We start from the raw sequence: 56,254 nt of genomic DNA, 5'->3' as shown, positions 1-56,254 counted from the left end.
GCCAACTGGATAAAATGAACGATTTGCTGCGGCTTGTGGCACCGGGAACTCCCTTTCGCGACGGGTTGGAAAACGTTTTGCGTGCCAAAACGGGTGCTCTTCTGGTCGTTGGCTATAGCCCAGAAGTTATGGAAGTCGTGGATGGCGGTTTCTCCATCAATTGTGATTTTTCACCGAACTATTTATATGAGTTGGCTAAAATGGACGGCGCAATCATATTAAGCGAGGATTTAAAACGAATTTTATATGCCAATACGCAACTGATTCCGGACTCCTCCATTTCTTCAATTGAAACAGGAATTCGGCACCGGACAGCAGAACGAGTTGCAAAGCAGACTGGCAAATTAGTTGTGTCTATTTCCCAGCGGCGTAATATTATTACCTTGTATCAGGGGACATTACGGTATGCGCTCAAGGAAATCGGGGTTATTTTAACGAAAGCCAATCAGGCTATTCAGACGTTAGAAAAATATAGATCTGTGTTGGGGCAAGCCTCTACGAATTTGACAGCATCTGAATTTGAAGAGCTGGTTACCATGCCGGAGGTCGTTAATGTCATCCAACGGATCGAAATGGTGCTGCGCATCAAAATGGAGATCAAACGATTTATTAACGAGCTCGGAAATGAGGGCCGTCTAATTAGTATGCAGATGGAAGAGCTTGTCAGCAATATTGAGGAAGAAGCATGGTTGTTGTATAAGGATTATGCCAAAGACGATAGCGACGAAAAGATTCGTGAAATTATATTGGGACTCAAACGTTCTACGGACGACGAATTGTTGGATGTGAATCATATTGTACGTTTACTAGGCTACCCTTCTTCAGCTGCGACATCAGAGGAGTATATTGCTGCACGCGGCTATCGGGTACTGAACAAGATACCGCGTTTACCGAATGTGATTATTCATAATCTGGTAGAGCGGTTTGGACGTTTTCCACATGTCATCACAGCAACGATAGAAGAACTGGATGAAGTGGATGGTATTGGAGAGGTTCGTGCGCGTACGATTAAAGAAGGTCTTAAACGTTTGCAGGAACAAGTTTTCATTGACAGGCAAATGTAAATGTAATACAGTGAAAGGATTATAATGGAACAATTCATACATTGAGGTGAAGAGATGATTACCAAATCAATTCCGAACTTGTGTACCTTAGGTAACTTGTTTCTCGGAATGATCGCCATTTTATTGGCTGTAGACGGAAAATACAGTCTTGCCGCTATTATGGTTATTGTCGCCATGTTGTTGGACGGACTGGATGGAAGAATGGCCCGGGTCCTGAATGCCCAAAGCGAATTCGGTAAAGAACTGGACTCCTTATCAGATATGATATCTTTTGGTGTTGCTCCCGCAGTTATTATGTACATGGTTGCTTTTCATGATGCGAATTCGGCTCTCGCTTGGACGGTTACTGCCATTTTCCCGATGTGCGGAGCGTTGCGTTTGGCTCGATTTAACGTACGTCCTGGTGTACCAGGTTATTTTACGGGTCTACCAATTCCGGCAGCAGGTGGCGTATTAGCCACTTTGTCCTTATTCCATAACGATATTTCTTTGTTATACATGTCGATTGCCATGTTGCTGGTCTCTTATTTGATGGTCAGCTCCATGAAATATCCAAATTTTAAAAAGGTTGGCCTCCCGAAAAAAGCAATTTGGGTGGCTCCATGGGTCGTAATTGCAGCGGTGGTGTTGGCTGTTAAATTCCCTGACCAGCTGTCGAAGCTGATTTTTGTGCCACTGGTGCTGTATGCATTGTATGGTATGAAGCTGAACATTCGTAAACTATCACGCAGACGTGGGCGTGATCGGGATCGTTCCAGTCAGGAAGAACAGGACGATCAATATCGTCATTCACAGCGGTAGTATCAAGCAAGTATAAGCATTTATTTCCTTGAATTATTTCAAGGAGATAAATGCTTTTTTTATGCATAAAAAGTGAAAACACAGGGTTAGTTATGTGGGAAATGGATCATACTGGTAAGAGAAATGCTATGTATCCAATAAATAGCAGACTAATGAAAAGAAAATAAAGGAGGTATAGAGATTCAATGTGGAGAAAGGCTATTTTAACTTTTACAGGATTGTGCGGAGCATGGTTTGGCTATACGTTATACCAGCGGGTAGGGGGCATTGTATCGTGGATGCCAGAATGGTTGAGTGATGGGTCTTTACCGGGAATGGTTGTTTGGATGATGGCGGGAGCAGTGTTATTTATGGCCGGGTGCTCATTCGCAGGAGCATCCGTGGCGAACCGGTTGCAACAGGGCATTGAAGGCTTGGTACGAATTCCGATGAACGAGATGATGGCAGGTGTGATTGGTTTAGCGGTGGGATTGATACTTTCCTTAGCAGTCTATCCGCTTTTTTCATGGTTGGGGGCCCCGGGTCAACTTATCCAGACGGCTGTTACCGTGATATGTGGATATGTGGGATTGATGGTTGGACTAGAAAAGCGGGACGAGCTGTCATCCTTTTGGAGTTCTGGCTTTTTTGGTCGGGGAACGGGTGCAGAAGAACGCAAGCTGGAGGAACATAAAATTTTGGACACCAGCGTCATTATAGATGGGCGTATTGCAGATATCTGCAAGACAGGTTTTATTGAAGGAACGATTGTGATTCCTGAATTTGTGTTAGAGGAGCTTCAGCATATTGCAGATTCATCAGATTTACTTAAGCGTAATCGTGGACGACGGGGCCTGGATATTTTGAATAAAATCCAAAAAGAGCTGGATGTGAATGTGCTCATTTACGAAGGTGATTTTGAGGAAATTTCAGAGGTTGACAGTAAGTTGGTCAAGCTGGCAAAGGTGTTACAGGGTAAAGTTGTAACTAACGATTTTAACCTGAATAAAGTATGCGAACTGCAAGGTGTATCAGTGCTGAATATTAACGATTTGGCGAATGCAGTGAAGCCTGTCGTACTGCCCGGTGAGGAAATTATGGTGCAGATTATTAAAGACGGCAAGGAGCATGGGCAGGGTGTAGCCTATCTGGATGATGGTACGATGATTGTTGTGGAAGGCGGACGTGACTATATTGGCTCTCTTATGGAGGTGCTGGTCACGAGTGTACTTCAGACCTCGGCCGGACGTATGATCTTTGCCAAACCGAAATTATTGGAAAAAGCTCAATAAACGCGGTATGATGAAGTAGATGTGTTATCATACGGATCGTCCAAGTGCGATCAGGGCAGGAGTTATTTGAATGAACAATCGGGTAGGAGTTGTCATTGTGGCAGCAGGGCGCGGCTCCCGTATGGGGACGCAGGAGAGCAAGCAATTTCTGCTTTTGCGGGACAAGCCCATCTTCATACATACACTTGAAATATTCGCAGCTATGCCCGAAGTGGATGAAATGGTGATGGTGACTGGGACAGCAGATGTGGAACGCTGCCGAGATTGGATTCATCAATACAAAATCGGTAAAAATGTACGGGTGGTGGCTGGTGGCAGTGAACGCCAGCATTCGGTCTATCGCGGTCTGCGCCACTTACAAGCGGATTGGGTGATGGTGCATGATGGTGTGCGTCCACTCATTCAACCTGAGCTTGTACGTTCATGCCTTGAGGCAGCCCAGCGTACTGGTGCTTCTGTAGCGGCAGTACCTGTAAAGGATACGGTCAAGCAAGTGAACGGGGATGGTATCATTACAGCAACGCCGGATCGCCGAAGTCTGTGGAGTATTCAAACGCCACAGACTTTTCGTCTTTCCGATCTGCTGCGAGCCTATGAGGAAGCGGAGCAGTCGAGATTCTTGGGAACAGATGATTCTATGCTGATAGAGCGGCTAGGCATTCCGGTTACTGTCGTTCAAGGCAGCTATAAGAACATCAAAATTACTACACCGGAGGATTTGGATATGGCGGCGCTATGGGTGAAAACAGAGGGAGAGGATATCAAATGATCAGAGTGGGACAAGGATTTGACGTCCACCAGCTGGTGGAAGGAAGGCCATGCATCATCGGAGGTGTGAATATTCCGTATGAAAAAGGTTTATTGGGCCATTCCGATGCAGACGTACTGTTGCATGCCATTAGCGATGCTATCCTGGGCGCGCTTGGCTTGGGAGACATCGGGAAGCATTTTCCAGATAATGACCCAGAATTTAAGGATGCTGACAGTCTTAAGCTACTGGAGCATGTGTGGGGGCTAGCTAAAGAGCGAGGATATCGCCTGGGGAATATCGATTCTACGATTATCGCACAAAAGCCCAAAATGGCATCGTATATTCCGCAGATGAATGAAGTCATCGCTCGGGCGCTGGAAGCAGAGGAGCTATCCCAGGTGAACGTCAAGGCGACCACGACAGAGCAACTCGGGTTTCCCGGCCGGGGTGAAGGAATCGCGGCTCAATCGGTTGTCTGTCTTATCAAGTAAATGCTATCATCTTGAGTAATTCAATTTGGAGGAGATTATATGAGCACGGAAGTTCGTGTACGTTATGCACCAAGCCCTACAGGGCATCTGCACATTGGAAATGCCAGAACGGCATTATTTAATTATTTGTTTGCCCGCAATCAAGGTGGGAAATTTATTATTCGTATCGAAGACACAGATGTGAAGCGCAATATTGAGGGCGGAGAAGAAAGCCAACTTAAATATTTGAAATGGTTGGGTATGGACTGGGATGAGAGCGTAGACGTGGGAGGAGAGTTTGGACCTTATCGTCAGACTGAACGCTTGGACATATATAAAACATACTGGCAGGATTTGCTGGATCGTGGTTTGGCTTACCGCTGTTACTGCACTGAAGAAGAGCTGGAGCGCGAGCGTGAAGAGCAGACGGCACGTGGGGAGACACCGCGCTATTCTGGAAAACATCGTGATCTAACAGAAGAACAGTGCCAGGCATTTGAAGCAGAGGGCCGTGTACCAAGTATTCGTTTCCGTGTACCGGAAGATCGTGAATATACGTTTGACGATATCGTTAAAGGACAAATTACGTTCAATTCCAAGGAAAGCGGCGATTTTGTTATCGTCAAAAAAGACGGTATTCCGACATATAACTTCGCTGTAGCAGTTGACGATTATTTGATGAAAATATCGCATGTACTACGGGGCGAAGACCATGTTTCCAATACACCGCGGCAGTTGATGATCTTTGAAGCTCTCGGGTGGGAACCGCCACGCTTCGGTCATATGACGCTGATTGTAGGTGAGGATCACAAAAAGCTCAGTAAACGTAACGAATCCATTATTCAGTTTATGGAGCAGTATGACAAGTTGGGCTATTTGCCAGAAGCTATATTCAACTTCATCGCACTGCTGGGTTGGTCCCCAGAAGGCGAAGAAGAGATCTATGATCGGGAACAACTGATTTCGATTTTCGATCCTAATCGTTTGTCCAAAAGTCCAGCTGTGTTTGATACAAATAAGCTTGCTTATTTGAACAATCACTATATTAAAAAGGCTGATCCTGAGCGAATTGCCAGCATGGCGATTCCACATCTCCAGACAGCGGGGCTGTTGCCTACTGAGCTGTCTGCGGAACAACTGGATTGGGCTAAGGCCCTTGTTCGCTTATACCAGGAACAGATGACATCTGCGTCCGATATTGTAACGTTGTCTGAGTTGTTTTTCCGTTCACATCTGGAACTGGATGCTGAAGCAGCAGCTGTATTGGCCGAAGAGCAGGTTCCTGAGGTACTTAGAGCTTTTGCAGGTAAAGTTGAAACGAGTGAGGAATTTACAGCTCCACAAATGGCTAAGCTGATCAAAGAAGTTCAAAAGGAAACCGGTTTTAAGGGGAAACAATTATTCATGCCGATTCGTGTGGCTCTTACAGGCCAAACGCATGGACGGGATCTGAATGAAACTATCTTTTTGCTTGGACGTGACAAGGTACTGGATCGTCTCAAGGCACAAATTAAAGGCTGATATTTCTTGTCAATTTGTTGTCTTTTCGCTATAATGACTCCATTGATACGGATTGATATTTACGTGTAAAGGCTGCGAACAGGAGAAGTACACTGCATAAGGGCATCTGCCAGAGAGGACGGTCGAGGGGAAACCCCAGGCTGAGAGCCGTCCAGTTGACCTGCGGAGGAAATGCGCCTGGGAGCCGTGCGCCCGAACCCTCATTAGCATCAAATGCTGATGTGACAAGGGCGTGCCGATTCGTTCCCGTTACAGGACGCCAAAGACGGATTATCTGCTTTTTATGCAGCAGATATGTTCGAAAGCAGAGTGGGACCACGTTCATGCGTCTCTGCAGCTTAGGCTGCGGAGGCGCTTTTTCTTTTTTATCAGACTCAGACTCGTTATAGATAGAAAAATGTCGAAGAGTGCTGGTGGATGCGAAAATTGGCGGAACGTGAAGTGTTGTGATGATGCGGCAAGGATATGAAGGGAATAGGAGGGCGACATGTTCAGACATTTCAAATCCGACATTCAGACTGTTTTGGATAATGATCCGGCCGCCCGGAGTAAGCTGGAGGTCATTTTTACGTATTCCGGTGTTCATGCCCTTTGGGCACACCGAATCGCACATTGGTTTTATTTGCGAAACTGGTGTACTCTAGCCCGTGTTATATCCCAGGTATCAAGGTTTATGACAGGCATTGAAATTCATCCTGGCGCTCATATCGGAGATCGGCTGTTCATTGACCATGGCATGGGAGTTGTCATCGGGGAAACCTGTGAGATTGGCGACGATGTCGTATTGTATCAGGGGGTCACACTCGGCGGGACTGGGAAAGAGAAAGGGAAGCGCCATCCGACCATTGGGAATAATGTTGTTATCGGCTCTGGTGCGAAGATATTAGGCTCTTTCACGATTGGGGCACAATCCAACATTGGCTCTAACTCGGTTGTGCTCAAAGAAGTTCCACCAAACAGTACGGTGGTGGGCATCCCGGGGCGAGTTGTCAGACAGGATGGTAGGCGTCCAGACCGACTTAGTCATCAGTTGCCTGATCCGGTTGTGGATTCTATGCGAGAGCTTCAACGGGAAATAGAACGTTTGCGTGCAGAAATGTCTGATTTGAAGGATGGGGCATCCGCTCAGAAACATCAGGTGGCCCAAGAGAATACATTAGAAAAATGATTTTCATGAGGGAGGAACATAACAATGCCGCTTCAAATTTATAATACAATGACGAGGAGTCGGGAGCCTTTTGTGCCACTGGAGCCTGGAAAGGTTAAAATGTATGTATGCGGTCCTACCGTGTATGATTACATTCATATTGGCAATGCACGACCTGTAATTGTATTTGATGTGGTGCGTAGCTACCTGGAGTACTTGGGCTATGATGTAAACTATGTGGTGAATTTTACGGATGTCGATGATAAACTAATCCGCAAAGCTCGGGAACTTGACATGAATGTTTCGGCAGTTGCTGAGAAATTTATTGCTGCCTACCATGAGGATCTGACAGGATTGAATGTTCCTGCTGCCAGTATGAACCCTCGTGTAACAGAGAGCATGGATCTGATTATTGATTTTATTAAGGAATTGGTAGACAAAGACTATGCCTATGAGAATGATGGCGACGTGTTCTATCGGACCAAAAAGTTCAAAGATTACGGACAACTGTCAGGTCAAAATCTGGAAGAGCTTCAGTTCGGAATTCGTATCAATGTGGATGAACGCAAGGAAAATGCCGAGGACTTTGTACTCTGGAAGGCAGCGAAGCCGGGCGAAATTCATTGGTCGAGCCCTTGGGGAAATGGACGACCAGGCTGGCATATCGAATGCTCTGCTATGGCTCGCCATTATTTGGGGGATACACTGGATATTCATGGGGGCGGACAGGATCTGCAATTTCCGCATCATGAATGTGAATGCGCACAATCAGAAGTGATTACAGGTAAGCCATTATCCCGCTACTGGATGCATAACGGATATATTCGCATAGATAATGAAAAAATGTCGAAATCACTCGGTAATGGTATTTTAGTTAAAGATTTGCGCGCTCATCACAAGCCTGAGGCTATACGTTATTTTATGTTGTCGACGCATTACCGAAATCCGTTAAACTACAACCAAGAGACTATGAGTCAGGCGGAGAACAGTGTCGAACGGATCGCCAATGCAGTTGCCAATGTGAAGCATCGTTTAGCTAATGCGCTGAAAGGTAATGAGGGAGTATCGACGGAACTGCAAACGAAGCTCGACGGAATTTTGCAGCAGTTTGGCGAAAAAATGAATGATGATTTCAACACACCTGATGCGATTACTGCTGTATTCGATTGGGTTAGCGAAGCAAACCATTTGTTGCAACGAGATGTCGTACATCAGGCAGAATTACAAGCTGTATTGCATACCTTTCATTCGATGAATAACGTGCTTCGCATTTATTCGGAGCCGAGTGAAGAGTTGCTGGATGACGAAATTGAGCAGTTAATTGCAGAACGTGTCGAAGCTCGTAAGACCAGAAATTGGGGTAGAGCTGACGAAATTCGCGATCTGTTGGCTGCAAAAGGCATTGTGCTTGAAGATACGGCGCAGGGGATGCGGTGGCGGCGAAAATGAATGATAAGCCACTGAACTCAGGAGCATTGGAAGGTACGGGGAACTGGTTCCCGTACCCTGCGTCCAAGCCAGCACGTTTGATGCCTCCCATTGCACTAGCTTACATTGGTGATGCAGTGTACGAGGTAGCTGTCCGGCAATATTTGTTGGCACAGCCTAACCTGCGTCCAAATCATCTGCATCGGCGAGCCACAGGGCTAGTCTCCGCCAAGGCGCAGAGTCGCATGTTGGGGCTATTGGAAAATGTACTGACGGAAGAAGAACGCGATATTGTCCGACAAGGAAGAAATGCTAAATCAGGAAGTTTGCCCAAAAATGCTGATGTGCTTGAGTATCGGCACGCCACTGCACTGGAGGGGTTGATTGGATCTCTTTATTGTGATGGACATTTGGACAGATTAAGAGAGTTGATTACGTACGGAATTGCACAAATGGAAAATACAGAAAAATCATAAATGGGAATGGACTGGATGGAACAAGTATCAGCCGTTTCCCGGGAGGAAGCTAGAGATGGAAGAAGAATGGATTGCCGGTAAGCATTCGGTAACGGAGGCATTGCGTTCAGGCAGAACAATAAATAAAATTTGGATTGCGGATAATGCGCAAAAACATTTGACACTGCCGATTACAGCTGAGGCGAGAAAAGCAGGAATTATTGTTTTGCAGGTGGACAAGCGTAAGCTGGATCAAATGGTTCCGGGCATTCAACATCAGGGAGTGGTCGCGCAAGCTGCGCCTTTTGCTTATGTTGAAGTGGAAGAATTGCTCGCAACTGCTCGTGATAAGGGAGAAGAGCCGTTTTTGATTTTGCTGGATGAGATTGAAGACCCTCATAATTTGGGCTCCATCCTTCGTACAGCGGACTGTACTGGAGCGCATGGTGTTATTGTGCCGAAAAGGCGTTCTGCAGCTGTAACTGTAACGGTGTCCAAAACATCGGCAGGTGCTGTGGAGTACGTTCCGGTGGCGCGTGTAAACAATCTGGGACAAACCATTGATCGTCTTAAAGAAGAAGGTGTATGGGTAGTTGGCACGGATGTTACAGCGACAGACTCTGTCTTTGGGAATGGAGTATTCACTGGACCAGTAGCCATTGTCATTGGTAACGAAAATAAAGGTATGGGCCGTTTGATTCGTGAGAAATGCGATGTACTCGTCAAGCTGCCAATGGCGGGGCAAATTAATTCCCTTAATGCTTCTGTAGCTGCAGGTGTTGTCATGTACGAAGTATTGCGCGGACGACAGGCACGAGGCTAACGATATGGCTGACACGCGGGATGTTCTGCTTGTGGACGGTTACAACATGATTGGAGCCTGGCCCGAACTTTCCGCACTGGTACAATCTGGTATGCAGGAAGCGAGGGACAGACTTCTTGAACGACTGGCGGATCATCAGGCGTATTCCGGCAGAAGAGTCATCGTCGTATTTGATGCTTACAGGGTGCCAGGATTAGGTAAAACTTTTGCTCAGAGCAAAGTCCAGATTTATTTTACCAGAGAAAAAGAAACTGCTGATGAGTGCATCGAGCGATTGGTTCGGGAGCTGAGCAGTAAAAGAAGAAGTATTTACGTAGCGACAAGCGATCAGGTAGAGCAACATGTCGCATTTGGGCAAGGTGCACTTAGGGTGTCGGCGCGAGAACTACTGATCGAGATTGAGGAATCCGAAAGAGAAGTGCAGAAGCGAATCCAGCAGGATAGTGCTAAATTGTCCCGTAACTCGCTAGATGCCAAACTGAGCCCGGAGCTTCGAAAGTTGTTTGAACGATGGAGAAGAGAATAAACCAATAATTGGACGCCACTCCATTTTGAAACCATTGACAATTTTGTTAGCGCTCTTCTTTTTTAGGTTGTTGTGGTTGACGGTATCAGGTTACATCGCGTATACTTGTCGTATATTTGAGAGAGTAACGGGTACCTTGCGTTGCAGCCGGAGGGATTGTTAGTGAGTGTGGACCTCAAGGATATCATGTTGTCAAAGTTTGATTACAAAAATGATGAAGACATTGTCGGAGCAGTCCATGAAGGTGATGGGGAAGCGCTGGAGTTTCTGATCAACAAATACCGGAACTTTGTGCGGGCCAAGGCCAGATCCTACTTCCTGATTGGTGCTGATCGCGAGGATATTATTCAGGAGGGCATGATTGGTCTCTACAAATCCATTCGTGATTTTAAGGGAGACAAGCTTGCTTCGTTCAAGGCTTTCGCCGAGTTGTGCATTACACGACAGATTATTACGGCAATTAAGACGGCTACACGACAAAAGCACATTCCTCTGAACTCTTACGTGTCTCTGGACAAGCCCATCTATGATGAAGAGTCAGACCGGACGTTGCTCGATGTGATTTGCGGAACACAAGTAAGTGACCCTGAAGAGCTGATCATCAATCAGGAAGAATTTGTGGGCCTTGAGGACAAGATGTCCGAGATTCTGAGCGAACTGGAACGCAAGGTACTTATGTTGTATCTGGACGGACGTTCGTATCAGGAGATTGCAGAGGATCTTGACCGCCATGTGAAATCCATTGATAACGCGCTGCAACGGGTCAAGCGTAAACTTGAAAAGTATCTGGAAGTAAGAGATAGTTGAAAGTAGAGGCTGACAGGGAAAAAGGCTCGAGTCCGAGTCTTTTTTTATTCGTTATAGGTAGGCTATGCAGGTTTATAAGTGTTACAAATGATTTATACTAAAAAAGACGAATAATAGATATCGCCTTGATTTTTGAAGCGGCTTTTCAGAGAACAGTTTAAAAGGATGCACAGATGTTAAAATGCACCACAGTCGGGACTGCGAATTGTATGCAAACATTCGTTGACATGGAAAACCCCGTGTGATAAAGTGTTTTAGGTAGGCCTAAATTCGCGGTTTTTTTTAGGATCAATTATGAGACTTCCGGTGTTGGATGTCTTCGGGAGGTGCACATCATGCGGGTAATTATTACTTTGGCTTGTACAACATGCAAACAAAGAAATTACACAACGACGAAAAACAAGCGTAATCACCCCGACCGCATGGAGATGAAGAAATTCTGTAAGTCCTGTAACGAACAGACTTCTCATCGGGAAACCAGATAGTTTTTGGAGGTGTAGTCGGCGTGAAACGCAGTTTCAAGTCTCTGTTTTCCTTTTTCTCTGAAAGCTGGGCTGAACTCAAGAAGGTTCGCTGGCCCAATCGTAAAGAACTGACCAACTATACGCTGATTGTCATAGGGACAATTGCGTTCGTCACGATTTATTTTTGGGTTCTCGACATCGGCATTTCCGCTGTGATCGAAGCGATTATCTAGGAAGGGTTCCAGGTGGCTTGATATGGAAAAAAGATGGTACGTCGTTCATACCTATTCAGGGTATGAGAACAAAGTCAAAGCCAATTTGGAAAAACGCGTTGAGTCCATGGGCATGGAAGACAAGATATTCCGTGTTCTTGTTCCTATGGAAGAAGAACTGGTAACCAAGGACGGTAAGAAAAAAACCGTTATGCGTAAAGTCTACCCTGGTTATGTCTTAGTCGAAATGGTCCAAACCGACGACTCTTGGTATGTTGTACGCAACACACCAGGTGTTACGGGATTTGTAGGGTCAACAGGCTCGGGTTCCAAACCGACGCCATTGCTTCCAGAAGAAGTTGAACAGATTCTGAAGCATATGGGCATGGTAGAGCCGAAACCGAAGATTGAATTCGATGTTAAGGAATCCGTGCGAATTAAAGTTGGTCCTTTTGCGAATTTTGTGGGCTCCGTGGAAGAAATTTTGGTTGAGAAGAGCAAGCTTAAAGTTCACGTCAACATGTTTGGACGGGAAACCCCGCTTGAGTTGGATTATACTCAAGTGGAGAAAATATAGATTTTTCTTACAGGTTTCTTGTGGGAGGATCGATAGGTCCGTCTACCACTATTGAGTCAAGGAGGTGTCATCCATGGCAAAAAAGGTAATTAAAATGGTAAAACTGCAGATTCCTGCAGGGAAAGCTAATCCAGCGCCTCCAGTAGGTCCAGCTTTGGGTCAAGCAGGTGTCAACATCATGGCATTCTGTAAAGAGTTCAATGCTCGTACTGCTGATCAAGCAGGCCTGATTATTCCGGTTGAAATTTCGGTATTTGAGGATCGTTCTTTTACGTTCATCACCAAAACTCCACCGGCTGCTGTTCTGTTGAAAGTTGCTGCTAAAATCGAAAAAGGTTCCGGTGAACCGAATAAAACGAAAGTTGCAACTGTAAATCGCGCTGCTGTTCGTCAAATTGCAGAGCAAAAAATGCCTGACCTTAACGCAGCTTCCGTAGAATCGGCAATGCGTATGGTTGAAGGTACTGCTCGCAGCATGGGTATCACCATCGTAGATTAATTTTATTAATCTACGTGTGCCGGCAGTTTGACTGTCCGGCAAGTGTGGGAGGAATATCCGCTAATACCACATAAGGAGGAAAACATTATGGCTAAACATGGTAAGAAGTACCTGGAAGCTGCTAAGCTGATTGACAGCGAAGCAACTTACGAGCCTTTAGAAGCCGTTGAACTGGTGAAAAAGGCTGCGACTGCTAAATTCGACGAAACCGTTGAAGCTGCAGTTCGTCTGGGCGTAGATTCCCGTAAACAAGACCAGGCTGTTCGTGGTGTTGTTGTCCTGCCGCATGGTACGGGTAAAACACAACGCGTTCTGGTATTTGCAAAAGGTGACAAAGTGAAAGAAGCGGAAGCTGCTGGCGCTGATTTTGTTGGCGATCAAGATATGATCAACAAAATCCAACAAGGCTGGTTTGAATTCGACGTCTGCGTTGCGACACCTGATATGATGAGTGAGGTTGGTAAACTGGGTCGTTTGCTCGGTGGTAAAGGTTTGATGCCTAACCCTAAAGCAGGCACAGTTACTTTCGACGTTGCCAAGGCTGTTCAAGAAATTAAAGCCGGTAAAATCGAATACCGTCTCGACAAAGCCGGTCAAATTCATGCACCAATCGGCAAAGCTTCCTTCAGTGCTGAACAGCTGAACGAGAACCTTAAAGCCTTGGTTGAAGCCTTGAACCGTGCGAAGCCAGCGGCTGCTAAAGGTGTATACCTGAAAAACATCGCTATTTCTTCGACTATGGGACCAAGTGCACGTGTGAACGCATCTGTTTACAGATAATATTTTGATTGACATGTTCAATCAAAATTGTTATTCTATAAAAGTTGTGAGTCCTTGTGACTGACCATTAAAGTTGAATATGCTTACCGTAGACAGTAGGTGCCTTAGGGCTTAATTTCCTACCGAGGTGTTATGATAGAACGTTTCATGTGACGGGCTTGTCCCGTCCATGTAGATTTATCAAGCCTTCGTACTCTACGGAGGCTTTTTTCATGCTTATGAAAGCAAGCTTTGTGAGATCACCAGATCGGGTGCTTCGAACAAAGCGGATAAATTGATCAGGAGGTGTACAGTTTGGCAAATGCAAAGGTGATTCAAGCAAAACAAGAAGCTGTTGAAGTTGTAGCTGCAAAATTACGTGAGAGCGTAACGACTGTGGTTGCAGACTATCGCGGTCTGAATGTTGCCCAAGTAACTGAGCTGCGTAAGCAGCTTCGCGAAGCCGGAATCGAATTTCAAGTGCTGAAAAACACACTGCTCCGCCGTGCAACTGCGGCAGCAGAATTGACTGAACTGGACGCAGTATTGACAGGTCCTACTGCAATCGCGTTCGGCAAAGATGATGCAGTGTCTGCAGCTAAAATCTTGAACGATTTCGCTAAGAAGAACAATGCACTGGAACTGAAAGGTGCAGTTGTAGAAGGTCGCGTTATCGGTGTTGAGGAAATCAAAGCACTGGCAGAACTGCCATCCCGCGAAGGTCTCCTTTCCATGCTCCTCAGCGTGCTTCAAGCTCCTGTGCGCAACTTCGCGCTTGCAGTTAAAGCTGTTGCAGAAAAAGAAGAGCAAAGCGCATAAGTTAGGGATTAAACCTGCTGTATAGCAGTTGAGAACAAAAAAATACGAATTTAAATGGAGGTTCAACCATGAGTAAAGAGCAAATCTTGGAAGCAATTAAAGGTATGTCCGTATTGGAACTGAACGATCTCGTGAAAGCAATCGAAGAAGAATTCGGCGTAACTGCAGCAGCTCCAGTAGCTGTAGCAGGTGGCGCAGCAGGTGGCGCAGCTGAAGCTGAGCAATCCGAGTTCGACGTAATCTTGACAAGCGCTGGCGGTTCCAAAATCAACGTTATCAAAGCAGTTCGCGAAATCACAGGTCTTGGCCTGAAAGAAGCAAAAGAACTGGTTGACAACGCTCCAAAACCACTGAAAGAAAAAATCGCTAAAGAAGAAGCTGAATCCATTAAAGCAAAATTGGAAGAAGCAGGCGCTTCTGTAGAAGTGAAATAATTGACTGCTTTCTAGCAGACAATGAACTAAAACAAACCCCTTGAGGTGATCTTCAAGGGGTTTGTTGCTGTAAAACGGTAGTGCCAGCATGTCTGAAAGGTAATTGTAAAGGCTATGATGGTAGTACAACCGAAAGAGGTGGGCATGAATGGCTGATCATTACTACTCCAAGCGGCCAGAGACGGCGCATGAAAGACGGAGCCTGGAAACAGTGCTGCGGGGGCGGTCATACCGTTTTGTCAGCGATTCAGGCGTTTTTTCGAAGCAGGGCATTGATTATGGGAGTCGCGTGCTGATTGAAGCGATGCAGCTTCCTGCACAAGCCTCGGTATTAGATGTAGGATGCGGTTACGGGCCGATTGGTTTGGCGGCAGCCGCGCTTGTCCCAGAAGGACACGTCACAATGGTTGATATTAATGAGCGAGCCGTTCAACTAGCGATAGAGAATGCGGAACGTAATGGGGTTAAGAATGTCACCGTTAAGCAAAGCGATTTGTTTGCGGAAGTGAAGAATGAACGTTTTGACGTAATTTTGACGAATCCTCCTATACGTGCAGGAAAAGAAACAGTGCATACCATTTTTGAACTTGCTTATGAGCATTTAAATGAGGGTGGAACTTTGTGGGTAGTCATTCAGAAAAAGCAGGGGGCCCCTTCGGCGAGTGCTAAGATAGAGAGTCTTTTCGGTCATGTGGAGGAAGTTACAAAGGATAAAGGCTATCGAATTTTGAAGGCCAAAAAAAGTTTTTAAGAAAATGCAATAGGACCATTGACTTGAATCCTGGTCTGTGATATCATTATAAAATGTCAGTATTAGGATGCCCTCCATGGCTTTAGTTTGTTGAAATGTCAATAGATTTATGCGTAGTAGGTATAGTATTTATCGCTATTACGTATAATACAACCATTTTGGGCAAATCTACAAGTGATGAAGATCTTCCGGTAAGAGGATTCTGCAGATACGTTGCTCTTTTTTCGAATGCATTCGAGTAAGGGCTTTTCTGTATTTGTAAGATTGAATCTTCTGTATGTGTCTTATTATAAGGTCACAAACAGAGGTTCGCAATGTATTTTTAAAGTGAGTAGACATGAGGGGTGAGTTTAAGTTGGCAGGACATCTTGTTCAATATGGTCGACGCACTCGGCGCAGTTATGCACGTATTAATGAGGTACTCGAGGTTCCGAACCTGATTGAGATCCAACAAAAATCCTATGATTGGTTTTTGGAGGAAGGATTACGGGAAATGTTTCGGGATATTTCACCAATTCAAGATTTCACTGGAAATCTGATTTTGGAGTTTATCGACTATTCTCTCGGAGAACCCAAATATACCGTTGACGACGCAAAGGAACGCGACGTTACGTATGCAGCACCGCTTCGGGTAAAAGTCCGGCTTATTAATAAAGAGACCGGGGAAGTGAAAGAGCAGGAAGTATTCATGGGAGACTTCCCGCTGATGACTGAAACGGGTACGTTTATTATTAACGGTGCGGAACGGGTTATTGTCAGCCAGTTGGTTCGCTCTCCCAGCGTCTATTTCAGCACAAAAGTCGACAAGAATGCGAAAACAACATACACCGCAACGGTAATTCCTAACCGGGGGGCTTGGCTCGAACTGGAGATGGATGCGAAGGATATTATCTATGTCCGGATTGACCGTACCCGTAAAATTCCGGTTACGGTGTTGCTGCGTGCACTTGGCTTTGGCACTGATGCTGAGATTCTGGATTTGCTCGGCAATGACGAATATATCCGCAACACACTTGATAAAGACAATACGGATTCCACGGAGAAAGCGCTGATTGAAATTTATGAGCGTCTTCGCCCGGGTGAGCCACCTACACTGGATAACGCAAAGAGCTTGCTTGTTGCACGCTTCTTTGATCCAAAACGTTATGATCTGGCCAACGTAGGCCGTTACAAAATCAATAAAAAGCTTCACATCAAAAACCGTCTGTTCAATCAACGTCTTGCTGAGACATTGATTGATACAACAACTGGTGAAATTATCGCTGAAGCAGGACAAATGGTGGATCGTCGCCTGTTGGACGAGATTCTGGCCCAACTGGAGGAATCAGTAGGACACCGCACGTATCATGTTGCTAGCGGCGTGCTGGAAAGCAATGATATTCCACTTCAAACGATTGATGTGTTCTCGCCAATTGAGGACGGTAAAGTAGTGAAACTGATTGCTAACGGAAATATTGATAAATCGGTTAAGAATATTACGCCTGCCGATATTATTTCCTCCATCAGTTATTTTATTAACTTGCTTCACGGTATCGGAAGTACGGACGATATTGACCATTTGGGTAATCGTCGTTTACGTTCTGTAGGTGAGTTGCTCCAAAACCAGTTCCGTATCGGTTTGTCCCGTATGGAACGCGTGGTGCGTGAAAGAATGTCGATTCAGGATGCTAATGTAATTACGCCACAAGCGTTGATCAACATACGTCCGGTAATTGCCTCGATTAAAGAGTTCTTTGGTAGCTCGCAGCTGTCTCAGTTTATGGATCAGACAAACCCGCTTGCTGAATTAACGCACAAACGTCGTCTGTCCGCACTCGGACCCGGCGGTTTGACGCGTGAACGCGCAGGCATGGAAGTGCGTGACGTCCATCCAAGTCACTACGGCCGTATGTGTCCTATCGAGACACCAGAGGGACCAAACATTGGTTTGATCAACTCTTTGTCCACATTTGCACGTATCAACGAGTACGGATTTATCGAAGCTCCTTATCGTTGGGTAGATCCAAAAACTGGAAAAGTTACAGACCAGATTGATTACCTGACTGCTGATGAAGAAGATAACTACATCGTAGCTCAGGCGAACGCGGAATTGACGGAGGAAAACACCTTTAAGGATGAGGTCGTCATTGTCCGTTATAACAAACAGTCTGATAACATTATTCCAATGGCTAGTAGCCGTGTCGATTACATGGACGTATCACCTAAACAGGTCGTATCAGTTGCGACAGCACTGATTCCGTTTCTGGAGAATGATGACTCTAACCGCGCATTGATGGGTTCCAATATGCAACGTCAGGCTGTCCCACTATTGATTCCGAAGTCTCCATTGGTCGGAACAGGAATGGAGCACAAGTCTGCAAAAGATTCTGGTGTTTGCATTGTATCCAAATACAACGGAGTTATCGAACGCTCTTCGGCTAACGAAATTTGGTTGCGTCGTATCGAAACTGTAGATGGTGCTGAAGTGAAGGGCGACATTGTTAAGTATAAATTACACAAATTTATGCGATCTAACCAAGGAACTTGCATCAACCAACGCCCGATTGTGAACAGAGGAGATATTGTCAAAGTTGGCGATATTCTTGCGGATGGTCCATCTACAGAGATGGGTGAGTTGGCGTTGGGACGTAACGTTGTCGTTGCCTTCATGACTTGGGAAGGTTACAACTACGAGGATGCGATCCTGCTGAGTGAGAAACTGGTCAAGGAGGATGTATACACCTCGATCCATATTGAGGAATACGAATCCGAGGCTCGTGACACGAAACTTGGACCTGAAGAAATCACTCGTGACATTCCAAATGTCGGTGAAGAGGCGCTTCGCAACTTGGATGAGCGTGGAATCATTCGTATTGGTGCCGAAATCGGTGCAGGTGACATTCTTGTTGGTAAAGTTACACCTAAAGGTGTGACTGAATTGACAGCTGAAGAACGTCTCTTACACGCAATCTTTGGTGAGAAGGCACGCGAGGTTCGCGATACTTCTTTGAGAGTTCCTCACGGAACAGATGGGATTGTTGTAGATGTAAAGGTGTTTACACGTGAAAATGGTGATGAACTGCCACCAGGTGTAAATCAGTTGGTTCGTGTATATATTGCTCAAAAACGTAAAATCTCCGAAGGCGATAAAATGGCTGGACGTCACGGTAACAAGGGTGTCGTTGCCCGTATTTTGCCTGAAGAAGATATGCCGTTCCTGCCGGATGGTACACCAGTACAGGTCGTTCTGAACCCGCTGGGGGTACCTTCACGGATGAACATCGGACAGGTGCTTGAAGTCCATCTGGGTATGGCTGCAATGCGTCTTGGTATTCATGTGGCAACTCCAGTATTCGATGGTGCCAAGGAGTATGACGTGTTCGATACAATGGAAGAGGCAGGCATGCAGCGTAATGGTAAGACTGTGTTGTATGACGGACGTACGGGTGATCGTTTTGAACGTGAAGTTACTGTCGGTGTCATGCACATGATTAAACTGGCGCACATGGTCGATGATAAAATCCATGCTCGTTCTACAGGTCCTTACTCTCTCGTTACGCAGCAACCATTGGGTGGTAAAGCTCAATTCGGTGGACAGCGCTTCGGGGAGATGGAAGTATGGGCATTGGAAGCCTACGGCGCGGCGTACACGCTTCAGGAAATTTTGACTGTGAAATCCGATGATGTGGTTGGACGTGTTAAAACTTACGAATCCATTGTCAAAGGTGAAAATGTACCTGAACCGGGTGTTCCAGAATCATTTAAGGTCTTGATCAAAGAGCTGCAAAGCTTGGGTATGGACGTGAAGATTCTGTCTGAAGACGAACAAGAGATCGAAATGAGAGAGCTTGATGATGAGGATGACACAAGCGGCGATAAGCTGAGTTTGAATCTGGAAGGCTCTGAGGTTGGCGTAGAGTAGTTTGGCTGCTAACTGACTCATATCAGCTTTGTTATATACCTTGATCCATTCTAGGATGGATCAGGTTTCTTGATACCGCCCAGTGCTGCTGGGCGGTATCAAACCTAAAAACTCAGGATTTGGTTAAGGAGGGTTGCTCCTTGTTGGACGTTAACAATTTCGAATATATGAAAATCGGGCTTGCTTCCCCCGAAAAGATTCGTTCTTGGTCCCGCGGAGAAGTCAAAAAACCGGAGACGATTAACTATCGTACGCTTAAACCGGAAAAAGAAGGACTATTTTGCGAGAAAATTTTCGGACCTACGAAAGACTGGGAATGTCATTGCGGTAAGTACAAACGTGTACGCTATAAAGGTGTTGTCTGTGACCGTTGTGGAGTAGAAGTTACTCGCGCTAAGGTTCGCCGTGAGCGTATGGGCCATATTGAGTTGGCTGCTCCTGTATCGCACATTTGGTACTTCAAAGGCATTCCAAGTCGTATGGGTCTTGCTCTTGATATGTCTCCAAGATCTCTGGAAGAGATCATTTACTTCGCATCTTATGTTGTAACCGATCCAGGAGATACGCCTTTGGAGAAAAAACAACTCCTGTCCGAAAAAGAATACCGTAGCTACCGTGAGAAATACGGCTATGGCTTCCAGGCAGGTATGGGTGCTGAAGCGGTTAAAAAGCTTCTTCAAGATTTGGATATAGACAAAGAGTTAGAATTTTTGAAAGAAGAGTTGCGTACAGCTCAAGGACAACGTCGTAACCGTGCGATCAAACGCCTTGAAGTTATTGAGGCCTTCCGTAACTCAGGCAACCAACCGGATTGGATGATCATGGACGTACTTCCTGTTATTCCTCCTGAGCTTCGTCCAATGGTACAGTTGGATGGTGGTCGTTTCGCTACCTCTGACCTTAACGACTTGTATCGTCGTGTTATTAACCGTAATAACCGTCTGAAACGTCTGTTAGATCTAGGTGCGCCAGATATTATTGTACAAAATGAAAAACGGATGTTGCAGGAAGCTGTTGACGCCTTGATTGATAATGGTCGTCGTGGTCGTCCTGTTACAGGTCCAGGTAACCGTCCTTTGAAATCCCTCAGCCACATGCTGAAAGGTAAACAAGGACGTTTCCGTCAAAACTTGCTTGGAAAACGTGTTGACTACTCTGGTCGTTCCGTTATCGTTGTAGGTCCGTACTTGAAAATGTATCAATGCGGTTTGCCAAAAGAAATGGCACTGGAACTGTTCAAACCTTTTGTTATGAAAGAACTGGTGAACAAAGGTTTGGCGCACAATATCAAGAGCGCGAAGCGTAAAGTAGAGCGTGTGAGTGCAGAAGTATGGGATGTGCTGGAAGAAGTAATCAAGGAGCATCCGGTTCTTCTGAACCGTGCCCCTACGTTGCATAGACTCGGTATCCAGGCGTTCGAACCGATTTTGGTTGAAGGTCGTGCGATTCGTCTGCATCCGCTCGTATGTACTGCATATAATGCCGACTTTGACGGTGACCAAATGGCTGTTCACGTTCCGTTGTCTGCGGAAGCCCAAGCTGAAGCTCGTTTGCTTATGCTAGCATCCGGCAACATTTTGAATCCGAAAGACGGCAAGCCAGTTGTTACACCTTCCCAGGATATGGTTCTTGGTTCTTTCTATCTGACTATGGATAACAAAGAAGAAGAAGGAAGTAATATGATCCTTCGCAACATGAATGAGGCTATATCGGCTTACCAACGTGGTACAGCTGGACTTCATGCTCGTGTAGCTATTCCGGTTAAAGCTTTGAATAAAACGAGCTTTACGGAAAAACAACAGGAAGCGATGTTGATCACAACGGTTGGTAAAATTATCTTTAATGAAATTTTCCCGGCAAGCTTCCCGTACATCAATGATGCTACCCGTGCGAACCTGCTTTATGGTACTGCGGAGGAGTTCTTTGTTTACGAGAAGGGTGTAAATCTTACAGAAGCCATTCAAAACGCTCCGCAAGCTAGCGGGGTAGGCAAGGATTACCTTGGTAATATCATTGCCCGTTGTTTTGAGACTTACCATACAACAGAAACAGCTGTAATTCTGGATAAAATTAAGCAACTTGGCTTTACGTATTCCACTCGTGCAGGGGTAACCGTTGCTGTATCGGACGTAATCGTGCCGGTGGAAAAACAAGAGATTCTTAAGGGATCCGAAGACAAAGCGCAAGTTGTAACGAATCAGTACCGTCGTGGTCTGATTACGAATGAAGAACGCTATGACCGGATTATCGATATTTGGTCTAAAGCGAAAGATGATATTACCGAAGTATTGATGAAGTCCATGGATCGCTACAACTCCATCATGATGATGGTGGACTCCAAAGCGCGGGGTAACAAATCACAGATTACTCAGCTCGGCGGTATGCGTGGTCTGATGGCCAATCCATCCGGACGTATTATCGAACTCCCAATCAAATCAAACTTCCGTGAAGGCCTGACAGTACTCGAGTACTTCATCTCCACTCACGGAGCGCGTAAAGGTTTGGCGGATACAGCTCTTCGTACGGCTGACTCCGGTTACCTGACTCGTCGTCTCGTAGATGTGGCACAGGATGTTATCGTGCGCGAAGAAGACTGCGGAACGGATAAAGGCTTCACAGTAAGTCGTATCCAGGACGGTAAAGAAGTAATTGAGGATCTCTATGACCGTCTGGAAGGTCGCTATTGCTTTGAAACGGTACGTCATCCTGAGACTGGCGAGATTTTGGCTAGACGTAACGAATTGATTGACTCCGACAAAGCTGAAGCGATTGTTAAAGCTGGCGTACACAAAGTTCAAATACGTTCTGTATTAAGTTGCCGGGCTAAACATGGCGTCTGCAAGAAATGTTACGGTCGCAATCTGGCTACTGGTAAACACGTTGAGATTGGTGAAGCAGTTGGTATCATCGCTGCACAATCCATCGGTGAGCCAGGAACACAGCTTACTATGCGTACGTTCCACACAGGCGGCGTAGCCGGAGACGATATTACACAAGGTTTGCCTCGTATCCAGGAGCTTTTTGAAGCACGTAATCCTAAAGGTCAGGCAACGATTAGTGAAATTGACGGTACAGTTAAAGAAGTTCGTGAAGGTAAAGACCGCCGTGAGATCGACATTCAGGGTGAAGCCGAAACGAAAACATACTCAGTAACGTATGGTTCCCGCCTGCGCGTAAGCGAAGGTATGACTGTTGAAGCTGGGGACGAACTGACGGATGGTTCGATTGATCCTAAAGAAATGCTGCGTATTAAAGGTATTCGCGGGGTACAGAACTATATCCTTCAGGAAGTTCAACGCGTATACCGGAACCAGGGCGTAGAAATCAACGACAAGCACGTAGAAGTTATGATTCGTCAAATGTTGCGTAAAATCCGTATCATTGATGCGGGCGACACGATCTTACTTCCAGGCTCCTTTGTTGATGTCCATGAGTATGAAAATGCAAACAAGATAGCGATTCTCAGCGGCCAAGAACCAGCGGTAGCCAAGCCGGTACTGCTCGGTATTACCAAGGCATCTCTGGAAACTGACTCCTTCTTGTCAGCAGCATCCTTCCAGGAAACTACTCGTGTCCTGACTGATGCAGCTATTAAAGGCAAGGTCGATCAGTTGCTTGGACTGAAAGAGAACGTAATTATTGGTAAATTGATTCCTGCGGGAACAGGTATGAACCGTTACCGTAGCGTGAAATTTGCCCAACCGGAAGAGGGGCAGTCTCCATCTGAGGAGCTCGAACCAATTTCGGCCGAGTAATATAAAAATAGTATGATTGCCGGAACACCGTAGACATAAGCTTTGCATAAAAGCTACAGCAGACGGTGCTCCGGTGCTTTTTTCAAAAAAGAATCGTACTATTCTGTTTAAATGAATTATAGTTTATAATTGTCTTGACATTACTTATAGTCAATGCTAATATAGCAAAGGTGCGTGAGCAGCCTATATGCTATTGGGTCTTTTCGGAGGAATGAGATATGTCTAAAGAACAAGGACTGCAAGATGCTCATGTCAAAATCGGTACCAAACAAACCATTCGTATGGTAGAATTGGGCTTTGCCTCAGAAGTATATGTGGCAGAAGACGCAGATCAGCGTCTCACTTCCAACATCATTGCTTTGTGCAACAAGCAAGGAGTCAAAGTGACTCTCGTAGACACAATGAAAAATCTCGGAGCTGCATGTGGGATTGAAGTGGGAGCCGCAATGGCTGCTATCGTAAAACAATAGGGTAAGGAACGTTTTTGTCTAAGGAATCGTTATTCTTGGCGGCAAAGACTTTTCATTTGTTCTTTTATGAACCGCCTGGGTCTGTGGGCTTAGATAAGGTTTGTAAAGTAACAGCAAAAATTGAGGAAGGGGGTGGCAACCAACATGCCAACTATTAACCAACTGGTTCGTAAAGGACGTCAAGCCAAAATCGAGAAATCGAAATCACCGGCTTTGCAAAAAGGTTTTAATGCCTTGAAACGTGAAGCTACCGACATCAGTGCCCCGCAAAAACGCGGAGTGTGCACTCGTGTAGGTACTATGACTCCGAAAAAACCAAACTCCGCACTTCGTAAATATGCTCGTGTTCGCTTGACGAACCGTGTAGAGGTGACTGCTTACATTCCAGGTATTGGACATAACCTTCAAGAACACAGCGTAGTGCTGATTCGCGGCGGTCGTGTAAAAGACCTTCCGGGTGTGCGTTACCATATCGTTCGCGGTGCTTTGGATACTGCAGGCGTAAACAACCGCATGCAAGCTCGTTCCAAATACGGCGCAAAACGCCCTAAAGCTAAAAAATCCTAATGAATATAAACCGCGTATGTCGGTTTAACATGTAAGAAAGGGGGATATCCATGCCACGCAAAGGTCCAGTTACCAAAAGAGACGTGTTGCCAGATCCGGTATACAACAGCAAGTTGGTTACCCGCTTGATCAATCGCATCATGCTCGACGGAAAACGAGGCGTTGCTCAAAGCATTCTGTACAATGCGTTCAAGCTTATCCAAGAACGTACGGGGAATGACCCGATGGAAGTTTTTGAAGCAGCTATCAAGAATATCATGCCAGTCCTGGAAGTTAAAGCACGCCGTGTCGGCGGTGCCAACTACCAAGTACCAATCGAGGTAAAACCAGAAAGACGTACGTCCCTGGGATTACGTTGGCTCGTAAACTACTCCCGCAACCGCGGTGAGAAAACCATGGAAGAGCGTTTGGCGGCTGAAATTATCGATGCTTCCAACAACACAGGTGCTTCCGTGAAAAAACGTGAAGACACGCACAAAATGGCTGAAGCGAACAAAGCGTTTGCTCACTATCGTTGGTAGGATTCAGCTCAAAAAAATAACTTCAATTTTGAAGGGAGACCCATTTCATGGCAAGAGAGTTCTCCTTGAAAAATACACGTAATATCGGGATCATGGCTCATATTGACGCGGGTAAAACCACAACAACAGAGCGGATCTTGTTCTACACAGGCCGTACGCACAAAATCGGTGAAGTTCACGAAGGCGCTGCGACAATGGACTGGATGGAACAAGAACAAGAGCGCGGAATCACGATTACTTCCGCTGCGACGACCGCTGCCTGGAAAGGTCACCGCGTCAATATCATCGACACCCCGGGGCACGTTGACTTCACTGTTGAAGTTGAACGTTCCCTTCGTGTATTGGACGGAGCAGTTGGTGTTTTCAGTGCGAAAGAAGGCGTTGAGCCTCAGTCCGAAACCGTATGGAGACAGGCTGATCGCTACGGCGTTCCACGGATCGCATATGTAAACAAAATGGATATCATTGGTGCCGACTTCCTGAATGTTGTCTCTGACATGCGTGATCGCCTTCAAGCGAACGCAGTTGCGATTCAATTGCCAATCGGCGCAGAAAATGATTTTACTGGTATAATCGATATCGTTGAACAAAAAGCTCATATGTACAAAGATGATCTTGGTCAAGATATCGAAGAAGTAGAAGTTCCTGCGGAATTCAAAGATCAAGTTGAAGAACTTCGTAATGAATTGATCGAGAAGGTTGCTGAACTGGACGAAGAATTGACAATGAAATACCTGGAAGGCGAAGAAATTTCGGTTGCCGAAATTAAAGCCGCTCTCCGTAAAGGTGTTGTAGAAGTTAAAATCTTCCCAGTTATCTGTGGATCTTCTTACCGCAATAAAGGTGTTCAGCTGATGTTGGATGCTGTTCTCGACTATTTGCCGGCTCCTATTGATGTGCCAAGTATTCAAGGGCATTTGGAAGACGGTACGGAAGTTGAACGTCACTCTTCCGATGAAGAGCCATTCTCCGCATTGGCATTCAAAATCATGACGGATCCTTACGTTGGTAAGTTGACATTCTTCCGCGTATACTCCGGTGTTCTTCAATCCGGTTCTTACGTATTGAATGCAACAAAAGGTAAACGCGAACGTATCGGACGTATTCTTCAAATGCATGCGAACAGTCGTCAAGAAATCACTGTAGTTTACTCTGGTGATATTGCGGCTGCCGTAGGTTTGAAAGATACAGGTACAGGTGATACACTGTGTGATGAGAAGAGTCCTGTTATTCTCGAGTCCATGAACTTCCCTGATCCGGTTATCGAAATCGCGGTTGAGCCTAAAACCAAAGCTGACCAAGATAAAATGTCTGTAGCTCTCGGTAAGTTGACTGAAGAGGATCCAACTCTTCGCGCTCATACTAACGAAGAAACAGGTCAAACCATCTTGGCGGGTATGGGTGAGCTTCACTTGGACATCATCATTGACCGTATGCGTCGTGAGTTCAAGGTAGAAACAAATGTGGGTAAACCACAGGTTGCTTACCGTGAAACGTTCCGTGCTCCAGCACGTGTCGAAGGTAAATTCGTTCGTCAGTCCGGTGGTCGTGGTCAATATGGTCACGTATGGGTTGAGTTCGAACCGCTTGAGCCAGGTACTGGTAGTCAATTCGAAAGTAAGGTAGTCGGCGGCTCTGTTCCTAGAGAGTACATCGCTCCTGCTCTTGCTGGTATTGAGGAACAAATGAAAAACGGCGTTATCGCAGGCTTCCCGCTTGTGGACGTTAAAGCTACAATCGTGGACGGATCATACCATGATGTCGATTCCAATGAAATGGCATTTAAAATTGCCGGATCAATGGCGCTGAAAGCAGCGAAAGACAAATGTAAACCAGTATTGCTCGAGCCGATTATGAAAGTTGAAGTAACGGTTCCTGAGGAATATATGGGTGACGTAATGGGTATGTTGAACTCCCGTCGTGGTCGGATTGAAGGTATGGATTCCCGCAGTGGAGCTCAAATCATTCGTGCGAAGGTGCCTTTGTCCGAAATGTTCGGATACTCGACTACACTTCGCTCCGGTACACAAGGACGCGGTGTGTTCTCCATGGAACTTTCTCATTATGAAGAAGTTCCGAAGAGTATTGCTGAAGAGATCGTTGCCAAAACCAAAGGCGGCGAGTAATACAATGTATCAGCTGACCGGTATGCTCTGGGTTTTACCAAAAGGGCATCCGGCAGCCTAAAATAAAACAAGTTATTGAGGAGGAATTGTTCAAATGGCAAAGGCTAAGTTTGAGCGTAACAAACCGCACGTTAATATCGGTACTATTGGTCACGTCGATCATGGTAAAACTACTTTGACTGCTGCAATCACAACTGTATTGTCCAAAACTTACGGTGGTGCTGCTGTAGCATTCGATCAAATCGATAAAGCTCCAGAAGAGCGCGAACGCGGTATCACAATCTCCACTGCACACGTGGAGTATGAAACACCTAACCGTCACTATGCACACGTTGACTGCCCAGGTCACGCCGACTATGTTAAAAACATGATCACTGGCGCTGCACAAATGGACGGAGCGATTCTGGTTGTATCCGCAGCTGACGGCCCAATGCCGCAAACTCGCGAGCACATCCTGTTGTCCCGCCAAGTTGGTGTTCCTTACATCGTTGTATTCTTGAACAAATGCGACATGGTTGAAGACGAAGAGTTGCTGGAATTGGTTGAAATGGAAGTTCGCGACTTGCTGAGCGAGTATGACTTCCCAGGCGACGACACTCCAATCACTCGTGGTTCCGCTCGTGAAGCACTGCAAAACCCAGATGGCGACTGGGCTAAGAAAATCGTTGAAATGTTCGAAACAATCGACACTTATATCCCAACTCCAGAACGCGACACTGACAAGCCTTTCCTTATGCCTGTCGAGGACGTATTCTCCATCACTGGTCGTGGTACAGTTGCTACAGGCCGTGTAGAGCGTGGTACAGTTAAAGTGGGCGACGAAATCGAAATCATCGGTATTCAAGAAGAATCCCGTAAATCCGTAGTAACAGGCGTAGAAATGTTCCGTAAATTGCTTGATTCCGCTCAAGCTGGTGACAACATCGGCGCACTGCTTCGCGGTGTAGATCGTGCACAAATCGAGCGCGGCCAAGTATTGGCTAAACCAGGTTCTGTTAACCCACATACAGAATTTTCTGCTCAAATCTACGTTTTGACTAAAGAAGAAGGCGGACGTCACAAACCTTTCTTCACTGGTTACCGTCCACAGTTCTACTTCCGTACAACTGACGTAACTGGAATCATTACTTTGCCAGAAGGTTCCGAAATGGTAATGCCTGGTGATAACATCACGGTTACTGTTCAACTGATCAACCCGATCGCTATCGAAGAAGGAACTAAGTTCTCTATTCGTGAAGGCGGACGTACAGTTGGCGCTGGTGCCGTAGCAACAATCTCCAAATAAGAAGGTTTTTGCCTTTAAATAGAGCAACAGTGTACTGGAACGAGTAACGTTGTATTGGAACGAAGCTTAACGAGCCCCTGCCCTGGTGCGGGGGCTTTTCTCTTGAAAAAAATCGCGAGCTGCGAGCACAATTGTATCTTTTGAAAATAAGATGCATTGTTTTTTCGTTTTTGCTTGCAATAGGCAGAACTATTCGATATAATAACTAATGTTGTTTGTGACTGTGCGATGATGTGAGAGGTTACTGACACACCCGGCCCCTTTGCCATGGGAGGGCTGTCGGAAAATTTTCACGGAGTATGTCCGATACCAAATTGGGCGATAGAAGGAGGGACTAAAATGGCAAAGCAAAAAATTCGTATCCGTTTGAAAGCTTACGATCATAGAATTCTTGATCAATCCGCTGAGAAAATTGTTGAAACAGCAAAACGTTCGGGCGCAGGTGTATCCGGGCCAATTCCGCTGCCAACTGAAAAACAAATCATTACTATTCTCCGTGCGGTACACAAGTACAAGGATTCCCGGGAGCAGTTCGAAATGCGCACACACAAGCGTTTGATCGACATTGTTAACCCGACTCCACAAACTGTGGATGCCTTGATGCGCTTGGACCTGCCGTCCGGTGTAGATATCGAAATTAAATTGTAATATGTAATTAGGAAAAGAAATGAGGTGTCAACATGAAAGGTATCTTAGGAAAAAAACTCGGAATGACTCAAGTGTTTACCCCTGAAGGTAACGTACTTGCTGTTACGGTTATCGAAGCAGGTCCTTGTGTTGTTCTGCAAAAGAAAGATCTGGAAAACGATGGATACGAAGCTATCCAACTCGGTTTCTCTGATAAAAAAGAAAAAAGATCCAACAAACCTGAAGCAGGACATGCGAAAAAAGCAAATACTGCACCTAAGCGCTACGTTCGTGAACTTCGTGGCATCGACCTTGCTGCGTACGAGGTTGGCCAAGAACTGAAGGCTGATGTCTTCTCAGAAGGCGAGTTCGTTGACGTAACAGGTATTTCTAAAGGTAAAGGTTTTGCCGGCGTTATCAAACGTTGGGGACAAAGCCGCGGACCAATGGCACACGGCTCGCGTTACCACAGAGGTCCAGGTTCTATGGGTTCCATTCAAGCTAACCGCGTTCCTAAAGGTAAACACCTGCCAGGACACATGGGGCATGAAACGGTAACTATCCAACGTCTTGAAGTTGTTAAGATCGATACAGAACGTAATGTGTTGCTCGTGAAAGGTTCCATTCCAGGACCTAAAAATAGCTTCGTTAAAGTATTAGAAACGGTGAAAAAATAAACAACTGAAGAAAGGAGGAACACGAAATGCCAAAAGTAGCACTATTTAATATTAGCGGCAGCCAAGTTGGTGAAATTGAATTGAACGATGCAGTGTTCGGTATCGAGCCGAATAAGCACGTTCTTCATGACGCTGTTGTTATGCAATTGGCTTCCCTGCGTCAAGGTACTCACAAAGTAAAAGGACGTTCTGAAGTACGTGGTGGCGGACGTAAACCTTGGAAACAAAAAGGTACTGGCCGCGCTCGTCAAGGTTCGATCCGTGCACCGCAATGGGTTGGTGGCGGTACTGTATTTGGTCCGACTCCACGCAGCTATGCATACAAATTGCCTAAGAAAGTTCGTCGTCTGGCGATCAAATCGGCGTTGTCATCCAAAGTGATTGAGAATGAAATTATCGTATTGGACGCTCTTACACTGAACGGACCTAAAACGAAAGAATTCGCAGCCATTTTGAATAACCTTAAAGCTGATCGTAAAGCATTGATCGTAGCTCCTAGCTATGATGATAATGTAGCACTGTCCGCTCGTAATATTCCTGGTGTGAAGTTTGTAGCCGCAGATGGCATTAATGTTCTTGATGTGCTCGGACACGACAAACTGATCATTACGAAGGAAGCAGTTCAGAAGGTAGAGGAGGTGCTCGCGTAATGAAGGATCCTCGTGATATTATCAAACGTCCGGTTATCACCGAACGTACGGCTGGTATGATGAATGACTTGAAATACGTTTTCGAGGTTGACATTCGTTCTAACAAAGTCGAAGTTAAAAAAGCAATCGAAGCCATTTTTAACGTGAAAGTAAGTAACGTAAATACGCTTCGTGTTCCTGCAAAACCAAAACGCTACGGACGTCATTCCGGCTATACGAGCGAGTGGAAGAAAGCGTTCGTAACGCTGAGCAAAGACAGTAAGCCGCTTGAGTTTTTTGAAACGGTATAATTGAAACTGTAAAGTAAGGAGGGAAACTCAGTGCCAATTAAAAAGTATAAACCAACGTCCCCGGCCAGACGTGCTATGTCTGTATCTACTTTCGAGGAGATTACAACTAATCAGCCCGAGAAATCGTTGCTGGCACCTCTGAGCAAGCAAGCTGGACGCAATAACCAAGGTAAAATTACGGTTCGTCATCATGGCGGCGGACACAAACGTAAGTACCGTATTATTGACTTCAAACGTAACAAAGATGGAATACCGGGCCGCGTTGCTACGATCGAATATGATCCAAACCGTACGTCCAACATCGCACTTATCCACTATGTGGATGGTGAAAAACGTTACATCATCGCTCCTAAAGGTCTGAAAGTAGGAGACGAAGTGGTATCCGGTGCAGGTTCCGATATTAAAATCGGTAACTCTTTGCCATTGGAAAACATTCCAGTAGGTACGGTTATCCACAACATCGAATTGAAACCGGGTAAAGGTGGCCAACTCGTTCGTGCCGCTGGTACGGAAGCCCAACTTCTTGGTAAAGAAGAAAAGTATGTTACAATTCGTTTGACTTCTGGTGAAGTTCGCCGCATTCTGAAAGTTTGCCGCGCGACAATCGGTTCTGTAGGTAACGAAGACCATGAACTGGTGAAAATCGGTAAAGCTGGTCGTAGTCGCTGGTTGGGACAACGTCCTGAAGTTCGCGGTGTTGTAATGAACCCTAACGATCACCCACACGGTGGTGGTGAAGGTCGCGCTCCAATCGGACGTAAATCTCCAATGTCTCCATGGGGTAAACCAACCCTTGGTTACAAGACACGTAAAAAAGGTAAAGCATCTGATAAGTACATCGTTCGTCGTCGTACTAAGTAATAAAACGTGCGCTTAAGTCGCACGTTAACATATTAAGGAACGACTACGTTTTAACGAAGGGAGGATTCATAAATGGGTCGCAGTCTCAAAAAAGGACCATTCATTGATGGTTACCTGTTGAAAAAAGTAGAGGTTTTGAACGAGTCGGAGAAAAAAGTGGTAATCAAAACTTGGTCCCGTCGCTCTACGATTTTCCCGCAATTTATCGGACATACGTTTGGTGTATACGATGGCCGTAAACACGTGCCAGTATACGTAACGGAAGATATGGTCGGACACAAATTGGGCGAATTTGCTCCAACACGTACGTACAAAGGCCATACGGATGACGATAAGAAAACAAGAAGATAATCAACACAGCGTAGTGTTTGAGAGGAGGTAAACTCAATGGAAGCAAAAGCACATGCTAAATCCGTACGGATTTCTGCTCGCAAAGTGAAACTTGTTATCGATTTGATTCGCGGTAAGCAGGTTGGTGAGGCGATTGCAATTCTTCGTCACACTCCAAAGTCCGCTTCTCCAGTCGTTGAGAAATTGTTGAATTCTGCGATTGCAAATGCAGATCACAACTACTCTTTGGACGTAAATAAATTGGTAGTATCTCAGGTTTTTGTAAACCAAGGTCCTACAATGAAACGATTCCGCCCGCGTGCAATGGGTCGTGCAAGCCGTATTAACAAACGCACCAGTCATATTACTCTGGTGGTATCTGAAAAATAAGGAGGGAAAACGTGTGGGCCAAAAGGTAAATCCCGTCGGACTCCGAATCGGTATTATCCGTGATTGGGAATCCAAATGGTATGCAGGCAAAGATTTCGGTGATCTTTTGCTGGAAGACGTTAGAATTCGTGAACATCTGAAAAAAAGATTGAAAGACTCCGCTGTATCCCGTGTTGAAATCGAGAGAGCAGCTAACCGTGTCAATGTAACGATTCACACTGCGAAACCAGGTATGGTTATCGGTAAGGGTGGTTCCGAAGTTGAAAATCTGCGTAATGAAATTACTAAAATCGCAGGCGGTAAAAAGGTGCACATCAATATTTCTGAAATTAAAAATCCTGAACTGGACGCAATCTTGGTTGCTGAAAGCATTGCACAACAATTGGAACGTCGTGTTTCTTTCCGTCGTGCTTTGAAACAAGCGATTCAAAGAACTATGCGTTCCGGAGCAAAAGGAATTAAAACTCAAGTAGGCGGACGTCTTGGCGGTGCCGAAATCGCTCGTTCCGAAGGGTACAGCGAAGGAACTGTTCCACTGCATACGCTTCGTGCCGACATTGACTATGGTACAGCGGAAGCTCATACTACTTACGGCCGTCTTGGCGTAAAAGTATGGATCTATCGTGGAGAGGTTCTTCCTCCAGCTAAGAAACAAGCTCCTCAGGAAGGAGGCAACTAATCATGTTGGTACCAAAACGCGTAAAACATCGTAAACAACAACGTGGTCATATGAAGGGGCGTGCAAAAGGCGGTACTACACTGAACTTTGGTGAGTACGGTTTGCAAGCTACTGAACCTGCATGGATTACTAACCGTCAAATCGAAGCTGCTCGTATTGCGATGACTCGTTACATCAAACGTGGTGGTAAGGTTTGGATTAAAATTTTCCCTGATAAACCAATTACTCAGAAGCCTCTTGAGGTTCGTATGGGTAGTGGTAAAGGTAACGTAGAAAAATGGGTTGCAGTAGTGAAACCAGGCAAGATTATGTTTGAACTTGCTGGTGTTCCGGAAGAGATTGCTCGTGAAGCAATGCGTCTTGCCGCTCACAAACTGCCAATCAAAACTAAGTTTGTGAAACGTGAAGAATTGGGTGGTGAAGCAAATGAAGGCTAGTGAATTCCGCAACCTAACCACTGCTGAAATCGAACAAAAGATCTCCGGTTTTAAAGAAGAACTTTTTAACCTTCGTTTTCAACTCGCTACCGGTCAGCTTGATAACCCGACTCGGATCGGCGCTGTGCGTAAGGAAATTGCTCGTGCTAAAACTGTGATCCGTGAAAGAGAACTTGGGATTAGCTAAGATATCAGACCGGGTGGAAAATCCGCCTGTAATTAGGAAGGAGGCCAACAATGAGCGAACGTAATGCCCGTAAAGTATTAGTCGGTAAAGTAGTCAGCGACAAAATGGATAAAACGATTGTGATTGCTGTAGAAACTTACAAAAAACATGATCTCTACCATAAACGCATTAAAGTAACTAAGAAATTCAAAGCTCATGATGAAAACAACACTGCACAAATCGGTGATACTGTTAAAATCATGGAAACTCGCCCTTTGTCCAAAGACAAAAACTGGAGACTGGTCGAAATCGTTGAAAAAGCTGTTATAATCTAATGTAGTGTAGTTTTTCCGAAAGGAGGATAAATAAATGATTCAACCATTTACACGTTTGACTGTAGCTGACAATTCCGGCGCGAAGGAACTGATGTGTATCCGTGTGCTCGGTGGTACGGGACGTCGTACAGCTCAAATTGGTGACCTGATCGTTTGTTCCGTAAAACAAGCAACACCAGGCGGCGTTGTCAAAAAGGGTGATGTAGTAAGAGCGGTTGTTGTTCGTACTAAACGTTCTATCCGCCGTAAAGACGGTTCCTACATCGGATTTGACGAGAACGCAGCAGTGGTCGTTAAAGAAGACAAGAGCCCACGTGGTACTCGTATTTTCGGACCAGTTGCTCGCGAACTTCGTGACAAGGACTTCATGAAAATCGTTTCCTTGGCTCCGGAAGTGATCTAAACTCACCTTAAAATGTGCCCGTAGGAGGTGTACGAAATGCCAAAAGTGAAAAAAGTTCTGGAATCCCATAACAACAAGCTGCACGTCAAAAAAGACGACACTGTTCTGGTGATTACAGGTAAAGATAAAGGTAAAAAAGGTCGCGTTATCGCTGCCTACCCTCGTCAAAACCGTGTGCTTGTGGAAGGTGTTAACATGATTAAAAAACACCAAAAGCCTAATCAGCTGAATCCACAAGGCGGCATCATCGAGAAAGAAGCTCCGATTCACGTTTCCAACGTTATGCACATTGATCCGAAGAGCGGAAAAGTAACCCGTGTTGGTTACAAAGTTTTGGACAACGGAAAAAAAGTGCGCATTGCAAAACGTTCTGGCGAAGTGATCGACTAATTATTTTTTAAAGAAAGGAGGTATATGATTCATGGCTACAACAAGAATGAAAGAACGTTTCTTGAAAGAAATCACTCCTGCTTTGATGCAGAAGTTCAACTATACAACAGTGATGCAAGTGCCTAAAATCGAGAAAGTTGTAATCAACATGGGTGTTGGCGACGCAGTCCAAAACTCCAAAGTGCTTGATTCAGCTCTCAACGACATGCAGCTGATCGCTGGTCAAAAGCCAGTAATCACTCGCGCGAAAAAATCTATCGCAGGTTTTAAATTGCGTGAAAACATGCCAATCGGTGTAAAGGTAACACTTCGTGGCGAGCGTATGTATTATTTCTTGGACAAATTGTTCAACATTACTCTTCCTCGCGTACGTGACTTCCATGGTGTATCAACAAAAGCTTTCGACGGACGTGGTAACTACACGCTTGGTCTGAAAGAACAGTTGATCTTCCCGGAAATCGAGTATGATCAAGTTGATAAAGTTCGTGGTATGGACATCGTTATCGTAACGACTGCCAAAACTGACGAAGAGTCCCGTGAGCTTCTGACTCAGCTGGGCATGCCTTTCGCAAAATAATGTTGGCATAACGTTTCGGGCGTCTGATTTTAAAGACACCCTGTTCTCCGAAACTATTTAGGAGGTGTCAGGCTAAGTGGCAAAAACTTCGATGAAAGTCAAACAACAACGCGCACCAAAGTTTAAAGTTCGTGCTTACACTCGTTGCGAGCGTTGTGGTCGTCCACATTCGGTACTGCAAAAGTTTAAGATCTGCAGAATTTGCTTCCGTGAATTAGCTTATAAAGGCCAGATTCCTGGCGTGAAAAAAGCAAGCTGGTAAAAAGTCCTGTTTGGGAAGGAGGTTTATACACAATGACTATGTCTGATCCAATTGCAGATATGCTTACTCGTATTCGTAACGCGAACACAGTTCGTCACGAAACAGTAGAAATGCCTGCATCTACAATGAAAAAACAAATCGCCGACATCCTGAAACGTGAAGGATTCATTCGTGATGCGGAATTTGTTGAAGATAGCAAACAAGGGATCATCCGTATTTTCTTGAAATACGGTGCGAACAACGAGCGTGTTATTACAGGTTTGAAAAGAATCAGTAAACCAGGTCTTCGCGTTTACACGAAGAGCAATGAGATTCCACGCGTACTGGGTGGACTCGGGATCGCAATCATTTCAACATCCAAAGGTATCATGACCGACAAAGAAGCGCGTCAGTCCAAAGCCGGCGGAGAAGTTGTTTGCTACGTTTGGTAAGATAACGTTTAAAAGATAGGAGGTGCAACAGATATGTCCCGTATTGGTCGTAAACCAATCACAGTACCAAGTGGTGTTGACGTGACTTTGAACAACACAGCAATCACAGTTAAAGGTCCTAAAGGAACATTGACTCGTGAGCTTCATAAAGACATGTCCGTTACTGTGGAAAACAATGAAATTAATGTAGTTCGTCCTTCGGACAACAAACTTCACCGCTCTTTGCATGGAACAACCCGCAGCGTTGTCAACAACATGGTAAGTGGTGTAACTGAAGGGTTTTCAAAATCTCTGGAGCTGGTTGGGGTCGGATATCGTGCAAGCAAATCCGGAGATAAAATCGTTTTGAACGTTGGATACTCTCACCCGGTTGAAATCACACCGGAAGCGGGCATCGAATTCGAAGTTCCTTCGAACACTAAAATCATCGTTCGCGGAATTGATAAAGAGCGTGTAGGTGCTTACGCTGCTAAAATTCGTTCCGTTCGTGAACCTGAACCGTACAAAGGTAAAGGGATTAAATACGAAGGCGAGCGCATCATTCGTAAAGAAGGTAAAGCCGGTAAGAAGAAATAAGTTTCTTACCGACTTTGTGCGGTCTTTCTGCTGGAAAGACTTCGTACTTCTTTTTTACCCAGTGCGTCTTAGTATAAAGTTTTAAAAGGCAAACTGAAGGGAGTGAAAACTTGAGATGATTACAAAACAAGATAAAAATAAAGCACGTGTCAGAAGACATCTGCGTGTACGTAAGAAAATCGAAGGTACGGCTGTACGTCCTCGTTTGAACGTATTCCGCTCTTCCAAGCATATCTACGCACAACTGATTGATGATGTAGCTGGTGTAACATTGGTATCTGCATCCACTATGGATAAAGAACTGAGCAGCGAAATCAAAAACGGCGGTAGTGTAGAAGCAGCTCGTAAGGTTGGCGAACTCGTTGCTAAACGTGCGAAAGAAAAAGGTCATGCTAACATCGTATTTGACCGTGGTGGATACTTGTATCATGGACGGATTCAAGCTTTGGCTGATGCAGCTCGCGAAGCAGGCCTTGAATTCTAAGACATTTCTCAAAAGGAGGTTAACGACTTGCGTGTAGATCCGAATACTTTGGAACTGACTGAAAGAGTAGTAAATATTAATCGTGTAGCTAAAGTTGTCAAAGGCGGACGCCGTTTCAGCTTCAGTGCTCTGGTAGTAGTGGGCGACGGAAACGGCTGGGTAGGCGCTGGAATCGGTAAAGCTGGCGAAGTACCTGATGCAATTCGCAAAGGTATTGAAGATGCTAAGAAAAACCTGGTTCACGTTCCACTCGTAGGAACAACAATTCCTCACCTTGTTACAGGTAAGTTCGGTGCTGGCCGGGTTCTGTTGAAACCGGCATCGGAAGGTACTGGAGTTATCGCTGGCGGTCCGGTTCGTGCTGTACTGGAACTTGCTGGTGTAGGTGATATCTTGACAAAATCTTTGGGTTCTTCGAATTCCATGAATATGGTCAATGCGACTTTGGAAGGTTTGTCCCGTTTGAAACGCGCTGAAGAAGTTGCAAAATTGCGCGGCAAATCCATCGAAGAGCTGCTGGGCTAAGGAGGGAATATCATGGCGAAATTAGAAATTACCCTCGTTCGTTCGTTGATCGGCCGTCCTGGTAATCAGAGAACGACTGTTAAAACGCTCGGCTTGCGTAAAATCAACCATAAAGTAGTTCAACCCGACAATGCAGCTATTCGCGGGATGATTAATCAAGTTAGCCATTTGGTTTCTGTTAAAGAAATTGAGGCTTAAGTAATAAAGTATTTTAACAATAATCAAGGAGGTGCAACGAACGATGAAGTTACATGAGCTTTCCCCAGCTCCAGGCTCCCGCAAAGAACGTAAACGTTTGGGTCGTGGTCCTAGTAGCGGTACGGGTAAAACTTCTGGTCGTGGTCATAAAGGTCAAAACGCTCGTTCCGGCGGTGGTGTACGTCCGGGCTTCGAGGGTGGTCAAAACCCACTGTATCGTCGCTTGCCTAAACGCGGTTTCGTAAATCCTACTCGTAAAGAGTATGCGGTTTTGAATATCGAAGATTTGAACAGTTTTGCAGCGGGTACAGAAGTAAGCCCTGAGTTTTTGCTGAACAATGGCATTGTGAAAAACGCCAAATCCGGAATTAAAATTCTGGGTAACGGTGAAATCACTGTGAAATTGACAGTTAAAGCGAACAAGTTCTCTCAATCTGCGGTAGAGAAAATTGAAGCTGCCGGCGGTAAAACCGAGGTGATCTAATGTTCAAGACCCTGAAAAATATATGGCGGGTTGAGGATCTTAGAACCCGAATCCTGTTCACCCTGTTTATACTCTTTGTATATCGTATTGGCTCCTTCGTGCCGGTTCCCGGCGTGAACAAGCAAGTCTTTACTTCTCAGGATCAAGCAGGAAGCGAGTTGTTTGGACTCCTTAACACCTTCTCAGGGGGCGCATTGTATCAGTTTTCGATCTTTGCCCTCGGGATTATGCCATATATTACAGCGTCCATCATTGTACAGTTGCTGTCAATGGACGTGATTCCGAAACTTGCGGAATGGGCTAAACAAGGAGAGCATGGTAAAAAGAAGTTGGCTCAAATTACGCGTTATGGTACGGTGATACTTGGCCTGATTCAAGCATTCGGAACGTCGATTGGCTTTAATCGACTGTACGGTGCAGCGATGATTCCAGGAGCCACTTTTGCAGATTATCTGGTCATTGCCATTGTGCTTACAGCAGGAACTACGTTCCTTATGTGGCTCGGTGAGCAAATTACCGAAAAGGGAATCGGCAATGGTATCTCTATTGTTATCTTCGCAGGGATTGCGGCGGGTATTCCAAGACATATTCGGACGGTTGTAGAATCTCAGTTTATTCAGGCGGATCAGCTGTTTATGAATATTCTGAAGGCAATTATAATTGCTCTGGTGATTGTTCTGATTATTGTTGGTGTTATCTACATCCAGCAAGGTATTCGGAAAATCCCGGTACAATACGCGAAACGTGTAGTTGGCAACAAAATGTACGGTGGCCAGAATACGCATATTCCGATGAAAATTAATGCGGCAGGCGTTATTCCGGTAATCTTTGCGGTATCATTGCTGCAATTCCCGACAATTATTGCGAGTTTCTGGGCAGATCATGTTTGGGCTAAGTGGGTTACCACTTACTTGTATTATGACAAGCCGCTGGGCATGGTTTTGTATGTCGTAATGATTATCGGTTTCACATTCTTCTATACCTTTGTACAGATGAATCCGCAGCAAATGGCCGACAATATGAAGAAAAACGGCGGTTATATTCCGGGAATTCGTCCGGGTAAAGCCACGGAGAAATACTTGACACGAGTAATGTCACGTTTGACAATGACAGGAGCTTTGTTTCTGGCAGTCATATCCGTTTTGCCGGTATTCTTCGGTTCGCTTTCGGGCTTGCCTCGTTCCGTGCAAATTGGCGGTACTTCATTGCTCATCATCATTGGTGTAGCATTGGATACAATGAAGCAAATCGAAAGCCAACTGATCAAACGCCATTACAAAGGCTTCATCAACAAATAGGCAATAGGTACCGGCTTAGGATGTTCGCATGCTTACCGGCACCTTTTGTGCTGTTTCTTGTGTAGGGGTCGTCTTGAGGAGTGACAGATTGTGAATATTTTGATCATGGGCCCTCCGGGGGCTGGTAAAGGTACACAAGCAGATGTCATTGTGAAGGAATTCGGCATTCCTCATATCTCGACAGGTGATGCTTTTCGCCTAGCGATGAAACAGGGAACACCTATTGGCATTAAAGCTAAAGAATATATCGACAAGGGTGAACTTGTTCCGGATGACGTAACAATCGGCATCGTTGAAGAACGGCTGCAACAGCCAGATTGCAAGAAAGGGTTCTTGCTGGACGGTTTTCCAAGAACTTTGGCTCAGGCTGAAGCCTTGGATCAAATTTTGGGTCGTTTGAATACGAAGCTAGATGACGTTATTAACTTGAAAGTGGATAGTGACAACTTGTTGGCACGAATCACAGGACGGCGGGTTTGTAAAACCTGCGGAACTAGCTATCATATTGTCTTTAATCCTCCTAAGGTTGAAGGCATTTGCGACAAAGACGGTGGGGAACTCTATCAGCGTCCTGACGATAATGAAGATAGCGTAAGAACACGACTTGACGAATATAGTAATAAAACAGCACCACTCCTCACGTTTTATGAGAACCAGAATCTTCTGCGTCATATCGACGGAGAACAGGATATTGATGTGGTTTCCCAAAATATCGTGTCCTTGTTGCGGGGTTAGCTGTAATGATCATTTGCAAGTCGGGGGGCGGAATCAAGCTTTATGAGGAAAGCTGAGAGAATAGTTACGGAAACGGATCATTTCTTGGCAGGACACATCGAGCCCGGTATTACGACCGGTGAACTTGATCATTTAGCTGATCGGTATATTCGCAGTCAGGGAGCTGTGCCGTCTTTTAAAGGTTATAACGGTTTTCCTGCTAGCATTTGCGCTTCAGTCAACGAACAACTGGTGCACGGATTTCCCGGCAAAAGCAAGTTAAACAAAGGCGATATCATCGCGAAAACTCGCCAGTTTACAATGTCGCATGCCATTCGGCAATATATTGAGAATCCAAACCGTGGTATTCCTGAGCAGGGGCCGAGGCTGAAAACCGGCATTGTGCTGGCTATTGAATCTATGATTCAAATAGGTTCTCACCATGTAGGGACGCTGGAAGACAACTGGACGGTCGTTACGATCAACGTAACCTCATGTGCTCATAACGAGCAAGCGGTGACGTGCGAAACGGGCGGCATGGACATTTTCACGAAACTGAGTGCGTAGGTGATTGGAATGATTCAGCAAGGAAACCTGCAAATCGGTCAGCTGGTGAAGATTCTGAAAGGCAGAGGTGCCGGACAGATTGCGGTTGTCGTTTCAGTAGCAGATAGCAGGTTTGTATATATTGCGGATGGGGATAAACGAAAGTTTGATCAAGCGAAGAAGAAAAATGTTCTTCATTTGGTGCCTCAGCCAAAGATTAGTAGCGAGATTGTAAACAGTTTAAACGAAAGCGGTCGGGTGACGAATGGAAAGCTGCGCCATGCAGTGAAAACTTTCCTGGATTCGTCCGAATACCAAGCTGAAGAGAAAGGAGACTGACTTTGGCCAAAGAAGATGTCATTGAGGTTGAAGGTACGGTAATCGAGCCACTGCCGAACGCTACGTTCAAGGTAGAGCTGGAGAACGGTCATCAAATTCTTGCTCATGTTTCCGGAAAGCTGCGGATGCACTTTATCCGTATTTTGACAGGCGACAAGGTGGTTGTACAGTTATCGCCTTACGATTTAACCAAAGGCCGTATAACGTACCGCAAGTAATTCATGCAGGTTTTTATTAAACGTATATCATTTAAAAAAACTTGTTTTGCTCGGCAAAACGATGTGAATGTTCACGAAGCGAGTTTTACCAGGGTAAAGCTTGGAGGAGGTAATCAACATGAAGGTAAGACCTTCTGTAAAACCTATTTGCGAAAAATGCAAAGTCATTCGCCGCAAAGGGAATGTAATGGTTATTTGCGAAAATCCGAAACACAAACAAAAACAAGGTTAATAGAAGGGGGTGTAGCGTAAAATGGCTCGTATAGCTGGTGTGGATTTGCCACGTGACAAACGCGTTGAGATCGCCTTGACTTACATTTTCGGAATCGGTAAAACGACTTCTCAGAAAATCTTGAAGGAAACAGGCATCAGTGCAAACACGCGTGTTCGTGATTTGACTGAAGATGAAGTGAGCAAATTACGTGAAACGATCGACAAAGAAGTTAAAGTAGAAGGCGATCTGCGTCGTGAAATTTCCTTGAATATTAAACGTCTGACTGAGATTGGCTGCTACCGTGGTGTTCGTCACCGTCGTGGGTTGCCTGTTCGCGGACAACGTACTAAAACTAATGCTCGTACGCGTAAAGGTCCTCGTCGGACTGTAGCGAACAAAAAGAAATAAGAAGGGAGGATAACATTCAATGGCTAAACCGAAAAAAGTTGTACGTACAAAACGCCGTGACCGTAAAAATATCGAGACTGGCGTGGCACACATCCGTTCCACGTTCAACAACACGATCGTTACGATCACAGATCCACACGGTAACGCAATCTCTTGGGCCAGCTCAGGCGGCATGGGATTCCGTGGTTCCCGTAAATCTACTCCATTCGCAGCGCAAATGGCCGCAGAAACTGCTGCTAAAGCTGCTATGGAACACGGCATGAAAACTGTCGAAGTCATGGTTAAAGGACCTGGTGCAGGTCGCGAAGCAGCAATCCGCTCTTTGCAAGCTGCTGGTTTGGAAGTTAACCTGATCAAAGACGTAACTCCGGTACCTCATAACGGATGCCGTCCTCCAAAACGTCGTCGCGTCTAATGAGATTTCTCCTCTGCGTGTAGTATAGATCCGGCACAAACTGCCAAGAATGGATGTTTAGGTATACTGCATGATAGACTATGGATAAGGTGAATGTTTCATATAGGAGCGACGTTTTGAAGGAGGGATATTGCAGTGATAGAAATCGAAAAGCCGAAAATTGAGACGGTTGACGTCAATGATGATGGCACCTATGGAAAATTCGTAGTAGAACCGCTGGAACGCGGATACGGTACGACGCTTGGAAACTCGCTTCGCCGTATTCTGTTATCCTCGTTACCGGGGGCAGCAGTCACATCGGTTCAAATCGATGGGGTTCTGCACGAGTTTGCAACGGTTCCCGGTGTGAAGGAAGACGTAACGGAGATCATTCTGAACTTGAAAGCTTTATCGCTTAAAATCCACTCGGATGAAGAGAAAGTACTCGAAATCGATGCGGAAGGCGAAGGAGTTGTAACGGCAGGAGATATCCGTGCGGATAGTGATGTGGAAATTCTTAATCCGGATCTTCACATTGCTACGCTCGGACCGGGTTCGAGACTTCACATGCGTATTTTTGCCAATCGCGGTCGCGGTTACGTTAAGCAGGATCGGAACAAACGTGATGACCAGCCGATCGGCGTCATTCCCGTCGACTCCATCTACACTCCGATTGCACGCGTGAACTACGGCGTAGAAAATACGCGTGTCGGCCAGGTTACGAATTATGACAAGCTGACACTTGAGGTTTGGACTGACGGAAGTATTCGTCCCGAGGAAGCAGTGAGCCTTGGAGCCAAAATTTTGACCGAGCATGTGATGTTGTTCGTGGGTCTCACGGACGAGGCTAAAGATGCTGAAATTATGGTTGAAAAAGAAGAAGACAAGAAAGAAAAAGTTCTTGAAATGACGATCGAAGAGCTGGATCTCTCCGTCCGTTCCTATAACTGCCTTAAGCGCGCTGGTATCAATACGGTACAAGAACTCACGACTAAATCTGAAGAAGATATGATGAAGGTCCGTAACTTGGGTCGCAAATCTTTGGAAGAAGTACAAGAGAAGCTCGAGGAACTTGGTTTAGGACTTCGTACGGAAGAATAGTACAGCAACGTTTTTGTGAAGGAGGGGAAATTACATGGCATACCAAAAATTGGGCCGTAACTCCAGTGCCCGTAAAGCTTTGTTTCGTGATTTGGTAACCGATCTGTTCTTGTATGAGCGTATCCAAACTACTGAGGCTAAAGCAAAAGAAGTTCGTTCTATTGCTGAAAAACTGATCACCAAAGCGAAAAAAGGAGATCTGCACGCACGTCGCCAAGTGGCTGCGTTCGTTCGCCGTGAAACTTTGGATGGTGAGCAGGATGCAATCCAAAAGCTGTTTAGCGAATTGGCTACACGTTACACTGAGCGTCCAGGTGGATACACTCGTATCTTGAAATTGGGACCTCGTCGTGGCGACGCCGCTCCAATGGTATATCTGGAATTGGTTGACCGCGCGTAAACAGGCGAAGATGAGGGAAGGGTGGACAGAATCGGCTTGATTCTGAACAACCCTTTTTTTCTCTTGGAGGAGTCCTTGAGGGGCTTCTCCTTTGTTATGTTCGGTTATTCCTTGTAAGGCCAGAGACTACCCCTATAAAGGTGTGAGAAGCATGCGGAACTTGTGCATGAAGGTGAACTATGACGGAACCCACTATGATGGCTTTCAGACGCAGCCTAACGGTAACACCATTCAGGACTGCCTTGAACATGCTATCTACTCATTGACGGGCGAGCGTCTTAAAATTACAGGCTCAGGCCGTACAGATGCAGGTGTACATGCATACGGGCAGGTATTCAATTTTCACACTGAATCGCCGATTCCAATACAGCGCTGGTGTCTGGCACTTAATGCCTGGTTGCCTCGTGATATCATCGTTACGGATGCGAGAGAGGTGCCAATGTCCTTTCATGCACGCCGCATGGCGAAGCGGAAGACATATCGGTACAGTATTAATGCGAACCGGTTTCCGGACATCTTTCACCGTCGTACACAGGCCCATCATCCAACGAGTCTGGATGTAAGAGCGATGGAGGAAGGGTTGGCTCATTTAGTTGGCACCTTTGACTATACTTCGTTCGCATCTCGACGTTCCCAAAAGACGAATCATGTTCGCACTATTTACGAAGCCTATATGACAGTAGACCATTCCTTTTCACGTCCGGGCTCGGATGATCAGGGAATTATCCATACTTATATTACAGGTAGCGGATTTTTGCAGCACATGGTTCGGATTATTATGGGGACTTTGCTGGAAGTGGGAGAAGGCAAAAAATCGTCGGATGATATTCCTTCCATTTTGGAGGCGAAAAGTCGTTCAAAGGCTGGACCTACGGCTGTTGGACACGCTTTAACGCTCTGGAATGTAGAGTACGACGAAAACATCAAAAAACATTGATTTTACCCTTGCGGAATTGATGGTTATCCTGTAATATAAAAGTTGTGTTTTCTTAATGGCTTTCCCACAGCCCCAATTAAGATAATCACTTTAAAGTAACATCTAATCCATCAATAATGCAGCAACTTAACGAACGAAGATAAATGATGATTTCTGTTAACGAACTTAAGGAGGATACTTTTCATGCGTACTACGTATATGGCGAAGCCAAATGAAGTTGAGCGCAACTGGCACATCATTGATGCCGAAGGCAAAACGCTCGGTCGTCTGGCAAGCGAAGCGGCTGCGTTGATTCGCGGCAAACACAAGCCACAATTTACACCACATGTGGACACAGGTGATTTTGTTGTTGTAATCAATGCGGAAAAAATCGTATTGACCGGTAAAAAAATGGAGAACAAGAAATACTACCGTCACTCCCTGCATCCGGGTGGTCTGAAAGTAACGGTTGCACAAGAAATGGTTAAGAACAAGCCTGAGCGCATGTTGGAATTGGCTGTTCACGGTATGCTTCCTAAAACTCGTCAAGGCGAGAAAATGAAGCTGAGACTTAAAGCTTACAGAGGCACTGAGCATCCACATGCAGCACAAAAACCTGAAGTTTACGAACTTCGCGGATAATTAAAAGGGAGGACAGTTTCATGGCACAAGTACAATACTATGGGACAGGTCGTCGTAAACATTCGGTAGCTCGTGTTCGTCTCGTACCGGGTGAAGGACGCATTGTCATCAATAAGCGTGATATTAATGAATATTTCGGTTTGGAAACTCTCAAACTGATCGTAAAACAACCACTGAACCTGACAGAAACAGTTGGTAGCTATGACGTACTCGTTATCGCTCATGGTGGTGGTATCTCTGGTCAAGCCGGCGCAATTCGCCACGGTATTTCCCGTGCTCTGTTGAAAGCAGATCCGGAATTCCGTCCAGCTTTGAAAAAAGCAGGATTCTTGACTCGTGACCCACGTATGAAAGAACGTAAAAAGTACGGACTCAAAGCCGCTCGTCGTGCACCACAGTTCTCGAAACGTTAATATTTCGAATACAGAAGAACCTTTTCCTTATGGAAAGGGTTCTTTTTTAATTTCCTAATCATTACCCACATGTGGATAAGTAGACCTAGTTTAAAGCTATGAGTTTCGGCATGTTTCAGCGAATACATAAATAACCGCATGCAAATGCACGGAAAACGAGAAGTTATCCACGAAGGAATTGAAGATGATATTGTTATACACAAATACAGTTTGCTATTTCAACGTAGTTTATTCTGTAATGTTTATAACCTGTGACTAAATATATTGTCCGGCTATTTAGTTTAGCCTGGTCTTAATATTCTTTGCTAAGTGCTGTTTTGTGAGGATACTTTGGTATCACCTGTTTATGTAAAGATCTCCTTGATATGTTCTGGAGGGGTTGTCTATGCCTCTTGTAGAGCTGTTTTGGGCGCAGCTAGGGATAGGGCAAGGAATACCTCTTTTTATTTGTGCGCACTGGGCAGCAGGACGATCCTTAGCCTAGCAATGTCCGCTGCCTAAGCTGCTACAATTGTAACGGCGATGTACATGTTACTGGTAATGGAAATAGTCTACACAGCAATCGCCCTAAACTATAACCAGGAGCACTATTGTATTGTCCGACTGTTTACTCTCATAAAATCGCTCCTCATTGATGACAGGCTTTAAAAAGACTTCCAGAGCGATAAGAGCCTTGTTTGTGTCCAGTGGATCAATTGTTCGGTAATTGCCTCTACAAGCGCTATAGGATTGGATAGAGGCATAATAAGAATTCAGTGCGGAGTCATTTCTTTTATAATTTCCACAATGAAGGTATCGCTGACGCCAGAGCTCCAGAATAGTATAGTGGTTTCATCTGGCTAAAAATTCGGGTAAATGCTATTTCGCTTTTACCCTCTTCTGAACTTATCCACATACGGACTTCATCTTTTGAATGCAGAATAAGAATTCTGAAGCTAAAGGTATTTTCAAATCCCTCAGTTGGCGTCCTTCGATAATCTTAGATTCAGAAACGATGCTTGTTATCTTCTATAGATAGTTTTGCATGATCAAGTAACCCAAAGTTGTTCAGTATTACCGATGGCTGCCTCGCACTGGGCACAGGATTAGGATACGCTGCTCCTAGTTGACTCTAAAGCATTTTACTCAGAAAATCCGCAAGCAGACGTTAAGTACAAAAAAACATTTTGGCTATCAAATCATTCAACCAAGTGATTTTACGTAGCATGATAGGTTGTCAAAAAAATGCTTATCCGTACGTTCGGTTTGCTCTTCCAAAGTCACCATAGGGAATATTCCTTCAAGGACCAAACTACTTCCATATGTTGTTGTATAAGAAAGGCCTTTTTTTAAAAGCGTACTGTTAGTACATCTTTGTCTTCGACAGGGTGGAGAACAAGCCATCTTTCTTGACGGAAAAAATCCCTAATTCAAGCATACTTTCAGCTACAATAGTTACCTTTAGTAACCAAAGAGCTTATGTACCATTCTCAAATGTTTGGTATAAGAATATTTTATATAAAGTCAATGAACTTGGTTGGATACGCAAGAAAGCATTAAAGAATGCTGACAGAACAACATTCCTACAAGTTTGGGTGGATAAATGCTTGCATCAGGACATTTTGCCTTGGATTGACAATGATTAAGAAAGTTTTATACTGTATTTAATCTTATTAGTTTAGTCGGTATTGGAGTGACACTATTTATGAATCTTCATATGGAGGCGCATTGATAATGAATTTATTGGAGAAAGAAGCGTTGATTAGAGTCAAGGCAATTGAACTGGAAGATGCTACGCCAGAGGAAATTATCCAGTATGCTGTTCTTACATTTCCCAATCTTACCTTTGCTTGTAGCTTCGGAGCAGAAGATGTAGTACTAGTAGACATGCTTCAAAAAATTAGCCCTTCCACCGACATTTTTTACTTGGACACCGACTTTCATTTTCAAGAAACTTACGATACGCGAGATCAGATGAAGGCCAGGTACAACTTGGATTTTGTTAGAGTCTCTCCCTTAATTACTCCCGAAGAGCAAGCGGCTAAACATGGAGAGGAACTGTGGAAAACAGATCCTAACACATGTTGTGGTATACGCAAAGTTGAGCCGCTGACACGCATTTTGTCGCAATACGATGCATGGATTACCGGTATTCGCCGCGATCAGGCCCCTACTCGTGCGAATTCAAAAAAGATAGAGTATGATGAAAAGTTTGGACTCGTTAAATTTAACCCCTTGGCAAGCTGGACATCCGAGGATGTATGGAACTATATCCGCACTCATGAAGTGCTGTATAATCCATTGCATGACCGCAATTATCCAAGTATCGGTTGTGAGCAATGTACCCGTGAGGTCCTACCAGGTGAAGATCCTCGTGCAGGTCGTTGGTCTGGCAATGAGAAAACGGAATGCGGGCTCCATCAATAAAATGATATTCAGGTAGCTATGAGTCATATTTATGAAGAAGAAGGGAAGTGCATTATGACTGCAATTCTTCCGCATGGCGGAACACTTGTTGATAAAATCATTACAGGCCCGGAACAAAAAGCGCTTTTGCAGACTGCGAGGGAATTGTTTCCTATCCGTGTAAACTCATGGACCATTTCTGATCTGGATTTAATTGGAGTGGGGGCTTTCTCTCCTTTGACGGGGTTTATGAATGAATCTGACTATAGGTCAGTGGTAACAGATATGCGTCTTGCCGATGGTACAGTCTGGAGTATTCCCATTACTCTTGCAGTTGCAGAAAGTATAGCCAGTGAATTGAAATTAGGTCAGCAGGTGGCTTTAGTGGGGGAAACAGACGGTACCATTTATGCTGTACTTAATATTGAAAGTATTTATCAGGTAGATCAGGCTGAGGAAGCCAGAAGAGTATTCAAGACGGATGACCCGGCTCATCCTGGCGTAAACAAACTGTTAGATCGACCTGCTACGTATGTTGGTGGATCTGTGCAAGTGCTGAATCGGCCGGAGCCCACACAATTTAGTGAGTTTTACTATACACCATCACAGACACGCGACTATTTTGCAGAAAAAGGTTGGAAAACAGTGGTCGGTTTTCAAACACGAAATCCGGTACACCGAGCACATGAGTACATCCAAAAAAGCGCGATGGAGATTGTGGATGCATTGTTTCTAAACCCACTCGTTGGTGAAACCAAGTCAGATGACGTTCCGGCAGATGTGCGTATGAAGAGCTATTTGGTGCTGCTGGACAATTATTATCCGGCTGATCGGACTTTTCTGGGGGTATTTCCTGCTGCCATGCGATACGCGGGCCCTAGAGAGGCCATTTTTCATGCTATTGTGCGAAAGAACTATGGCTGCACCCATTTTATTGTTGGAAGGGATCATGCTGGTGTAGGAGACTATTATGGTACCTACGAGGCACAGGAAATTTTCAGCCACTTTACACCTGAAGAGCTGGGGATTACTCCATTGTTCTTTGAACACAGCTTTTATTGCACCCGATGTGGAAACATGGCTTCAAGTAAAACATGCCCACATCCCAAGGAGCATCATTTAACGCTCTCGGGCACCAAGGTACGGGAATTGTTGCGCTCTGGGGTTTGCCCGCCACCTGAATTTACACGACCGGAAGTCGCTCAAGTGCTGATTGAAGGTATGAAGGAATTTGTTCATGCCTGAGTTGTACTATCTACACGCCTCGTCCCATATAGATTATTAGTATCTGTATAGGACGGAGGCGTTTTGTTATGCAAAAAAATAATCGTAAAAACGAGGTTACACTGTGGATTCGCTATCGGACGTTGCAAAAAATGCTGTTGGGCTGTTGTCTCGCCGTTCTATTTATTACACTGGCATTGTATGAGATACCTGCTTCGAGAGCTTGGACCCATTGGAGTTTACCCCTTACAGGTAAAGTAATTGCCATAGATGCTGGACACGGAGGGCCTGATGGAGGGGCGGTTAGCAAAGAAGGGATTATTGAAAAGGATATTAATCTGGCAATCGCTTTTTATTTGCGGGATTATTTACAGCAAGCAGGTGCTGTTGTTGTCATGACACGTGAGGATGACCGCGACCTGGCGCAGCAAGAAACGAAAGGTTATTCCAGAAGAAAAACGGAGGATTTGAAGCAGCGTGTGCGTATAATTGAGGAGCAGAAAGCAGACCTCTTTCTAAGTATTCATATGAACAGTATCCCGTCGAGCCGTTGGAGTGGAGCCCAGACCTTTTACGTACCTAACCATGCAGATAACGAGAATTTGGCGTCTTTAATTCAGGAAGAGATCAAACGCAACTTGGAAAATACGGACAGAGTGGCTAAGACCGTGAACACAGTTTATTTATTGAAAGCTCTCAAAATGCCATCAGCCCTTGTTGAAGTCGGATTTTTGTCCCATCCAGAGGAGGCCAGACGACTAAGTGACGTGAACTATCAAAGACAGGTGGCGGCGTCCATATATAAGGGGATTTTGCGTTACTGTGCCGGGGAAAAGGGGATCTCACCAGCACCTGAGGCCAGATAGTGGTATACTGTAAGTGTTTACCACTCCGTAAATTCATCAAAGCAGAGGTGCTGATAAATCATGCAATCAAGAGAGCAAGTTATAGAGTTACTTCAACAAGTACGGGAGCCTTATACAGGACGCCGTCTAGTCGATCTCCATTTTATTCGGGATGTGGTTGTTAAAGAGGATCGTGTATCCTTGACCGCTATTAGTCTGAATAACCAGGAAGAGACGCTTGCAGAACTGGAGCGGGAAATCCGGCAGACTTTAGAAGAGGCGGGATTAAGCCACGTCCATATTCGTATTCGTGAGGCATCTGAGCATGAAAAGTCCGCAATTCAAGCTGGGGAGAATACCGAGGACGCCGCTGACCCGGTTTTGACCAAAGGACATGCTGTCGGTATGGAAGAACATGAGCTGCTTAACCCAGCATCTGGCGTCCGGTTTATTGCTATTGCAAGCGGAAAAGGTGGTGTCGGAAAATCGACAGTAGCTGTAAATTTGGCTGCTGCTTTAGCTAGACAGGGGAAGCGTGTGGGTTTAATTGATGCGGATATCTATGGATTCAGTGTGCCGGATATGATTGGAGTAGAGGATGTGCCTTCGGTCGAAGAGGGTATCATTCAGCCAGTGGAGCGATTTGGTATCAAAATCATGTCAATGGGCTTCTTTGTCAGAGAGAATAACCCGGTGATCTGGAGAGGTCCCATGCTAGGGAGAATGCTCAGACAGTTTTTTAGTGATGTCGAATGGGGAAAGCTGGACTATATGATTCTCGATTTACCACCAGGCACTGGCGATGTAGCGCTTGACGTACATCAAATGATTCCGCAGAGTGAAGAAATCATTGTTACTACTCCACATGCGACGGCGGCTTTTGTAGCTGCACGTGCAGGCGCAATGGCGCTTCAAACGGATCATAAGGTCATCGGTGTTGTGGAGAACATGTCTTATTATGTGTCCTCCACTGGAGAAAAGGACTATGTTTTTGGGCGAGGAGGAGGGGCTATGCTGGCAGACACTCTTCATACAAAACTTCTTGCTCAAATTCCGCTGGGTATTCCAGATAATCATCCGTCAGAAGCCGACTTTTCTCCATCAGTATATAAATCCGAGTCGGCGACAGGAGCCATTTACAATGATATTGCTGCTCAAATTATGATCTTGCACACGAAATCTAAATAAAGAAAAAAGGCTGGTTTTTAAACCAGCCTCAGATTGTCGAGAAACCCCGTCATTTTGAGACGTGGGTTTCCTTTTTACATCATAATGCTCTGGTCTCTGGAGAAGCAGGGGGGGTTACCCCTGTTTCTCCAGGCGATCTAGGTGGATCGCCATCTTCTTCATGTTCTGCACGGCTGCCGTCATAAGGGCTTGTTCCCTGACGTTTGGAAGACCGCGCAAACGGCAATAGCGAAACCCATGGAGCTCTTTGGCATCCGCGAAGCTTCGCTCAATCGTCTCTTTTCGTTTGCGGTACAGCTTTTTACCAGATGGGCTCAGCCGGTTGCTCCGTACCCACTCTTTGCTGTCTTCCCAGACATGCCGAGTCACCACTTTGCGGTGGTTTCGAGACTGGGTACACTGACTTAGCAGTGGGCAATGCTGGCACTGAGCTGGGTCAGAGGCATACTGCCGGTATCCCTTACGGTCCGTCGTTCGGTAGGGCAGTTCCTGTTGGGCTGGGCATCTATACGCATTGCGTTTGGCATCGTATTCAAACTTCCATTTCGGAAACAGTCCTTGTCTGGGATGGAATCTTCGGTGAGCAATCACGGCAAAAATCTTTCGGTTCTGCAAACCTCGGCAAATCGGCGTTGTTAAATAACCTGAATCTAGTGCAACAGCTTCTACTTGAAAACCAAAACGTTCTCTTTGGCGATCCAAACGGGACAAATAGGGGACAGAATCATGTACATTCCCTGGTGTCACATGCACGTCCGTAATCAGATTGTACTTCATATCCACCGTGCGGTGGTCCAGATAGAAGAAGCCTTCGGGCTTGCCATCACGGATCATATAGCCGCTGTCCGGGTCTGTTTTGCTCACTTTCATTTCTTTTTCTTCGTTCACTTCCTCTCGGGATTTTAAGGCTTTTTTCCGTGGTTTCTCCGGTCATCCTTCACCGCTTCGTTCAGCTCGTCCATATAGTCTTTAGTATTCTGCAACACTTGTTCTTTGGTGTACTGGTGCCTGTTAGCATTGGCTTTGACGTGTGTGGAATCGGTGACGAGAACACGCCCACCCACCATTCGGTGAGAGATCGCCTGCAGCACAATTTCATCGAAGATATCTTGAAAGATCGTGGTGTCTTTAAAGCGAGTACGACGATTCCAGCTAATCGTCGTATGGTCCGGAACTTTATCCGTTAAGCCCAACCTCAGAAACCAACGATAAGCTAGGTTCGTCTGAATTTCTCGCTCGAGTTGCCGTTCTGAGCGAATGCCATAGAAATAACCGAGAAAGATCATTTTAAACAATACGGTAGGATCAATGGCAGGACGCCCGTTGTCTGCACAATACAGTGGTCGAACTTTATCATCGATAAACGAAAAATCGATATACTTATCTACTTTGCGGAGCAAGTGATCTTGAGGAACCAGATCTTCGATGGAAACAAATTCGTAGGATTGTTGTTTTTCGCGGTTGGAGCGTAGCATATCAACACCATCCGTTCTACAATAGTTACCTATATTATACAACATTAACGCGGTGTAGTCTTAAACAAAATTAACATAAAATAGGCTGTCGAGACTTTCTCGACAGCCTGAGGCTGGTTTTTAAACCAGCCTTTTTATTATTGGCTTCCTCCTTGTTCTCCTTCGCCCCCACCTTCGCCGCCGCCACCACCTTGCTTATCGCCGCCTGCACCGCCTTGCTCACCACTTTTTTTCTCAACCTTGGGTTGAAGCTCCTCTTGTACGACGGTTTTGAGTAAATTCATAACCTCAAGTCGGAAAATCGGATTTTGCATGGCATCATGCATGACTGTCATAGATTGTTTGCGATATTCAGGGGTTTTAGTTAAGTCCATATACATTTTGGTTAATTCTGGCGACTTGAGCATTGCTTCAATTGATTTTTGATAAGAAGGGTCTTTTATAAGTTGCATATGAAGCTGTTTGCTTTGGCTGTTGATGGCTTTGGCAAATTCTCCGGCAAAACGCGGATCAGTCATAATCTTTTCGATTTCTTTTTTATATTCAGGTGATATCAAAGTATCTTTGACTGCGATCTTCATCTGCTCAGCCGATTGCATGGGCATAAGCATCTTCATTCCCATGCTGCCACCAGCCCCACCACCAGATCCACCCTCTTCACTGCTTTGACCGGATTGTCCTTCTTTGGATGAACTGTTTTCCCCAGTTAAAGCTTCCTCTACCGCTTTTTTTCCGTCATCACTTTTCAGGATATCGACAACCATCGTTTTCATCTCTTTATAACTGTTCTGGGGGGGCGCAGAACCCTGATCCGAGCCGCATCCACTCAGTGCAACGCCCAGTACGCATACCGTGCTAACAAATCGCAAACGAGTCCAATTCATGGCCGTATTCCTCCTTCATCATGAATGTGGATAGTATGCGGATGAATGGGGAGAAATATGTCGATTTGCTTTTGGTTTTTAGCTGAGAACGATGTAAAATAACTCCTTAAAGACCCAGTGCCTGATCGCGTACCTCTTTGCCTTTTACTGTACCCTGTTGAAGCAGTTCAGATACAGTCACGAATTCATAGCCCTGTGCACGCAACTTGTCGATAATGACGGGCAAGGCTTCATGCGTTTGTTTACAGGAATCACTGGCATGCAGAAGGACGATATCGCCAGGATGCGCTTTATTTACAACACGGTCGATTATGACCTGAGTACCAGGGTTTTTCCAATCCAGGGAATCTGTATCCCACTGAATGGTTTTGTAGCCTAAAGTGCCGGCAACCTGAAGGACCCTTTTATCAAAGTCGCCATTAGGCATACGGATCAACTTCGGGGACTGTCCCGTCAGTTCGGTTAATGTGGTATGAGCAATTGAAATCTGCTTACGAATATCTTCATCGCTTAAGCTACTGTAATTTTCATGTTTATGGCCATGACTGCCGATTTCAAATCCACTTTCTTTAATCTGATTCACAAGCTCTGGATGTGTTTTACTCCAAGGGGCAGAAAGGAAAAAGGTGGACTTGGTCACTTTTTTATCCTGAAGGACTTTTAAGATGGGGGCAGTACGCTTATCTCCCCAACTAATATCAAAGGTGAGAGCGATCAACTTTTTGTCCGTGGGTACACTATAAATAGCGGTTGGTGCTTCCTCGGAAAAAACCGTAACATTATCGGTTTCTACATAAATGACTCCAACGGTAAAGACGGCTGCAGCCATTACGATTAAGAATCGTTTGATTTTTTTACCGTTTAATACATAGAAAAAAGAATTCATGGTTAATAACGCTCCTTTCATCCTAGAAGTGCTTGTTTACTTAAAGCTATGCCGGGGGTTGTCAATTATTCCATTGGACTAATAGGAGGAATTATCAAATGGGACTAAAAGCTTTTTTTCACGATTTACACACGACAAGACGGCTAATTTTTATCTCTGCAATTCTTTTCTGCACAAGTATTATAGTGGGATGGTTAAGTACAGGCACTATTCAATCCATGCTGGCGCAACAAATGAAGGGGCTGGGAGAAGTAGCGCAGCGCTTGCAGAATTCTGAGCATCCACAATGGAGTTTTTTTGTATTTATCTTTTTCAATAATGCAATTAAATGTGTGCTGGTTATATTTATGGGGGCTGTATTTGGAATCGTACCGTTTATATTTTTGATTGTGAACGGTATGGTATTAGGGTTCGTAGTACACTTGCAGACAGATATAGGAAGAAGTATCTATGAGGTTGTTGTAAAAGGGTTACTGCCTCATGGTGTGATTGAATTGCCAGTTTTGATTATCGCCTGTGCTTTCGGATTGAAGTTCGGAATCAACATAATGTCTACTATAGGTACAAGCATAGGGCTAAAGCGTAAAGAAACTGGCCTGTCGTGGGATGTATTTATGAAACAAACGTTGAGGGTGTCTATATGGTCTGTCATCTTACTGCTTATAGCAGCTGCAATTGAGAGTGGCATAACTTATCGTTTATTGTCACAATAAAATATTATGGCCAATTATTTATATATTTCTTGAAAATTGAACATAACAAAGGGGAGAGCCTAAAGAGAAGCTAAAGATTAATCGGGGTAAGTTTGAAACCTTAGCAGTTGAGTTTAAAAACAGGTAAAGATTGGAACAATAGTTGAGCAAATATAAGTACTTTATAATCTGCTGATAAGGGAGTATGGTCATATGTTGGGAATGCTGTTTAACGAAAAAGAATGCAAGGAACTTGACTACGTTCTTCGTAAGGAGCTAGATGAAATGCTGCTTGATATGAGCGATACTCGATTGGATCAAGATATTCGCTACGCAATCGCACTTCGATATAAAACAGTCTTCCGCATGTATGCCCGTTTTGCACCCGCCAAGGAACTATCAAAATATGCTCGCAGAGGGCGAGTCCCACAAACTAAACAATGAAAAGGTAGAAACTACATCAGATATCAGGAAGTAAACTATTTTTAAAAGCTTATACTTTCTGATATCAAAAAAAGTATTGACTCTATTCAATATTCATGGTAAATTGATTTTCGTTCCTTTTTAAAGAATTTGCTCAAAAAAAAGAAATTAAAAAAACTATTGCAAATTTTAAAAAGAGATGATATATTATAAAGGTCGCCACTGAGACGCGGTGACGAAACAAAGTAAGACATTATGCGAGTTTGATCTTTGAAAACTGAACAACGAGTGAGTACGGATTTTGTTTACAAAATCCAACGCTGAAGTTTCGGTACATGCCATCAGGCTGTATAAAATGGAAGCAAACAAGAGATATTTTATCTCGTCAGTTTCAACATGAGCTTATCGCTCTTTCTATAAACCGACTTCGGTTGGTCTTTAATGGAGAGTTTGATCCTGGCTCAGGACGAACGCTGGCGGCGTGCCTAATACATGCAAGTCGAGCGGGGTTGTGTAGAAGCTTGCTTCTACACAACCTAGCGGCGGACGGGTGAGTAACACGTAGGCAACCTGCCCACAAGACAGGGATAACTACCGGAAACGGTAGCTAATACCCGATACATCCTTTTCCTGCATGGGCGAAGGAGGAAAGACGGAGCAATCTGTCACTTGT

Annotated in this window: 71 protein-coding genes, 1 rRNA gene and 1 other annotated feature (2 of these 73 cut by a window edge); of the genes, 69 read left to right on the top strand and 3 right to left on the bottom strand. The window is 45.1% G+C overall.

From position 1 onward, the window contains the following. The 66 genes from disA to MKY75_RS21755 all read left to right on the top strand — a co-directional run. Positions 1-1,064 carry the 3' portion of a DNA integrity scanning diadenylate cyclase DisA gene (gene disA, locus MKY75_RS22080; RefSeq protein WP_013312183.1) on the top strand. The gene continues 13 nt to the left of window position 1, outside the view, so 1,064 of the gene's 1,077 nt are visible here — the last part of the coding sequence; its start codon lies off the left edge, out of view; the stop codon is at positions 1,062-1,064. A 54-nt stretch (positions 1,065-1,118) separates the two neighbouring features. Beyond that, entirely contained in the window at positions 1,119-1,865 is a 747-nt protein-coding gene (pssA, locus tag MKY75_RS22075) for a CDP-diacylglycerol--serine O-phosphatidyltransferase (protein ID WP_069011498.1), read from the top strand. A 185-nt stretch (positions 1,866-2,050) separates the two neighbouring features. Next, complete coding sequence (locus MKY75_RS22070) at positions 2,051-3,136, top strand: PIN/TRAM domain-containing protein (protein ID WP_029514502.1); 1,086 nt, start codon at positions 2,051-2,053, stop codon at positions 3,134-3,136. 70 nt (positions 3,137-3,206) lie between these two features. Continuing rightward, positions 3,207-3,905, top strand: a complete 699-nt coding sequence (gene ispD / locus MKY75_RS22065) for a 2-C-methyl-D-erythritol 4-phosphate cytidylyltransferase (protein ID WP_029514501.1) — start codon at positions 3,207-3,209, stop codon at positions 3,903-3,905. Then, entirely contained in the window at positions 3,902-4,378 is a 477-nt protein-coding gene (gene ispF, locus MKY75_RS22060; RefSeq protein ID WP_025723806.1) for a 2-C-methyl-D-erythritol 2,4-cyclodiphosphate synthase, read from the top strand. Before ispD ends, ispF begins: the two co-directional genes overlap by 4 nt. Before the next feature lie 39 nt (positions 4,379-4,417). Next, positions 4,418-5,878 (top strand): glutamate--tRNA ligase, encoded by a 1,461-nt coding sequence (gene gltX, locus MKY75_RS22055; protein WP_029514500.1) that lies wholly within the window; start codon positions 4,418-4,420, stop codon positions 5,876-5,878. Between the two features lie 487 nt (positions 5,879-6,365). Then, complete coding sequence (gene cysE, locus MKY75_RS22050) at positions 6,366-7,046, top strand: serine O-acetyltransferase (protein ID WP_340886518.1); 681 nt, start codon at positions 6,366-6,368, stop codon at positions 7,044-7,046. A gap of 24 nt (positions 7,047-7,070) precedes the next feature. Next, complete coding sequence (gene cysS / locus MKY75_RS22045; protein WP_029514498.1) at positions 7,071-8,474, top strand: cysteine--tRNA ligase; 1,404 nt, start codon at positions 7,071-7,073, stop codon at positions 8,472-8,474. Continuing rightward, complete coding sequence (locus MKY75_RS22040; protein WP_340886515.1) at positions 8,471-8,929, top strand: Mini-ribonuclease 3; 459 nt, start codon at positions 8,471-8,473, stop codon at positions 8,927-8,929. The genes cysS and MKY75_RS22040 overlap by 4 nt, the downstream gene beginning before the upstream one ends. A gap of 55 nt (positions 8,930-8,984) precedes the next feature. Beyond that, complete coding sequence (gene rlmB, locus MKY75_RS22035) at positions 8,985-9,731, top strand: 23S rRNA (guanosine(2251)-2'-O)-methyltransferase RlmB (protein ID WP_209950198.1); 747 nt, start codon at positions 8,985-8,987, stop codon at positions 9,729-9,731. A gap of 4 nt (positions 9,732-9,735) precedes the next feature. After that, positions 9,736-10,257 carry an NYN domain-containing protein gene (locus MKY75_RS22030; protein WP_007432599.1) on the top strand — a complete coding sequence of 174 codons (522 nt, stop codon included), beginning with the start codon at positions 9,736-9,738 and terminating at the stop codon, positions 10,255-10,257. A 162-nt stretch (positions 10,258-10,419) separates the two neighbouring features. Then, positions 10,420-11,064, top strand: a complete 645-nt coding sequence (gene sigH, locus MKY75_RS22025) for an RNA polymerase sporulation sigma factor SigH (RefSeq protein ID WP_016324748.1) — start codon at positions 10,420-10,422, stop codon at positions 11,062-11,064. 335 nt (positions 11,065-11,399) lie between these two features. Beyond that, positions 11,400-11,549, top strand: coding sequence for a 50S ribosomal protein L33 (gene rpmG / locus MKY75_RS22020; RefSeq protein ID WP_023990562.1), 150 nt, complete (start codon positions 11,400-11,402; stop codon positions 11,547-11,549). Positions 11,550-11,569: 20 nt separating this feature from the next. After that, positions 11,570-11,761, top strand: coding sequence for a preprotein translocase subunit SecE (secE, locus tag MKY75_RS22015; RefSeq protein ID WP_013312170.1), 192 nt, complete (start codon positions 11,570-11,572; stop codon positions 11,759-11,761). A gap of 22 nt (positions 11,762-11,783) precedes the next feature. Beyond that, positions 11,784-12,317: a transcription termination/antitermination protein NusG gene (nusG, locus tag MKY75_RS22010; RefSeq protein WP_007432596.1), complete on the top strand. Its 534-nt coding sequence runs from the start codon at positions 11,784-11,786 to the stop codon at positions 12,315-12,317. A gap of 73 nt (positions 12,318-12,390) precedes the next feature. Next, a complete protein-coding gene (rplK, locus tag MKY75_RS22005; protein ID WP_007432595.1) occupies positions 12,391-12,816 on the top strand; it encodes a 50S ribosomal protein L11 in 426 nt (141 codons plus the stop codon). Positions 12,817-12,903: 87 nt separating this feature from the next. Further along, a complete protein-coding gene (gene rplA / locus MKY75_RS22000) occupies positions 12,904-13,596 on the top strand; it encodes a 50S ribosomal protein L1 (protein ID WP_013312169.1) in 693 nt (230 codons plus the stop codon). 68 nt (positions 13,597-13,664) lie between these two features. Then, positions 13,665-13,816 (top strand) — a sequence feature (ribosomal protein L10 leader region). Between the two features lie 74 nt (positions 13,817-13,890). Continuing rightward, positions 13,891-14,394: a 50S ribosomal protein L10 gene (gene rplJ, locus MKY75_RS21995; RefSeq protein ID WP_013312168.1), complete on the top strand. Its 504-nt coding sequence runs from the start codon at positions 13,891-13,893 to the stop codon at positions 14,392-14,394. 68 nt (positions 14,395-14,462) lie between these two features. Continuing rightward, positions 14,463-14,828, top strand: coding sequence for a 50S ribosomal protein L7/L12 (rplL, locus tag MKY75_RS21990; protein ID WP_029514495.1), 366 nt, complete (start codon positions 14,463-14,465; stop codon positions 14,826-14,828). Between the two features lie 148 nt (positions 14,829-14,976). Continuing rightward, the gene (locus tag MKY75_RS21985; RefSeq protein WP_029514494.1) at positions 14,977-15,579 is read left to right on the top strand and encodes a class I SAM-dependent methyltransferase; all 603 of its coding nucleotides are present in this window, start codon (positions 14,977-14,979) and stop codon (positions 15,577-15,579) included. A 355-nt stretch (positions 15,580-15,934) separates the two neighbouring features. After that, positions 15,935-19,480: a DNA-directed RNA polymerase subunit beta gene (gene rpoB / locus MKY75_RS21980; protein ID WP_029514493.1), complete on the top strand. Its 3,546-nt coding sequence runs from the start codon at positions 15,935-15,937 to the stop codon at positions 19,478-19,480. Between the two features lie 140 nt (positions 19,481-19,620). Further along, entirely contained in the window at positions 19,621-23,235 is a 3,615-nt protein-coding gene (gene rpoC / locus MKY75_RS21975) for a DNA-directed RNA polymerase subunit beta' (protein ID WP_029514492.1), read from the top strand. Positions 23,236-23,453: 218 nt separating this feature from the next. Next, positions 23,454-23,705 (top strand): ribosomal L7Ae/L30e/S12e/Gadd45 family protein, encoded by a 252-nt coding sequence (locus MKY75_RS21970; protein ID WP_007432588.1) that lies wholly within the window; start codon positions 23,454-23,456, stop codon positions 23,703-23,705. A 144-nt stretch (positions 23,706-23,849) separates the two neighbouring features. Further along, positions 23,850-24,272 carry a 30S ribosomal protein S12 gene (rpsL, locus tag MKY75_RS21965; protein ID WP_007432587.1) on the top strand — a complete coding sequence of 141 codons (423 nt, stop codon included), beginning with the start codon at positions 23,850-23,852 and terminating at the stop codon, positions 24,270-24,272. A gap of 50 nt (positions 24,273-24,322) precedes the next feature. After that, entirely contained in the window at positions 24,323-24,793 is a 471-nt protein-coding gene (gene rpsG, locus MKY75_RS21960) for a 30S ribosomal protein S7 (RefSeq protein ID WP_007432586.1), read from the top strand. Positions 24,794-24,840: 47 nt separating this feature from the next. Then, positions 24,841-26,919, top strand: coding sequence for an elongation factor G (gene fusA / locus MKY75_RS21955; protein WP_029514491.1), 2,079 nt, complete (start codon positions 24,841-24,843; stop codon positions 26,917-26,919). A gap of 94 nt (positions 26,920-27,013) precedes the next feature. Further along, positions 27,014-28,204, top strand: a complete 1,191-nt coding sequence (gene tuf, locus MKY75_RS21950; RefSeq protein ID WP_023990558.1) for an elongation factor Tu — start codon at positions 27,014-27,016, stop codon at positions 28,202-28,204. A gap of 339 nt (positions 28,205-28,543) precedes the next feature. After that, entirely contained in the window at positions 28,544-28,852 is a 309-nt protein-coding gene (gene rpsJ / locus MKY75_RS21945; RefSeq protein WP_005544556.1) for a 30S ribosomal protein S10, read from the top strand. A gap of 32 nt (positions 28,853-28,884) precedes the next feature. Beyond that, on the top strand, positions 28,885-29,508 hold the full coding sequence (gene rplC / locus MKY75_RS21940; protein WP_165150809.1) for a 50S ribosomal protein L3: 624 nt from the start codon (positions 28,885-28,887) through the stop codon (positions 29,506-29,508). A gap of 26 nt (positions 29,509-29,534) precedes the next feature. Further along, entirely contained in the window at positions 29,535-30,158 is a 624-nt protein-coding gene (gene rplD / locus MKY75_RS21935; protein WP_013312160.1) for a 50S ribosomal protein L4, read from the top strand. Beyond that, the gene (gene rplW / locus MKY75_RS21930) at positions 30,158-30,448 is read left to right on the top strand and encodes a 50S ribosomal protein L23 (protein WP_013312159.1); all 291 of its coding nucleotides are present in this window, start codon (positions 30,158-30,160) and stop codon (positions 30,446-30,448) included. The genes rplD and rplW overlap by 1 nt, the downstream gene beginning before the upstream one ends. Positions 30,449-30,478: 30 nt before the next feature. Continuing rightward, a complete protein-coding gene (gene rplB / locus MKY75_RS21925) occupies positions 30,479-31,309 on the top strand; it encodes a 50S ribosomal protein L2 (RefSeq protein ID WP_029514490.1) in 831 nt (276 codons plus the stop codon). Between the two features lie 72 nt (positions 31,310-31,381). Further along, positions 31,382-31,660: a 30S ribosomal protein S19 gene (rpsS, locus tag MKY75_RS21920; RefSeq protein WP_029514489.1), complete on the top strand. Its 279-nt coding sequence runs from the start codon at positions 31,382-31,384 to the stop codon at positions 31,658-31,660. A gap of 36 nt (positions 31,661-31,696) precedes the next feature. Then, positions 31,697-32,029, top strand: coding sequence for a 50S ribosomal protein L22 (rplV, locus tag MKY75_RS21915; protein ID WP_013312157.1), 333 nt, complete (start codon positions 31,697-31,699; stop codon positions 32,027-32,029). Between the two features lie 13 nt (positions 32,030-32,042). Next, entirely contained in the window at positions 32,043-32,708 is a 666-nt protein-coding gene (rpsC, locus tag MKY75_RS21910; protein ID WP_013312156.1) for a 30S ribosomal protein S3, read from the top strand. Between the two features lie 2 nt (positions 32,709-32,710). After that, complete coding sequence (gene rplP / locus MKY75_RS21905) at positions 32,711-33,145, top strand: 50S ribosomal protein L16 (protein ID WP_007432576.1); 435 nt, start codon at positions 32,711-32,713, stop codon at positions 33,143-33,145. Further along, a complete protein-coding gene (gene rpmC, locus MKY75_RS21900; RefSeq protein ID WP_007432575.1) occupies positions 33,135-33,332 on the top strand; it encodes a 50S ribosomal protein L29 in 198 nt (65 codons plus the stop codon). The genes rplP and rpmC overlap by 11 nt, the downstream gene beginning before the upstream one ends. A gap of 50 nt (positions 33,333-33,382) precedes the next feature. Then, positions 33,383-33,646, top strand: a complete 264-nt coding sequence (gene rpsQ / locus MKY75_RS21895; protein ID WP_007432574.1) for a 30S ribosomal protein S17 — start codon at positions 33,383-33,385, stop codon at positions 33,644-33,646. 34 nt (positions 33,647-33,680) lie between these two features. Continuing rightward, positions 33,681-34,049 (top strand): 50S ribosomal protein L14, encoded by a 369-nt coding sequence (gene rplN / locus MKY75_RS21890; protein WP_007432573.1) that lies wholly within the window; start codon positions 33,681-33,683, stop codon positions 34,047-34,049. A 36-nt stretch (positions 34,050-34,085) separates the two neighbouring features. Beyond that, a complete protein-coding gene (rplX, locus tag MKY75_RS21885; RefSeq protein ID WP_013312155.1) occupies positions 34,086-34,439 on the top strand; it encodes a 50S ribosomal protein L24 in 354 nt (117 codons plus the stop codon). 31 nt (positions 34,440-34,470) lie between these two features. After that, a complete protein-coding gene (gene rplE, locus MKY75_RS21880; RefSeq protein WP_007432571.1) occupies positions 34,471-35,016 on the top strand; it encodes a 50S ribosomal protein L5 in 546 nt (181 codons plus the stop codon). 76 nt (positions 35,017-35,092) lie between these two features. Continuing rightward, positions 35,093-35,278: a type Z 30S ribosomal protein S14 gene (locus MKY75_RS21875; RefSeq protein ID WP_010348808.1), complete on the top strand. Its 186-nt coding sequence runs from the start codon at positions 35,093-35,095 to the stop codon at positions 35,276-35,278. A 32-nt stretch (positions 35,279-35,310) separates the two neighbouring features. Beyond that, positions 35,311-35,709, top strand: coding sequence for a 30S ribosomal protein S8 (gene rpsH / locus MKY75_RS21870; RefSeq protein ID WP_007432570.1), 399 nt, complete (start codon positions 35,311-35,313; stop codon positions 35,707-35,709). 33 nt (positions 35,710-35,742) lie between these two features. Then, positions 35,743-36,285: a 50S ribosomal protein L6 gene (gene rplF, locus MKY75_RS21865; protein WP_013312152.1), complete on the top strand. Its 543-nt coding sequence runs from the start codon at positions 35,743-35,745 to the stop codon at positions 36,283-36,285. 115 nt (positions 36,286-36,400) lie between these two features. Next, positions 36,401-36,769, top strand: a complete 369-nt coding sequence (gene rplR / locus MKY75_RS21860; protein WP_007432568.1) for a 50S ribosomal protein L18 — start codon at positions 36,401-36,403, stop codon at positions 36,767-36,769. Between the two features lie 27 nt (positions 36,770-36,796). Next, positions 36,797-37,294 carry a 30S ribosomal protein S5 gene (gene rpsE / locus MKY75_RS21855; RefSeq protein WP_013312151.1) on the top strand — a complete coding sequence of 166 codons (498 nt, stop codon included), beginning with the start codon at positions 36,797-36,799 and terminating at the stop codon, positions 37,292-37,294. 12 nt (positions 37,295-37,306) lie between these two features. Beyond that, the gene (gene rpmD / locus MKY75_RS21850; protein WP_013312150.1) at positions 37,307-37,492 is read left to right on the top strand and encodes a 50S ribosomal protein L30; all 186 of its coding nucleotides are present in this window, start codon (positions 37,307-37,309) and stop codon (positions 37,490-37,492) included. A gap of 43 nt (positions 37,493-37,535) precedes the next feature. Further along, positions 37,536-37,976, top strand: a complete 441-nt coding sequence (gene rplO, locus MKY75_RS21845; RefSeq protein WP_013312149.1) for a 50S ribosomal protein L15 — start codon at positions 37,536-37,538, stop codon at positions 37,974-37,976. Then, entirely contained in the window at positions 37,976-39,274 is a 1,299-nt protein-coding gene (gene secY / locus MKY75_RS21840) for a preprotein translocase subunit SecY (RefSeq protein WP_013312148.1), read from the top strand. The genes rplO and secY overlap by 1 nt, the downstream gene beginning before the upstream one ends. Before the next feature lie 90 nt (positions 39,275-39,364). Then, positions 39,365-40,009, top strand: coding sequence for an adenylate kinase (locus MKY75_RS21835; RefSeq protein ID WP_029514486.1), 645 nt, complete (start codon positions 39,365-39,367; stop codon positions 40,007-40,009). A gap of 42 nt (positions 40,010-40,051) precedes the next feature. Next, positions 40,052-40,555, top strand: a complete 504-nt coding sequence (locus tag MKY75_RS21830) for a M24 family metallopeptidase (protein ID WP_165150810.1) — start codon at positions 40,052-40,054, stop codon at positions 40,553-40,555. A 9-nt stretch (positions 40,556-40,564) separates the two neighbouring features. Then, positions 40,565-40,873: a KOW domain-containing RNA-binding protein gene (locus tag MKY75_RS21825; protein ID WP_013312145.1), complete on the top strand. Its 309-nt coding sequence runs from the start codon at positions 40,565-40,567 to the stop codon at positions 40,871-40,873. 2 nt (positions 40,874-40,875) lie between these two features. Then, positions 40,876-41,091 carry a translation initiation factor IF-1 gene (gene infA, locus MKY75_RS21820; protein WP_006212898.1) on the top strand — a complete coding sequence of 72 codons (216 nt, stop codon included), beginning with the start codon at positions 40,876-40,878 and terminating at the stop codon, positions 41,089-41,091. A gap of 118 nt (positions 41,092-41,209) precedes the next feature. Further along, complete coding sequence (rpmJ, locus tag MKY75_RS21815) at positions 41,210-41,323, top strand: 50S ribosomal protein L36 (RefSeq protein WP_003333770.1); 114 nt, start codon at positions 41,210-41,212, stop codon at positions 41,321-41,323. A 21-nt stretch (positions 41,324-41,344) separates the two neighbouring features. Continuing rightward, entirely contained in the window at positions 41,345-41,713 is a 369-nt protein-coding gene (gene rpsM / locus MKY75_RS21810; protein ID WP_007432560.1) for a 30S ribosomal protein S13, read from the top strand. 19 nt (positions 41,714-41,732) lie between these two features. Continuing rightward, on the top strand, positions 41,733-42,128 hold the full coding sequence (rpsK, locus tag MKY75_RS21805) for a 30S ribosomal protein S11 (RefSeq protein WP_013312144.1): 396 nt from the start codon (positions 41,733-41,735) through the stop codon (positions 42,126-42,128). 135 nt (positions 42,129-42,263) lie between these two features. Then, positions 42,264-43,208 (top strand): DNA-directed RNA polymerase subunit alpha, encoded by a 945-nt coding sequence (locus tag MKY75_RS21800; protein ID WP_007432558.1) that lies wholly within the window; start codon positions 42,264-42,266, stop codon positions 43,206-43,208. 34 nt (positions 43,209-43,242) lie between these two features. Next, positions 43,243-43,608, top strand: coding sequence for a 50S ribosomal protein L17 (gene rplQ / locus MKY75_RS21795; protein ID WP_013312143.1), 366 nt, complete (start codon positions 43,243-43,245; stop codon positions 43,606-43,608). Between the two features lie 151 nt (positions 43,609-43,759). Further along, positions 43,760-44,545 carry a tRNA pseudouridine(38-40) synthase TruA gene (gene truA, locus MKY75_RS21790; RefSeq protein ID WP_165150811.1) on the top strand — a complete coding sequence of 262 codons (786 nt, stop codon included), beginning with the start codon at positions 43,760-43,762 and terminating at the stop codon, positions 44,543-44,545. Between the two features lie 183 nt (positions 44,546-44,728). Beyond that, entirely contained in the window at positions 44,729-45,166 is a 438-nt protein-coding gene (gene rplM / locus MKY75_RS21785; RefSeq protein ID WP_013312141.1) for a 50S ribosomal protein L13, read from the top strand. 20 nt (positions 45,167-45,186) lie between these two features. Beyond that, the gene (rpsI, locus tag MKY75_RS21780; protein WP_013312140.1) at positions 45,187-45,579 is read left to right on the top strand and encodes a 30S ribosomal protein S9; all 393 of its coding nucleotides are present in this window, start codon (positions 45,187-45,189) and stop codon (positions 45,577-45,579) included. 1,388 nt (positions 45,580-46,967) lie between these two features. Then, complete coding sequence (locus tag MKY75_RS21775) at positions 46,968-47,204, top strand: hypothetical protein (RefSeq protein WP_203055993.1); 237 nt, start codon at positions 46,968-46,970, stop codon at positions 47,202-47,204. Positions 47,205-47,292: 88 nt separating this feature from the next. After that, positions 47,293-47,985: a phosphoadenylyl-sulfate reductase gene (locus tag MKY75_RS21770; protein ID WP_029514483.1), complete on the top strand. Its 693-nt coding sequence runs from the start codon at positions 47,293-47,295 to the stop codon at positions 47,983-47,985. Between the two features lie 54 nt (positions 47,986-48,039). Beyond that, positions 48,040-49,209: a sulfate adenylyltransferase gene (sat, locus tag MKY75_RS21765; protein WP_340887114.1), complete on the top strand. Its 1,170-nt coding sequence runs from the start codon at positions 48,040-48,042 to the stop codon at positions 49,207-49,209. Between the two features lie 68 nt (positions 49,210-49,277). After that, positions 49,278-50,054, top strand: a complete 777-nt coding sequence (gene cwlD, locus MKY75_RS21760; protein WP_039274926.1) for an N-acetylmuramoyl-L-alanine amidase CwlD — start codon at positions 49,278-49,280, stop codon at positions 50,052-50,054. Positions 50,055-50,114: 60 nt separating this feature from the next. Beyond that, the gene (locus MKY75_RS21755) at positions 50,115-51,221 is read left to right on the top strand and encodes an Mrp/NBP35 family ATP-binding protein (RefSeq protein ID WP_318628397.1); all 1,107 of its coding nucleotides are present in this window, start codon (positions 50,115-50,117) and stop codon (positions 51,219-51,221) included. A 114-nt stretch (positions 51,222-51,335) separates the two neighbouring features. Here the strand turns inward: MKY75_RS21755 and MKY75_RS21750 are convergent. The 3 genes from MKY75_RS21750 to pdaB all read right to left on the bottom strand — a co-directional run bounded on the left by MKY75_RS21750 (position 51,336) and on the right by pdaB (position 54,466). Beyond that, positions 51,336-52,696 (bottom strand): IS1182 family transposase gene (locus tag MKY75_RS21750; RefSeq protein ID WP_238438058.1). Its coding sequence is split into 2 segments (ribosomal slippage): positions 51,336-52,129 and positions 52,129-52,696, totalling 1,362 coding nucleotides; the frame shifts between segments, so codons are not numbered across the junction. 137 nt (positions 52,697-52,833) lie between these two features. After that, positions 52,834-53,580 (bottom strand): spore germination lipoprotein GerD, encoded by a 747-nt coding sequence (gene gerD, locus MKY75_RS21745; protein ID WP_029517534.1) that lies wholly within the window; start codon positions 53,578-53,580, stop codon positions 52,834-52,836. 106 nt (positions 53,581-53,686) lie between these two features. Continuing rightward, on the bottom strand, positions 53,687-54,466 hold the full coding sequence (gene pdaB / locus MKY75_RS21740) for a polysaccharide deacetylase family sporulation protein PdaB (RefSeq protein ID WP_340886513.1): 780 nt from the start codon (positions 54,464-54,466) through the stop codon (positions 53,687-53,689). A 98-nt stretch (positions 54,467-54,564) separates the two neighbouring features. On the opposite strand from pdaB, the gene MKY75_RS21735 reads away from it, so the two are divergent. The 3 genes from MKY75_RS21735 to MKY75_RS21725 form a co-directional block, all read left to right on the top strand. Further along, positions 54,565-55,179 (top strand): stage II sporulation protein M, encoded by a 615-nt coding sequence (locus MKY75_RS21735; RefSeq protein ID WP_029517533.1) that lies wholly within the window; start codon positions 54,565-54,567, stop codon positions 55,177-55,179. A gap of 192 nt (positions 55,180-55,371) precedes the next feature. Next, positions 55,372-55,602 (top strand): hypothetical protein, encoded by a 231-nt coding sequence (locus MKY75_RS21730; protein ID WP_013312131.1) that lies wholly within the window; start codon positions 55,372-55,374, stop codon positions 55,600-55,602. A gap of 417 nt (positions 55,603-56,019) precedes the next feature. Next, positions 56,020-56,254, top strand: a 16S ribosomal RNA gene (locus tag MKY75_RS21725) (it continues 1,321 nt past the right edge of the window).

The organism is Paenibacillus sp. FSL L8-0663 (genome assembly GCF_038008125.1).
Taxonomy (GTDB): domain Bacteria; phylum Bacillota; class Bacilli; order Paenibacillales; family Paenibacillaceae; genus Paenibacillus; species Paenibacillus polymyxa_D.
The sequence above is the reverse complement of the archived record's forward strand: the minus strand, read 5'-3'. Positions and strand labels throughout refer to the sequence as shown.

Excerpts from the sequence above, each read along its gene's own strand:
- rplD (WP_013312160.1), top strand. The coding sequence starts at position 29,535 with ATGCCAAAAGTAGCACTATTTAATATTAGCGGCAGCCAAGTTGGTGAA.
- ispD (WP_029514501.1), top strand. The coding sequence starts at position 3,207 with ATGAACAATCGGGTAGGAGTTGTCATTGTGGCAGCAGGGCGCGGCTCC.
- rpsG (WP_007432586.1), top strand. The coding sequence starts at position 24,323 with ATGCCACGCAAAGGTCCAGTTACCAAAAGAGACGTGTTGCCAGATCCG.
- rplX (WP_013312155.1), top strand. The coding sequence starts at position 34,086 with ATGCCAAAAGTGAAAAAAGTTCTGGAATCCCATAACAACAAGCTGCAC.
- rpsJ (WP_005544556.1), top strand. The coding sequence starts at position 28,544 with ATGGCAAAGCAAAAAATTCGTATCCGTTTGAAAGCTTACGATCATAGA.
- tuf (WP_023990558.1), top strand. The coding sequence starts at position 27,014 with ATGGCAAAGGCTAAGTTTGAGCGTAACAAACCGCACGTTAATATCGGT.
- rpmC (WP_007432575.1), top strand. The coding sequence starts at position 33,135 with ATGAAGGCTAGTGAATTCCGCAACCTAACCACTGCTGAAATCGAACAA.
- MKY75_RS21830 (WP_165150810.1), top strand. The coding sequence starts at position 40,052 with ATGAGGAAAGCTGAGAGAATAGTTACGGAAACGGATCATTTCTTGGCA.
- sat (WP_340887114.1), top strand. The coding sequence starts at position 48,040 with ATGACTGCAATTCTTCCGCATGGCGGAACACTTGTTGATAAAATCATT.
- MKY75_RS21985 (WP_029514494.1), top strand. The coding sequence starts at position 14,977 with ATGGCTGATCATTACTACTCCAAGCGGCCAGAGACGGCGCATGAAAGA.
- rplF (WP_013312152.1), top strand. The coding sequence starts at position 35,743 with ATGTCCCGTATTGGTCGTAAACCAATCACAGTACCAAGTGGTGTTGAC.
- fusA (WP_029514491.1), top strand. The coding sequence starts at position 24,841 with ATGGCAAGAGAGTTCTCCTTGAAAAATACACGTAATATCGGGATCATG.
- rpsM (WP_007432560.1), top strand. The coding sequence starts at position 41,345 with ATGGCTCGTATAGCTGGTGTGGATTTGCCACGTGACAAACGCGTTGAG.
- rpsL (WP_007432587.1), top strand. The coding sequence starts at position 23,850 with ATGCCAACTATTAACCAACTGGTTCGTAAAGGACGTCAAGCCAAAATC.
- rplR (WP_007432568.1), top strand. The coding sequence starts at position 36,401 with ATGATTACAAAACAAGATAAAAATAAAGCACGTGTCAGAAGACATCTG.
- rplV (WP_013312157.1), top strand. The coding sequence starts at position 31,697 with ATGGAAGCAAAAGCACATGCTAAATCCGTACGGATTTCTGCTCGCAAA.
- MKY75_RS21730 (WP_013312131.1), top strand. The coding sequence starts at position 55,372 with ATGTTGGGAATGCTGTTTAACGAAAAAGAATGCAAGGAACTTGACTAC.
- MKY75_RS22070 (WP_029514502.1), top strand. The coding sequence starts at position 2,051 with ATGTGGAGAAAGGCTATTTTAACTTTTACAGGATTGTGCGGAGCATGG.
- MKY75_RS21735 (WP_029517533.1), top strand. The coding sequence starts at position 54,565 with ATGGGACTAAAAGCTTTTTTTCACGATTTACACACGACAAGACGGCTA.
- ispF (WP_025723806.1), top strand. The coding sequence starts at position 3,902 with ATGATCAGAGTGGGACAAGGATTTGACGTCCACCAGCTGGTGGAAGGA.
- rplC (WP_165150809.1), top strand. The coding sequence starts at position 28,885 with ATGAAAGGTATCTTAGGAAAAAAACTCGGAATGACTCAAGTGTTTACC.
- rplW (WP_013312159.1), top strand. The coding sequence starts at position 30,158 with ATGAAGGATCCTCGTGATATTATCAAACGTCCGGTTATCACCGAACGT.
- MKY75_RS21970 (WP_007432588.1), top strand. The coding sequence starts at position 23,454 with ATGTCTAAAGAACAAGGACTGCAAGATGCTCATGTCAAAATCGGTACC.
- cysS (WP_029514498.1), top strand. The coding sequence starts at position 7,071 with ATGCCGCTTCAAATTTATAATACAATGACGAGGAGTCGGGAGCCTTTT.
- rplE (WP_007432571.1), top strand. The coding sequence starts at position 34,471 with ATGGCTACAACAAGAATGAAAGAACGTTTCTTGAAAGAAATCACTCCT.
- nusG (WP_007432596.1), top strand. The coding sequence starts at position 11,784 with ATGGAAAAAAGATGGTACGTCGTTCATACCTATTCAGGGTATGAGAAC.
- rplK (WP_007432595.1), top strand. The coding sequence starts at position 12,391 with ATGGCAAAAAAGGTAATTAAAATGGTAAAACTGCAGATTCCTGCAGGG.
- rpmJ (WP_003333770.1), top strand. The coding sequence starts at position 41,210 with ATGAAGGTAAGACCTTCTGTAAAACCTATTTGCGAAAAATGCAAAGTC.
- MKY75_RS21770 (WP_029514483.1), top strand. The coding sequence starts at position 47,293 with ATGAATTTATTGGAGAAAGAAGCGTTGATTAGAGTCAAGGCAATTGAA.
- pdaB (WP_340886513.1), bottom strand. The coding sequence starts at position 54,466 with ATGAATTCTTTTTTCTATGTATTAAACGGTAAAAAAATCAAACGATTC.
- truA (WP_165150811.1), top strand. The coding sequence starts at position 43,760 with ATGCGGAACTTGTGCATGAAGGTGAACTATGACGGAACCCACTATGAT.
- rpmD (WP_013312150.1), top strand. The coding sequence starts at position 37,307 with ATGGCGAAATTAGAAATTACCCTCGTTCGTTCGTTGATCGGCCGTCCT.
- rplA (WP_013312169.1), top strand. The coding sequence starts at position 12,904 with ATGGCTAAACATGGTAAGAAGTACCTGGAAGCTGCTAAGCTGATTGAC.
- MKY75_RS22040 (WP_340886515.1), top strand. The coding sequence starts at position 8,471 with ATGAATGATAAGCCACTGAACTCAGGAGCATTGGAAGGTACGGGGAAC.
- MKY75_RS21825 (WP_013312145.1), top strand. The coding sequence starts at position 40,565 with ATGATTCAGCAAGGAAACCTGCAAATCGGTCAGCTGGTGAAGATTCTG.
- rplM (WP_013312141.1), top strand. The coding sequence starts at position 44,729 with ATGCGTACTACGTATATGGCGAAGCCAAATGAAGTTGAGCGCAACTGG.
- rpsS (WP_029514489.1), top strand. The coding sequence starts at position 31,382 with ATGGGTCGCAGTCTCAAAAAAGGACCATTCATTGATGGTTACCTGTTG.
- rplP (WP_007432576.1), top strand. The coding sequence starts at position 32,711 with ATGTTGGTACCAAAACGCGTAAAACATCGTAAACAACAACGTGGTCAT.
- cysE (WP_340886518.1), top strand. The coding sequence starts at position 6,366 with ATGTTCAGACATTTCAAATCCGACATTCAGACTGTTTTGGATAATGAT.
- rplN (WP_007432573.1), top strand. The coding sequence starts at position 33,681 with ATGATTCAACCATTTACACGTTTGACTGTAGCTGACAATTCCGGCGCG.
- pssA (WP_069011498.1), top strand. The coding sequence starts at position 1,119 with ATGATTACCAAATCAATTCCGAACTTGTGTACCTTAGGTAACTTGTTT.
- rplL (WP_029514495.1), top strand. The coding sequence starts at position 14,463 with ATGAGTAAAGAGCAAATCTTGGAAGCAATTAAAGGTATGTCCGTATTG.
- rpmG (WP_023990562.1), top strand. The coding sequence starts at position 11,400 with ATGCGGGTAATTATTACTTTGGCTTGTACAACATGCAAACAAAGAAAT.
- rpsH (WP_007432570.1), top strand. The coding sequence starts at position 35,311 with ATGACTATGTCTGATCCAATTGCAGATATGCTTACTCGTATTCGTAAC.
- rplQ (WP_013312143.1), top strand. The coding sequence starts at position 43,243 with ATGGCATACCAAAAATTGGGCCGTAACTCCAGTGCCCGTAAAGCTTTG.
- rpsQ (WP_007432574.1), top strand. The coding sequence starts at position 33,383 with ATGAGCGAACGTAATGCCCGTAAAGTATTAGTCGGTAAAGTAGTCAGC.
- rpsI (WP_013312140.1), top strand. The coding sequence starts at position 45,187 with ATGGCACAAGTACAATACTATGGGACAGGTCGTCGTAAACATTCGGTA.
- rpsK (WP_013312144.1), top strand. The coding sequence starts at position 41,733 with ATGGCTAAACCGAAAAAAGTTGTACGTACAAAACGCCGTGACCGTAAA.
- gltX (WP_029514500.1), top strand. The coding sequence starts at position 4,418 with ATGAGCACGGAAGTTCGTGTACGTTATGCACCAAGCCCTACAGGGCAT.
- gerD (WP_029517534.1), bottom strand. The coding sequence starts at position 53,580 with ATGAATTGGACTCGTTTGCGATTTGTTAGCACGGTATGCGTACTGGGC.
- MKY75_RS22030 (WP_007432599.1), top strand. The coding sequence starts at position 9,736 with ATGGCTGACACGCGGGATGTTCTGCTTGTGGACGGTTACAACATGATT.
- MKY75_RS21755 (WP_318628397.1), top strand. The coding sequence starts at position 50,115 with ATGCAATCAAGAGAGCAAGTTATAGAGTTACTTCAACAAGTACGGGAG.
- cwlD (WP_039274926.1), top strand. The coding sequence starts at position 49,278 with ATGCAAAAAAATAATCGTAAAAACGAGGTTACACTGTGGATTCGCTAT.
- rlmB (WP_209950198.1), top strand. The coding sequence starts at position 8,985 with ATGGAAGAAGAATGGATTGCCGGTAAGCATTCGGTAACGGAGGCATTG.
- rplO (WP_013312149.1), top strand. The coding sequence starts at position 37,536 with ATGAAGTTACATGAGCTTTCCCCAGCTCCAGGCTCCCGCAAAGAACGT.
- secY (WP_013312148.1), top strand. The coding sequence starts at position 37,976 with ATGTTCAAGACCCTGAAAAATATATGGCGGGTTGAGGATCTTAGAACC.